Here is a 55991-nt window from a genome sequence, read left to right on the forward strand (position 1 = left end):
GGGGATCATGTCATCCTGACCCGGGGCGACCACATGAACGCCCACGGCGGGACCAACACGATGAAGATTCTCGAGGTGTGACGGCCAGACGGCCAATGTGCCAATCCGGCTGCCGGTGCCCGGCAGCCGGGTTTCGTCGTGTCGCCGGCTGGTGCCGTCAGTCGGTGTCGTCCCGCTCCCAGTCCATGGTACGCCGGACGGCCTTCTTCCAACCCTTGTAGTTGCGCTCGCGCCGCTCGACGTCCATCTGGGGTTCGAAGGTGCGCTCCAGCTTGGCCTTGTCGGCCACCTCCTGCTGGGTCCACATGCCCACGGCGATACCGGCCAGGTACGCTGCACCCAGCGCGGTCGATTCGGTAATCGTGGGGCGCTCCACGTTGACACCCAGCATGTCGGCCTGGAACTGCATCATGACGTTGTTGACCACGGCACCGCCGTCCACCCGCAGGGCCTTGAGGGTAATGCCGGAGTCGGCCTGCATGGCTTCTATGACGTCGCGAGTCTGGTAGGCCAGTGACTCCAGGGTGGCCCGAGTGATGTGCTCCTTGCGCGTGCCCCGGGTGATGCCGAAGATCCCCCCGCGTGCATACATGTCCCAGTACGGCGCGCCGAGTCCGGCAAAGGCCGGCACCACGTAGACCCCACCGGCATCCTCCACCTTGCCGGCGTAGTACTCAGAATCCTCGGCCGAATCGATGAGCTTGAGCTCATCGCGCAGCCACTGCACGGCCGCTCCGGCAATGAAGATGGCGCCCTCCAGGGCGTACTCCACCTTGCCGTCGAGCCCCCAGGCGATGGTGGTGAGCAGGCCGGATCTGGAAGGCACAGGTGTCTCGCCGGTATTCATGAGCAGAAAGCAGCCGGTGCCGTAGGTGTTCTTGACCATGCCTTTCTCGAAGCAAGCCTGGCCGAACAGGGCGGCCTGCTGGTCGCCGGCTATACCGGCGATGGGAATCCGAGCGCCGCCGAATGTCTTGGCATCGGTAGTGCCGTAGACTTCACTGGAGGGGCGCACCTCCGGCAGCATGGCAGCCGGAACCCCGAGCTCATCAAGCAGGCGGCGGTCCCACTCGAGGGAGCGGATATTGTACAGAAGGGTGCGTGAGGCGTTGCTGACATCGGTGATGTGGCGCTCGCCCCGGGTGAGATTCCATATCAGCCAGGTGTCCATGGTGCCGAACAGCAAGTCACCACGTTCTGCTCGCTCTCGCGCACCCTCGACGTTGTCCAGTATCCAGCGAATCTTGGTGCCGGAGAAATAGGCGTCTGCCACCAGGCCGGTCGCCTCGCGGATATAGGGTTCGAGCCCTCGCGCCTTGAGCTCGTCGCACAGTGGTGCGGTACGGCGGTCCTGCCAGACGATGGCGTGATGGACAGGCCTGCCTGTATGACGGTCCCAGACAACGGTGGTCTCGCGTTGATTGGTGATGCCGATGGCGGCCACCTCGGAGGGTTTGATCCCCTGGGTTTCCAGGACCTCCCGAGCCACACCCATCTGACTACCCCAGATCTCCATGGCGTCATGCTCCACCCAGCCGGGGGTGGGGTAGTACTGAGTAAACTCCTTCTGGGCCACGCCCACGATCCGGGCGTCCTGGTCGAAGAGAATGGCTCGGCAACTGGTGGTGCCCTGATCGAATGACAGGATGTATCGTTTTTCCATAGCGGGCTCCTTGCTTTATCGGATCATACTGCTTTGTTCTAGTACCGTACTGTAGCCTCGATCAGAGGATGTTATTTTTGTATACAATAATGGTTCGATCTGTGGTGATCTGATGGGAAACATGCGATGGTGTTTCGGTAAGAGATCGCAGTGAAGGGGACAGTATGAGTCATTCCTGGCAGGAAGACGTCCAGGCCGCCGTCAGGGCGGGGGGACGCATCAGCGATCGCTTTATCGTCGACAAGGTTCGAACCGCGGTATTGAACCAGCGCCTGCCGCCCGGCACACGTCTGCCCGAGGTGGCACTGGGTGAAATCTTCGGCGTCAGCCGCTCGGTGGTGCGCAAGGCCCTGACCCGGCTGGCTGCCGATCACGTCGTCAGCCAGCAGCCCAACCAGGTGGCCCGGGTGCGTGCTCCCAGCATCGAGGAAACCCGCGAAACCTTTGCCGCCCGCCGTCTGGTAGAAGGCGAGGTGGCGGCGCTATTGGCCGGGCGGCTCGATGCTGAGCTGCTGGCGACCATTGACATGCTGGTGGAGAAGGAGGCCGGTGCCCATGCCCGTGGCGACGAGGCGGCACGCATCGAGCATTCGCTGGCGATTCATCACCTGCTTGCCGAGCATTCCCCCAACCGGGTGCTCGGGGCCATGCTCACGGATCTTGTCCTGCGCACCTCCATCGTCATCGCACTCTACAAGCGTGCCGGGCTGGCGAGCTGTTACCTGGCAGAAGATCATCCGGCCTTGCTGAACCACCTGCGCGCCGGTGACGGTGAGGCGGCACGTCGCTGCATTCATGACCACTTGCAGGCGCTCGAAGGGCTGCTCGACCTCAGTACTCGTGAAACGCGCATCGATCTGATGGCGATCCTGGGGCAGCGTGAGAGTGCCACTCCGTGATCGCCGCCAGCGCTTGGCTGAGCCGCCGGGTGCAGGGTGTCGCCCTGGCTGGCCTGGCGGCGCTGCTGCTGGCCTGGCAGTGGCCAGCCGGTGCCGAGGGGCCGGCCAGGCTCGAAACTGCACCCCTGGAGATTCACGCAGATGGCGAGAGCCACCGGCTGGAGGTGGAAGTGGCGCGTACCTCGGCCGAGCGCATGAGAGGGCTGATGGAGCGCGACTACCTGGCCGACGATGCGGGGATGCTGTTTCTCTACCAGACCCCGCAGCCGCCGGATGGCGGTTTCTGGATGTATCGCACTCTGATTCCGTTGGACATTGCCTTCCTCGATGCCGATGGCCGTATCGCGGCCATCTACACCATGCTGCCCTGCCCGTCGCGCGACCCGCAAGAGTGTCCGGTGACCTTGGCTGGCGTGACCTATATCGCGGCCCTGGAGGTCAACGCGGGCTACTTCGCCGAACGCGGAATCGAGAAGGGCGCCTGCGTTTCCTGGCCCGGCCGGCAATCCGGCTGCGACTAGCGGCCGAACAAGGCGCGAAAGCGAATCACGATCAGTCCCACCCCGGCGATGACCATGACGCCGCCGAACAGCACATGGGTGTTGAGGTTTTCGCCGAGAAGCACGATACCCAGGATCACCGCCCCCATTGGCACCATCAGGCTCAGCGGGGCCAACCGGCTCACCGGGTGGCGCCGCAGCAGGCCGTACCACATGCCGTAAGCGACGATCGACGACATTACTGCCGTATAGAACACTGCCCCCCAGCCGAACCAGCCAGCGCTGGCCATGGCGCTCACCTGGCCGCTTTCGAACCACCAGGAACCGATGGCGACCTGGGGCACAGCGAGCAGGGCCGTCCAGCCGGCCAGTGCCAGCGGCGGGATATTGGGCCCCTTCTTGATCAGCAGCTGTGACACGGCCCAGCCGAAGGCGCTGAGCAGCAGCAGCGTCATGGGCAGCGCAGAGGGCAGGCTGGGGCCACCGGCCAGCACCACCACCCCGCCGAACGACAGCACGAGGCCGGCCATGCGCTTGAGGCTCAGACGCTCGCCCAGGAACAGCACCGCCAGCAGCGTGGCAAAGGGCGTTCCCATCTGTACCAGCAGGGCACCGGTGCCGGCTTCTGCCTGCCCCAGGCCGATGAACAGCAGGGCGAAGTGCAGGGTGCCGAAGGTTGCCGAGAGCAGCAGCAGGAACGGCAGATGATGACGCGCCACGGGATGGAAGGGGACCAGCAGCACCGCGACCAGCATGAAGCGCAGCGTGGTCAGCAGCAGGGGTGGCAGCTCCTCCACGCCCAGCTTGATGACGATGATGTTAAAGGCCCAGATCGCTACGATCGAAAGGCCCAGCAACAGGTCGCGCAGCGGCACGGCAGACTCCTCGGCATGGATAGCCCGGCGAGGGTAGCAGCCTCATGCCGCTGCGTCGCCGATGCCGTCGACAGACTACCATTCAACGCACGACATCGTAGAATGTCGATGCGTGGCGACACTCGTCGATGCCAACCAGAACGATAATCATGGCCGGTCCCATGCAGCCGGCCCAGTAGCAAGGACACGTCATGACCTCAAAATGCCGTATCACCCGTATTGCCGCGGCACTGGCCGGTGCCGCCGTACTCACCGCTTCGCTCTCGGCGCAGGCGCGGGAGCTGTCCGTTTCCACCGTGCTGTCCGATGCCTTCCCCTGGGGACAGGCTGCCGAGAAGTGGGCCGAACTGGTGGAGGAACGCACCGGGGGCGAGCTGACCCTGCGTGTCTATCCCAACTCCCAGCTGGTGGCCGGCGACCAGACCCGTGAATTTTCCGCCATGCGTTCCGGCCTGATCGACATGGCCGTGGGCTCGACCATCAACTGGTCGCCACAGGTCCCCGAGTTGAACCTGTTTTCCCTGCCCTTCTTCATGCCCGACGAGGCGGCGGTCGATGCCGTTACCGGCGGCGAAGCCGGCGAAATGGTCTTCGAGGCCATCGAGTCCCGCGGCGTGATTCCGCTGGCCTGGGGCGAGAATGGTTTCCGCCAGCTGTCGAATTCTCGAGGGGCCATCAGCGAGCCAGGAGATCTCAATGGTTTGAAGATCCGCGTGGTGGGCTCGCCGCTGTTCCAGGACACCTTCACTGCGCTCGGGGCCGATCCCACCCAGATGAGCTGGACCGATGCCCAGCCGGCACTGACCACCGGTGCGGTGGATGGCCAGGAAAATCCGCTCTCGGTCTTCGACGTGGCGCGTATCGACCAGGTGGGGCAGGAGTACCTGACCCTGTGGAACTACATGAACGACCCGCTGATCTTTGCCGTCAACCAGCGCATCTGGGACTCGCTCTCCGAAGAGCATCGCGAGATCCTGCGGGAAACGGCAGTCGAAGCCGGCGAGTGGGAGATCGCCATGACCCGCGAGCAGGAGAGCGAGCGTCTGGCCGACATCCAGGAGCGCGGCGTGCAGGTCACCGAGCTGAGCGAAGAGCAGCATGCCGCCTTCGTCAATGCCACGCGCAGCGTGCACGACAAGTGGATTCCGCGCATCGGGCCGGAGTTGGTCGAGGCCGCACGCCAGGCCATCGAGGCTCGCTGAGTCGTCTTCCCGCCTAACCCCGGCTCCTCTCTTGGGGCCGGGTCTTTTCAATGCGAGGCTTCCATGAAGTTCTCTCCCGATGCCAGGCCCGAGCGCTGGCTGGGCTCATTGGCGCTGGCGATCATTTCGCTGATCAGTCTGGGTAACGTCATTACCCGCTACGTGACCGGCGGCTCCCTGGCCTTCACCGAGGAGTTCTCGGTATTCCTGCTGGTGGTGCTGACCTTCGCCGGTGCCTCGGTGGCGCTGCGGCGCAACGGTCACATTCGTATCGGTCTGCTCGAGCGAGCCTTGCCGGCCGCACCACGGCGGGCGCTGATCGTCTTCCAGGGGCTCTGTGGTGCCATCGTGCTGGGGCTGATCACCTGGTTCGGTGCCAAGCTGACCTGGGAGGAGTACCAGTGGGAGTCGCTGTCGCCGGGCTTGGGCCTGCCGCAGTGGTGGTACCTGCTGTGGTTGCCGCTGCTGTCGGCGGCGATGCTGGTGCGTCTGCTGCAGCAGACCCTCGACCGTCTGCGCGGGAGGCTCGACGATGAGCCCTGACCTGTGGATGATCCTGGCCTTCGCCGGGCTGTTGATCGCCGGCGTGCCGGTGGCCTTCTCGCTGGCCCTGGCGGGGGCCGTGGGAATCGTGGCTGGGCTCTCGCCTGACATGCTGGCCACATTGGGCACCAACACCTACAACAGCATCGCCAAGTATCCTCTGATCGCCATTCCGCTGTTCATCATGACCGGACTGATCTTCGAGCGCGCCGGGGTCGCGCTGCGCCTGGTGCGCTTCGCCCAGGCGTTGATCGGGCCGCGGCATGGGGGCCTGGCCCTGGTGGCGGTGCTGGTGTGCATGATCATGGGCGGCATGAGCGGCTCCGGCCCGGCGGACGCCGCGGCGGTGGCCATGGTGATGCTGCCGAGCATGACCAAGGCCGGCTACCCCAAGCCCTTCTCGGCCACGCTGATCGCCGCGTCCGCTTCCACTGCGATTCTGATCCCACCCTCGGTGGCGCTGATCCTCTACTCCATCGTGGTGCCCGGGGTCGACCTGCGGGCGCTGTTCGCCGCCGGGCTCTTCCCCGGCATCCTCGCCGGCCTGGCGCTGCTGGTGCCGGCGCTGCTGGTCTCGAAGCGCTACGGCTGGGAGGGCGGCACGCCAGTGGAGGGTGCCGAACGGCTCAAGGTGGGTGAAACCTTCAAGCAGGCGCTGCCGGCACTGTTCGCGCCAGTGCTGATCCTGGGCGGTCTGCGTTCGGGGCTGTTCACGCCCACCGAGGCCGCCGTGGTGGCGGTGGCCTACGGTGCCCTGGTCGGGCTGTTCCTGACCCGCGAGATCGGCTGGCGCGACCTGTGGAGCCTGCTCGGCGAAGCGGCGGTGATTTCCGGCGTGGTCATGCTGATCATCGCCCTGGCCGGTATTTTCGCCTGGGCCGGTACCATGCTCGGCACCTTCCGCCACCTGGCGGAGTGGATCATCGGGCTCACCGACAACGGTGTGCTGCTGCTGATCCTGATCATGCTGGCGGTGCTCCTGGCCGGCATGCTGCTCGATGCCATCTCGATCTACCTGATCATGATGCCGATCCTGATCCCGGTAATGCAGCATTTCGGCTGGAACCCGGTGTGGTTCGGTATCCTGCTGGCGATGAACATTGCCATTGGCCAGTTCACTCCGCCGGTGGCGGTCAACCTGATGGTGACCACCAACATCGCCAGGATACGCCTGGAGCAGACCGTGGGCTGGGCGCTGCTGTTCGTGCTGGCCATGGCCAGCGCGCTGGCGCTGGTCGCTATCTTTCCCGAAATCGCCCTGTGGCTGCCAAGGGTGCTTGGTTACAACGTCTGATCGAGTGAATCCAGGGTGTCCTGGAAGAGCTTGGCGCTGCCGGCATCGAACAGCACGAAGCGCACCCGTTCGATGCCGGGGCAGCGAGGCAGCGTCTCCTGCACCGTGGTAAGGGCGACACGGGCGGCCTCCGCGAGGGGGTAGCCGAAGGCGCCGGCTGAGAGGGCGGGGAAGGCGATGCTGGCAAGGCCCTGCCGCTCGGCCAGCTCGAGCGCATTGCGATAGCAATCGGCGAGCAGCTTCGCTTCCGGCGTATCGCGGCCATGGACCGGCCCCAGGCAATGAATGACGTGACGGTTGGGCAGGTTGAAGGCCTCGGTGATCACCGCCTCACCGGGTTGAATCGGAGCCAGCGTGCGGCAGGCACGGTCGAGCTCGGGGCCTGCCGCACGGTGCAGGGCACCGGCCACCCCGCCGCCCGGGCGCAGCAGGGCATTGGCGGCATTGACCACGGCATCGATGTCGGGCTGATTGGCAATGTCGCCCTGAAGGCATTCGACCTTGGCTGTCATGATGGCGTCTCCCTGAGGTGTGGTTTCAGTCTGGCGGGTGAGGTCGAGCGACATCAAGCGGTTCACACCATTCAAAGCGGGCGTCGCGGCACGCATGTTGGTATGATTCGAGTTATAAGGTTATTTCTTTTTTCGGAGTTTCCGCATGATCCCCTCACGCTTTGCGCCGCTGGTCTTTTCCGTGCTGATGTCCATTTACATGGTTACCTTGATGACCTTCGTCATCACCTGGGTCAATACCGGACTCGGCGATGGCTTCCTGCATCGCTGGTGGCGCGCCTTTTATATCGCCTGGCCGGTCGCTTTTGCCCTGATACTGCTTGGTGCACCGCGTCTTCAACGTCTCGTTGGGCGACTGGTGAAAAAGGCCTGAAACGCGGGGTCTGGTGGCGAACGAATCGTTGCATTTTTACCAAGATAGCGTGACATTCGTTGCAAATAGACGCAAAAACTTGCAACTTCTCCGTTCAGACGGTACCAATGTGCTCCCCCCGATAAGCCACGGCTCGCCGACTTCTGGTTGGTGATGGCGTTCTCACGCCACAGCGCAGGGTTTTGGCCTGGCCCATGACAACAGGAGGAGACAATGAACCAGCGTGTGAATATCGCTCTCGGCGACGCAGGGGCCGAGCTGATCGAGGCCCGCCAATTCAAGGTCTATACCCATCGTCAACTGGACAAGATCGAGGCGATTCAGGCGCTGCCTGAAGATCTGCGTTTCGATATGCGGGTGGTGAGCCAGGTACTGCCGTTCCGGGTCAACGAGTACGTGATCGATGAATTGATCGACTGGGACAATGTGCCAGCCGATCCTGTTTTCCAGCTCACCTTTCCCCAGCGGGGCATGCTGAGGCCTGAACATTTCGACGAGGTGGCAGAACTGGTGCGCCGTGGCGCCGATGCTGCCGAGATGAAGCCGGTGATCGAGCGCGTTCGCGCTGAGCTCAATCCTCACCCGGCAGGGCAGATGGATCTCAACCTTCCGCTGCTCGACGGCGAGCCGCTGCCCGGCATGCAGCACAAGTACCGCGAGACGGTACTCTTCTTCCCCAGCCAGGGGCAGGTATGCCACAGCTACTGCACCTTCTGCTTCCGCTGGGCGCAGTTCGTGGGCGACAAGGAACTCAAGTTCGCCTCCAGCGAAGCCGACTCGCTACATCGCTACCTGGCCGAGCACACCGAAGTCACCGACCTGCTGCTGACCGGCGGCGACCCCATGGTGATGAAGGCCAAGCACCTGCGCATGTACCTGGAGGGGCTGATGGCTCCCGAGCTGGACCATGTGCAGGACATTCGCATCGGCTCCAAGAGCCTCACTTTCTGGCCCTATCGCTTCGTCACTGACCCCGACGCCGAGGACCTGCTGGCGCTGTTCCGCGAGCTCACCGCTGCCGGCAAGCATGTGGCCTTCATGGCGCACTTCAACCACTGGAAGGAGATGGATACCCCAATCTGCCGCGAGGCGATCCGCCGCATTCGTGCCACCGGCGCCGAGATCCGTACCCAGGCGCCGCTCCTGAAGCACATCAACGACGACGCCGACCAGTGGGCGCGCATGTGGACCACTCAGGTGCGCCTGGGCATGATTCCGTATTACATGTTCGTCGAGCGCGATACCGGTGCTCGTCACTACTTCGAGGTGCCGCTGGTCAAAGCCTGGGAGATCTACCGCGAGGCCATGAAACAGGTACCGGGCCTTGCGCGGACCGCCCGCGGGCCCTCCATGTCTGCCGACCCGGGCAAGGTGGAGATCCAGGGCGTCACCGAGATCCACGGCGAGAAGGTCTTCGTGCTGCGTTTCATCCAGGGCCGCGACAGCGACTGGGTGCAACGGCCGTTCTTCGCCAAGTACGATGAAAACGCCACCTGGCTCAACCATCTCGAGCCGGCCCTGGGCGAAAGCGAGTTTTTCTACGAGGCCGATTTTGCCGCCATGAAGGACGAGAAGCAGGCGCTGATACTGAAGGCCGGCTGAAGCATGGAGGCAGCCGCGAGGCTGCCCGCTCTCGGTCCGGAGCATAAGCTATGGCCGTACTCTTGCAGCATATGCCCCTTGGGAATTAACGCTCCCTAAACGAAAAGGCCGGCTATTATTAATTTCAGTGGAAAAAGACCCTCCATGCTGTCGTTTTTTTCGCTAAAGTAGATTAGAGCGGTAGCATCCGTCAGCCAGCGCTTTTCGCCTGGCGACCCAGGGATCTTGCTTTCAAAAATCAAGCTAGCCAATAATGTCAAGAGGTGTGTTAATGAAACGCCATGCTTTTTCCGCAGCCGCCTTCTCGGGAGCTCTGCTGGGCGCTGCCATGTTCTCCGCGCCTGCCGTGGCCCAGGATCGATTCATTACCATCGGTACCGGCGGCCAGACCGGCGTCTACTATGTGGTGGGTCAGTCCGTCTGCCGCATGGTGAACCGCGGCAGCGACGAGCACAACGTACGCTGTAACGCTCCCTCCACCGGCGGCTCCGTGGCCAACGTCAATGGCATGAAGTCCGGCGAGCTCGACATGGGCGTGGTGCAATCCGACGTTCAGTTCCGTGCCTATCACGGCGAAGCCAACTTCGAGTCCGATGGCCCTTGGGAGGAGATGCGCGCGGTCTTCACCATGCACGGTGAGCCGCTGACCGTTGTTGCACGTGCCGACTCCGGCATCGAGCACTTCTCCGACTTCCCCGACAAGCGCGTCAACATCGGCAACCCGGGCTCGGGCCAGCGCAACACCATGAACGTGGTGATGGAGGCCATGGGTTGGGATACAGACACCTTCTCGCTGGCTTCCCAGCTGGATGCCGCCGAGCAGGCTGCAGCCCTGTCCGATAACAACATCGATGCCATGGTCTACGTGGTGGGGCACCCCAACGGCTCCATCCAGGAAGCCACTACCACGATCGACGCTCGCATCATTCCGGTGACCGGTGACGAGATCGACGCTCTGGTCGAGGAGTATCCCTACTACACTCACGCAGTCATTCCCGGTGGCCTGTATCGCGGTAATGACGAGGATGTCGAGACCTTCGGCGTTGCAGCGACCTTTGTGACCCATGCCGACCTCGACGAGGAGATCGTCTACGAAACCGTCAAGGCGGTCTTCGAGAACTTCGATCGCTTCAAGCGCCTGCACCCGGCGTTCGAGAACCTCAATGAAGAGGACATGATCTCCGACGGCCTGACCGCACCGCTGCATGACGGTGCTGCACGCTACTATCGCGAGCGCGGCTGGATCGAGTGAATTCGTGAAGGAGGGCTGAAAACCCCTTCAGGTGAGATGCGCGGACCCGGGAGGGTCCGCGCATCTGTTTGCACCAGGCCGCCGTCAGGGTGACCCTGGCTCTTTTCACGCACCGGCGACACCAGCACAAGTCATGGTGGGGCAAATCGGCAATGACTGACGAAAAAACCAAGCCAAGTAAGAATGAGGTCGATCTGGAGGATATGGTCGCCTCCAGCGATACCGGAGCACGCAAGCCGCTGGGTGCCCCCGGAAAGCTGCTGGTCGGCACCGCTGCCGCCTGGTCACTGTTCCAGCTCTGGATCGCCTCGCCACTGCCATATATCTTTCGCTTCGGGGTCTTCAACGCCGTCGAGGCGCGTTCGATCCACCTGGCCTTCGCCACCTTCCTGGCGTTCATGGCCTATCCGGCGCTGAAGCGCTCGCCGCGCGATCGTATCCCGCTGCAGGACTGGGTGCTGGCGCTGGTGGGGGCCTTCTGTGCCGCCTATATCTTTCTTTTTTACGCTGAGCTTGCCGAGCGGCCGGGCTCGCCCATCCTGCGCGATGTGATCGTGGGCGTGGTCGGCATCCTGGTACTGCTCGAGGCGACCCGGCGGGCCCTTGGGCCGCCACTGATGATCGTGGCTTCGGTCTTCATCCTTTACTCACTGCTCGGCCCCTACATGCCGGGTATCCTGGCCCATCGCGGGGTCAGCCTGTACGGCCTGGTCAACCACCAGTGGCTGACGGCACAGGGCGTGTTCGGTATTGCCCTGGGCGTCTCCACCAGCTTCGTGTTCCTGTTTGTGCTGTTCGGCGCCCTGCTCGACAAGGCCGGCGCCGGCAACTATTTCATCAAGGTCGCCTTTTCGCTGCTCGGTCACTACAAGGGAGGGCCGGCCAAGGCCGCCGTGGTAGCCTCCGGGATGACCGGCCTGATCTCCGGCTCTTCCATTGCCAACACCGTCACTACCGGTACCTTCACCATTCCGATGATGAAGCGGGTAGGCTTCCCGGCCGAGAAGGCCGGTGCGGTCGAGGTCTCCTCGTCGGTGAACGGGCAAATCATGCCGCCGGTTATGGGTGCGGCGGCCTTCCTGATGGTGGAGTATGTCGGCATTCCCTACGTGGAGGTCATCCGGCATGCCTTCCTGCCGGCAGTGATCTCCTACATTGCCCTGATCTACATTGTCCACCTGGAGGCCTTGAAGGCGGACATGCAGGGCTTGCCCTCGAGCAACCCGGTACGGCCTCTGCTCAACAAGGTGCTCGGCTTCCTGACCGGCTTGATCCTGCTGATGGCGCTGTCGTTTGCCGTCTACTATGGCCTGGGCTGGCTCAAGCCGGTGCTGGGCGATGCCACGCCCTGGGTCGTTGGCGTTGGCCTGGCCGTCATCTATGTCGGCCTGCTCAAGCTTGGCTCGAACTACCCGGAACTCGAGCTCGACGACCCGGCCTCAAAGGTAGTCAAGCTGCCACGGACCAAGCCCACGGTGTTGGTGGGGCTGCACTATATCCTGCCGGTGATCGTGCTGGTTTGGTGCCTGATGGTGGAGCGTCTCTCGCCTGGGCTGTCGGCCTTTTGGGCCACGGTGTTCATGATCTTCATCATGATCACCCAGCGTCCCATCACCGCCTTCTTCCGCGGTCGTAGCCGTATCGCTGCCGATATCAAGGAGGGTTTTCTCGATCTGTGGGACGGCCTGGTCGCCGGTGCCCGTAACATGATCGGCATCGGTATCGCCACGGCTACCGCAGGGATCGTGGTGGGCGCGGTCTCGCAGACCGGTGTCGGGCTGGTACTGGCCGACGTGGTCGAGATCCTGGCCATGGGCAACCTGATGCTGATCCTGCTGCTCACGGCGGTACTCAGCCTGATCCTGGGCATGGGGCTGCCCACCACTGCCAACTACATCGTGGTGTCGGCGCTGATGGCCCCAGTGATCGTGATGCTGGGCCAGCAGAGCGGCCTGATCGTGCCGTTGATCGCGGTTCATCTCTTCGTCTTCTACTTCGGCATCATGGCCGACGTGACGCCACCTGTGGGGCTGGCGTCGTTCGCGGCGGCGGCGGTCTCGGGCGGTGATCCGCTGCGTACCGGCTTCCAGGCGTTCTATTACAGCCTGCGCACCGCGGCGCTGCCGTTCCTGTTCATCTTCAATACCGACCTGCTGCTGATAGACGTCGGCTGGCTGCAGGGCATAGTGATATTCATCATTGCGACCATCGCCATGTTGATCTTCGCCGCTGGCACCCAGGGCTATCTGCTGGTGCGCAGCCGCTGGTACGAGTCCGTGCTGCTGTTGCTCGTCGCCTTCACCCTGTTCCGCCCCGGCTACTGGATGGATCGCATCCACGACCCTTACCAGTCGATTCCGCCAGCGGAATTCGCCCAGGCGCTGGGCCAGGTCGAGGATGGCAGTAACCTGCGTGTGCAGATAGCCGGGGAAGATGCCTTCGGTGATCCCATGACCACCTACTTCCTGGTACCGGTACCGCGGGGCGATACCGCCGAGCAACGCATGGAAAGGCTGGGCATGGAACTGTGGATCGATGGGGACGAGGCCATCGTCGACTTCGTCGAGTTTGGCAGCCTGGCGGCGGACATCGGCTTCGACTTCGATCAGGAGATCATCGAAGTCCTGGCCCCGGTGGATCGCTGGGCCAAGGAGTGGATGTGGATCCCGGGCTTCCTGGTATTCGGCCTGGTGGTGCTGTTGCAGCGTCAGCGTAAGCAACGGCAGACGTCAACCGCCCATGCCGCTTGAGGAGGGGTGAGATGTACAACAAGATTCTGCTGTCGGTCGATCTCAATGAGGAGTCCTCCTGGGCCAAGGCGCTGCCCACAGCATTGACGCTGTGCCATACCTTCGGGGCTTCGCTGCATGTGGTGACGGTGCTGCCGGACTACCACATGCCGCTGGTGGGATCCTACTTCCCGCGCGACTTCTCGAAGAAGGCTCATGAGGCGGTATCCGAGGCCCAGCACAAGTTCATCAAGGAGCATGTGCCCGATGACATCAAGGTGCAGTCGGTGATCGTCGATGGCTCGCCCTGGGAGGCGATCGTCAAGACTGCCAAGAAGCTCGAAGTGGACCTTATCGTGATGGCCTCGCACAACAAGCGGAAGTTCGCCGACTACGTGTTGGGGCCCAATGCCGAGCACGTGGTTCATCATTCGAAGGTGTCGGTGATGATCGTGCGCTGAGCGTGGTGAGGTTCACGTGCAGACGCCCCGGTCAGTGACCGGGGCGTCTGCGTTCTTGCGAGTCGCTGTGCGACGTCAGGAAAGGTCGATCTCGGCCACGTGTCGTGCCGTCTCTCCACTGTCGTCCTGCCAGATGAACTCTGCCTCCCCGCTCTGCTCGGGAGTGAGGAAGAAGCGCAGGTAGGGGTTGGCAGAGATCGACTGGTGCAGCTCTGCCTCGAATACCGTATCGCCCTCGATCGACACGCTGAAGCGCTCGATGATGTGGCGGGGCAGGGTGTCACCGTCGTCGTCCTCGCGTAGGCCGGTTTCCATGGGGTGATTGATCAGCGTGCGCACTTCGGCCGGCTCTCCAGCGGCAAGGCCGGACGCAATGCTCACCCGTGGATTTGAGAGCGCGTCGGGTGCTTCGCCGCCGGCACGTACCAGGCAGCCGCTCACGGTGATGCGTACCTCGCGGGCAGTGGCGAAGCGTTCGCCCTGGTGGCTGGTGGCGATGGCAATCACTTCCTGGGTCTCGTTGAGGCGGACCCGGGTGGAGATCTCCGGTTTGGCGCTTAGCGGTGACAGGTGAAAGGTGGCGATCTCGGGAGAGGGGTTGGCGTTGGCAAACAGGTCGACTCGCTCGATGTAGTCCCCCTCGTCGAGCTCGCCATCGAAACTGACGGTGAGCGCAACGGCCGAGCCATCCTCCGAGACATGCGGCAGGTCGAGTGTCAGCCCCTGGGTATGCGGTTCGCTATCGCCCAGCAGGCTCTGGGCGGCCTCCAGGCGCTGCCAGGGCTCGCTTGCCAGGCCTGGTAGCGCCAACGTAGCCAGGCCGAGCCCGGTGATGGCAACCCCCAGTCCGCGCAGCAGCCGACGGCCCAGGAGGATGAAACGTGAGGAAGAGGACGAATGCATTGGCTTCTCCGGTTGAGTCAAGGCTTGGACAACGCCAGGGGGCCGTGGATTCCCAGCCGGGCGCCCAGCATGATGCTTGCCACGGCGATGAGGGAGGCAAGGGATAGCGTCGAGAAGCCCGAGAGGCCCTGGCCGATGGAGCAGCCCAGAGACATGACCCCGCCTATCCCCATGAGTGTTCCGCCCACCATGCTGCGCAGCATATGCGTCGGCGAGTCGAAGGAGCGCAGGTTGAAGTCACGGCGCAGCAGTGCCATCAGTACAGCGCCCAGCAGCACGCCCCCTACTACGCTGACGGCAAAGCCCAGGCGGGTTCCGGTGGAGAGCATCAGATACTGCAGGGACTCACCGATAGGGGCGACGAAGGTAAGGCTAGCCAGGCGCACCGGCTCGAAGTCGTCGAAGCCGAGCACGCCGGTGGTATACCAGCTGGCGGGAACCAGGGCGCCGATGACTAGGCCGGCGATCCAGTCACGTGGCGACGCGCGGAACTCCCGGCCGGAAAAAGCCCAGGCTGCAAGGCAGCCCCCGATGATCAGCGCCGGAAGCCACCCCGGCAACCCGAGCAGCTGTGGCAGCGTGGCTGCGGGCAGGGTGAGGGAAAAGCTCTCCAGCCACAGGCGAAGAGGAGCGAGAACACCCGAGAGCACCATGTAGGCAGCAAGGCCCAGGCAGACCAGCACCACGAAGCTGCGCAGGTTTCCGCTGCCGAGAAGCACCAGGGCACGGGCACCGCAGCCGTTTGCCAGCGCCATGCCATAGCCGAAGAGCAGTCCACCCAGCGGCAGGGCCAGCCATGCCAGGCTGGGCACGGTGTAGATCGAGGCTTCGAGCGATACCATGCCGCTCGCCCCCAGGGCTTGGCTGCCCAGCAAGGCCACCCCCATGGCCAGGGCAAAGGCGCGCAGTTTGCGCGTATCACCCGAATGCTGCGTATGGTGGAGACTCCTGAGCAGGCAGAAGCCGGATAGCTGAGCCGTGGCGCCAAAGACCAGGCCAATCGTCAGCCCTGCCCACACGACCAGCTCGGTATGACTCATGGTGGAAATGCCTCATGACATGGATTACATGGGAACGGGCCACCCTGAGGTGGCCCGTGTGTGCGACGCCCCTGGCCTGCGAAAGCCCCGGGGATTATAACGCCTTGAAGCTGGCCGGTGTCAGGTCTGGGTACCCCAGGTATCCTGGCAGATGGCGTTGTACCAGCCGACGGCGTATTCAGCTTCCAGCGCACGGGTGGTGTCCGGCGCATCCATCGGACTGACTCCTCCTGAGCCCTCCACCTCGGCGATCACCCCGTCCTTGACGCGATACACGCCGGCGACCGAGATACCGTATTCGGGCCCGACCAGGCTATAGCAGGTATTGGTCCAGTGCGCCGCAGGTGCGGGGCGCGACTCCAATGAAGCGGCGATGGCCACTGCCACGACCTTGGCCTGGGCATTGGCACAGAAACCGGACTTGGGCATCGGTGCGGCAACGGTGGCATCACCGATGACGTAGATGTCCTCGGCCTGCTGGGACTCGAAGGTCTCCGGCTTGACCGGTACCCAGCCGGAGTCGTCGGTAACGCCGGCCCGCTCGGCGATCCAGCCTGCCTTCTGCGGTGGTATCACATTGAGCACGTCGGCCTGATGCACGGTACCGAACTCGGTCTCGACCTCCAGGCGGTCCGCATCCACTCGGGTCACGCGACCGTCGTCGGAGAGTCCCACCCACTCGATGCGGTCGCCATAAAGCCGTTCCCAGCCCTCCATGAACAAGCCCTGCTTGGAGAAGTTGTCCTTGGCATCGAGAATCAGCACCTTGGACTTGGGCTTGTACTGTGCCAAGTAGTTGGCCACCAGGCTGGCTCGCTCGTAGGGACCGGGCGGGCAGCGGAAGGGGTTGTCCGGCGCCACCATCACGAAAGTGCCGCCATCCTCCATGGCTTCCAACTGGGCACGAAGCTTTTCGGTCTGGCTTCCGGCCTTCCATGCATGCGGTGCCTTCTCGGCAGCGTCTTCGTCGTAGCCTTCCAGGACATTCCAGCGTATGTCGATCCCGGGTGAGAGCACCAGGCGGTCATACTCCAGTTCACTGCCGGTTGAGAGCTTGACCGTATGCGCCGCGGCATCGATGTCCTCTGCCGTGGCGTGGATTACCCGCACGCCATAGCGATCCTGCAGCTCGTCGTAGCCGTGAGCGATGGAATCCATGCTGCGCAGACCGCCCAAGTGCAGGTTGCTGAAGGGACAGGTATAGAAGGTTTCGGCGGGCTCGACCAGTACGACCTCGATGGCGGGGTTGGCGCGCTTGAGGTACTTGGCTGCCGTGGCGCCACCGAAGCCGCCGCCGACGACGACGACCTTGCCGGCGTGCTGGCCACCGATGGCAAAGGGGGAAATACCGCCAACCAGGGGGAGGAGGGTGGCGGCGCCCAGCCCCTTGACCATCTGCCGGCGACTGATGCCGGTACCTTTGAAATGCTGTGTCATGGCGAGCCTCTCACTCCTGCGGTTCTTGGTCTGCTGGCGAATCGCCTTCGGCCTCGGGGTCGATGGCGGCGAAGTGCCCGGCCAGGGCGACCAGCTCCTCATCGGTAAAGCCCTTGGCGATACGATCCATGATGGTGGTATCGCTTGTCTCTTCGTGCTTGAACGCGAGCAGTCGCGACTCGAGCACGGCGGCGGGTCTTCCGGCGATGGTCGGCACGCTACCTGACCGGCGGCCATCGGTGCCGTGGCAGTTGGCGCAGGCGCTAGCCAGTAGGCCTACCTGCTCGGAGGAAAGGTTGGTTTCGGCGACAGCCGTGGTGGCGGCTCCCAAGGACAGTAGAGTGCCCATGATCGGTGTTACTGCCCTGCGAATCGACCGATTCATCGTCAGGCTCCTGATTGCGTTATCTTTTATTACTACCCTAATTCAGCATGTTAAAGCCAAATGCAGGGCGCAAGAAGGAATACTTCGGCATTCTCTTATGACAGAACGAGAGAAATATCACTCGCGTTATTTCTTGTGACATGGCTTCAGCTGATTGCCGAGCCTTGCTGGCTGGCCTGCTGCAATAGTGTGTTGAGAGTTCTTTCTGCTGCGTTGACAACTTTGCTCGGCATGCTTGTGCGCGGTCAACTACAGTACGAATACAACAAGACGTCATCCGGGCCTCCTGGCTGGCAAGACGCTGACTTTGTCTTCCCAAGGCGATAAAACGGGGTACAAAAATGAACGCAGCAACAAGAAGCGCCGGAAAAGCCTCAATTCCCAACGTCAAGATAACCATCAACCCGGTGGGCATGGACAGGCCGCGTGCCTGGCTGGCGGCCGGCTTCGAGGACTTTCGTCAGGCGACTGCCGTGAGTCTCGCCTACGGGATGTTCTGGGTCGGGCTGAGCATTGCCGTCACCGCTGGCGCCATTGTCCTCGACCTGTGGCACTGGCTGTTGCCGATGGTGGCGGGCTTCATGTTCATCGGACCGCTGGTCGCTGTCGGCTCCTATGGCATCAGTCGTGCCCTGGAAGCCGGTCGAGCCCCGCACCTGGGAGATGCCTTCGGTGCCTGGCGCCCGCATGCCGGCCAACTGGCCATGATGGGCGTGATGATGATGATCTTCTTCCTGGCCTGGATCCGCCTGGCCACGCTGCTGTTTGCCCTGTTCTTCGGCTATGAGGCGCCGGGAGCGGCAGAGATCTACGCTTCTCTGCTGACGACACCGCAAGGTCTCGGCATGATTGCCGTGGGGACAGCGGTGGGCGCCGTGCTGGCCTTTGGTGCGTTTTCCATCAGCGCGGTTGCCATTCCGACGCTAATGGACCAGGACCTCACCTTCATGGAGGGAATCGAAGCCAGCGTGCGTGCCGTGGCACGCAACTTCCGCCCGATGCTGCTGTGGGCCGCCATCCTGACGGGCTGCGTGCTGGTGGGGGTGCTCACCTTCTATATTGGCCTGGCACTGATCCTGCCCGTGCTCGGCCACGCCAGCTGGCACGCCTACGAGGACCTGGTTCGCTGCGAGCCGGTCGATAAGCTCGAATCGTGACCAAGACAGCCGACAGGGGGCCGGCGCCCCCTGTCGTATCACATCCTGGCACTTCCAACTGAACTTTCCTTCAGTTTCGCGTACGCTTGGCCACATCCCCTTTGTCCCGGATAGTATCAATGCATCGATCATGGCCAAGTCGTGCAATCTCTACTGCCGCTATTCTGCTTGCGACCAGCTTGATCCCGGCGCTGGCTGCTCCCTTGCCGCCGCCGGAGGGCGAGGTGTTGCTCAGGGTGACGGGAAATGTCGATAACCCCAACGTCGCCGACGAACTGCACCTCGACCGTGACCAGCTGATGGCTCTATCGCCGCGGGTCGTCGAGACGCAAACGCCATGGACCGAGGGCGTGGGGCGCTTCGAGGGTCCCCTGTTTCGTGCCGTACTCGAGGCGGCCGGTGCCGAGAGCGAGTATGTACGGGTCCTGGCACTGAACGAGTACGAAATCGAGATACCCGTCAGCGACCTCCAGGAGTATGACGTCATCCTGGCAATCAAGCGTGATGGCGAGGCAATTGCCGTCCGCGACCTGGGGCCTGTTATTGTGCTCTATCCCTTTGATGAACATCCGGAACTTCTCAACGAGACGATCCGTCATCGCTCCGTGTGGCATGTGGAAGCCGTCGATGTGCCGTAACGACTCCTTGTGCCGACGCCGGTTTTCGAGGCGCTGAAGCATGCTGCGCTACCCGCTGCGACTGAAGCTGGGGGCGGCCGCGGCGCTGCTGTTCTTTGCCTCTGCCCTGGTGGTGGTGGGGCTTGCTGCCTGGCGCCAGGACGCCCTCCACCAGAGCGTCGTCGGTGACCTCGCCTGGCATGCCCACAAGCTCGATCGCGATATCGTCCAGCTGCGCAGTGACCTGGCATTGCAGGTCGGTAGCGCTCGGACGCTCGATGCCCTGAGGCTGCGCTTCGAGCTGATCTACAGCCGAGTCAACCTGCTGCAGCGCGGCGACGTCAACCCACTGCTGCAGCAGATTTCCCAAGCCGACCGGCTCCTGCCCAACCTGGTCTTGCTCATGGAGGACATCGATGCCCTGCTCGACGAGATCGACCAGCTCGAGCAGGGGGAGCGCTGGGTCATTTCCGACCGCCTGGAGCGCGTGGGAGGGCTCTCCGAGCAGCTGATCATTGCCGTCAATGGACACTTGGCCGAATCGGCCATACGAGACCGGGAAGTGCTGCAGACGCTGTATGCCGTCTTGCTGGCCCTGATCCTGGCCATGAGTCTCGCCGCGCTGCTGGTGGTGATATTCCTGGTGCGAGAAGCGCGTGACAATGCCGAGGCGCGGCGCTCGCTGGAATCGCTGAGCCGTGAGCTGCAGGCCACGGCACATCGGGCGGAGGCGGCCAGCCAGGCGAAGTCGGAGTTCCTGGCCACGGTCAGCCATGAAATCCGCACGCCGCTCAACGGTGTCATCGGTATGAGCGACCTGCTCGCAGACCAGCCGATCGACTCCCGGTCGCGTGAATATGCCCGGACCCTCAACGTCAGTGCAGCGCGACTGCTGGAACTGATAAACGACATTCTCGATTTCTCCAAGATCGAGTCGGGCAAGCTGGAGCTCGAACGCCGTCCGATCCGACTGGTATCGCTCATCGGCGATGCAAGCCGCCTGTTTGCGCTGCGCGCAGAAACAAAGGGGCTCAAACTCGACACCCATGTCTCGCCGGACCTTCCGGAGCGGATGATGGGCGACCCGGCCCGCCTGCGCCAGGTGCTGCTCAACCTGCTTTCCAATGCCATCAAGTTCACGGAGCAGGGAAAGGTGGCCGTCGAGGCCAGCCGGAGCCCGCAGGGCCGGCTCAGGCTGGAGGTCCGCGATACCGGCCCAGGTATCGACGAGGACAAGCATGATTGGCTCTTCGAGCCCTTCCGCCAGGCGGATGCCTCCACGGCGAGACGCTATGGCGGCACCGGCCTGGGGCTTGCCATCAGCCAGCGCCTGACCGAGGCCATGGGAGGTACGATCGGGCTCGACAGCCGGCCCGGCGAGGGCAGCTGTTTCTGGATCGAGTTGCCGCTGGAGGCGGCTTCGGACGAGGAGGCTGAACCGCTCGAGCCACAGCCGGCACTGGAGTACAGCGCGGGGGGGAGGGTGCTGCTGGTCGAGGATAATCCGATCAATCAGCAGGTCGCAGAAGCGATGCTGGAGCGCTTTGGCTGTCAGGTGAGCGTTGCGGAAAGTGGCCCCAAGGCCTTGGAAATGGCGGTAAACGAGGCGTTCGACATCATCTTCATGGACGTGCAGATGCCCGGCATGGACGGCCTGGAAACCACCCGCCGTATGCGGGAGGCGGGCGGCTGGTGCGCGCAGGTACCGATCGTTGCAATGACGGCGGGGGGGCCGGGGGCAGAGCGGGAGATCTGTCTGGCAGCGGGCATGAGTGACTACCTGGTCAAGCCGCTGCGGCGTCACGAGTTGGCGCTCGCGCTGAGGCGCGGATTGACCGGGGTGAGCGAGACGGCTGTCAGCAAGGCAAGGGAAACGCCCTCGGACATGATCGATGTCGGTGTCCTCGAGGAGCTGCAGGAGTCGCTGGGAACGGCCGCTCTTGCCACCTTGGTTCAGGTGCATGACGAGCAGTTGCACAGCCATGTCGCCGATCTCGAGTCGGCGCTGAACCAGGGCGATCTGGCGACTCTGGGCAGGATCGCCCACCGTATCAAGGGTGAGTCGGGCAGCCTCGGCAGCTGTGGGCTTTCTGCCATCGCTCAAGAACTGGAGCGACTGGCCAGCGAGGAAGATTTCCCCGGGGCGGAGGCCAAGCTGAAAGCACTTCAGGCAGCTATCCCGCTCACGCTAGACTCGCTGCAGGGCTGGCTGGCCGACCAGTCCCAGGCGTGTTGATGCAATGTTCTGGTAGCTGCAAGTATTATCTGATTCTGTGTCGGCTGCCGGTGATCCCGAATTCTTCCAGCTCCGCTGGATTGGCCTAAGCCGGGTCTGGCGCGAGGGGCTCGATTTTCTGCTCAAGCCCCTGCACCAGTGCTTGCTGTTGGTGGAGCGGCTGCTCACGCTCACGGCCAAGCTTTGAAACGTTGTTACGGCTAAGCGTCAGGCCTCGGGTTCGATGCGATAGAGCCCGCCGTCGCTCTCGTCGGTCAGCACGTAGAGCAGGCCGTCGGGGCCCTGGCGCACGTCGCGGATGCGGCCCAGCTCGTTCTCCAGCAGGATCTCTTCATGAGCGATGGATTCTCCATCCAGCACCACGCGATGGAGACGCTCGGCATAGAGGGCGCCAATGAAGAGGTTGTTCTCCCACTCGGTGAACTCTTCGCCGGTGTAGAAGGCCAGCCCCGAGGGCGCCAGGGTGTCTTCCCAGACGTGAACCGGCGGCTTGACGCCGGGGGCCACCTCACCGATGCCGATGAACTCGCCGGTATCGTACTCCGTGCCGAAGGAGACTTGCGGCCAGCCGTGGTTGCTGCCGGGTTCGGCGATGTAGAGCTGCTCGCCGCCGCCAGAGGGGCCGTGGTCGACGGCCCACAGCTCGCCGGTTTCCGGGTGCAGTGCCAGGCCCTGGTTGTTGCGATGGCCGTAGGAGAAGATCTCCGGGCGCAGGTTGCCCGGCTCCGCACCGATGAAGGGATTGCCCTCGAAGGCACCCCCGTCCTCGTGAAGGCGAATGATCGAGCCACCCGGATCGGTGAGATCCTGGGAGGGGTAGCGGATGCCGCGATCACCGATGGAGAACATCACGCTGCCATCGTCGGGCAGCACGATGCGCGAGCCGTAGTGGCGGCCGGGCGCGGTACGCGGCACCTGGGCATAGATCGTCTCGAGGTCGGTCAGTTCGCTGCCGTCCTCGCTCAGGCGTGCACGGGCTAGCGCCGTGCCGGTGCCGTACTCGTCGTCGCCCATTACCGAGTCGTCGTCGCCGGGGCTGGAGTAGGTGAAGTAGATCCAGCCGTTACTGTCGTAATCGGGATGCACGGCGACATCCAGCAGGCCGCCCTGGTTGCCGCCCTCGGGAGCGGTTCGCTGATCCTCTTCGGCATCGATCTTGGGCAGGTTGCCGACTTCGGTCACCTCGTCGCCGTCGACGAGATACAGGTTGCCTGGACGCGCGGTGATCAGCATGCGCTCGTCAGGCAGCCAGGCCACAGCCCAGGGGTGCTCGAGTCCGCCCACCACCTGAGTCACGGTCAGGGTGGCCTCTTCGCTCTCCACACCGGAGGCCACCTCTTCGTTGGTGACCTGGACCTCGGCGTGGGCGAGTCCGGCGAATGCCATGCCGCTGGCAATGGCGATGGCGAGAGGGGGGCGCGTAAAGCGCGGATGGGGAAGGGGTCCGTATAGCTGCATATCGCTTTGCTCCTTGCAGGCGAGCCAGGGGAAGCGGCGCCGTCAAGCGCCGGTCCCTAGCCAGCGTAGGAAAGCCCGTGCCGCGGCTCAAGGCGATTACCGCGTCAGCAGGCTCGCTCGGCGGCGGTGGATGGCGTGGAGAGTGACCGATAACACTCGCCGAGCGACGGATCGGCAGGGAGGCCGGGTGCCCCCTGTGCATAGAGTTCGGCAAGCCGGAGGGCCGCGCGACGACTGCCGCCGTCACTGGCCTGGTGATAGTAGTGAAGGGCTCGCTCCAGGTCAGACGGAGTCCCGCGGCCATCCTCGTAGATCACGCCGAGCTGAAAGGCGGCATCGGCATCGCCCTGTGCCGCCAACTGCTGCCAGATAGCCATGGCCTGCTCGTGGCGTCCCATCTTGAACTGACCATAGGCCAGGTAGGCATCGATCATGCGCGACCGGGTGGGTGAGTCCATTGCCCCATCGGACCAGGCCGGAGGTGCGGCAAGCAGGGTGGCGAGAAGCGGCACCAGCAGTCGTTTCATGGGTAGTCCTACCCGGCAGGAGACATCACGAGGCTAGCCGGACGCTGGGAGCAACGCCAGGCCACGGGATAGATTTGGTTCCAATGGAGGGCGGTGCCTCCCTCTAAAGTACCGCTCTGGCAGGTCGTCCCCAGTGCTTTACTGGGATAGCCGCGCCCATCGGCACGGTAGCCACTCCCAACGACAATATCTGGAGGAATCGACATGTGGACCAAGCCCAGCTTCCATGACCTGCGCCTCGGCTTCGAGGTCACTCTGTACATTGCCAATCGCTGATCGGTGGATGCCACGGGGCCGAGAGGCCCCGTTTGCCAGGAGAGTGCCATGCAGGTGCTGATACTCGGTTCGGCGGCGGGAGGGGGATTCCCGCAGTGGAACTGCCACTGTCCAAACTGCCGTGACGTTCGCCTGGGGCGGGCCGGCCTGAGCCCGAGAACCCAGTCGTCCATCGCGGTGAGCATGGACGGCGAGCGCTGGCTGCTGTGCAACGCCTCGCCCGACATCCGCGCCCAGCTCGGCGCCTCGCCGGCGCTCTTTCCCAGGCGCGGCCTGCGCGACACCGGCATTGCCGAGGTGCTGCTGGTGGATGCGCAGATCGATCACGTGAGCGGGCTGCTGTCGCTGCGCGAGGGGTGCCCGCTCGACGTCTGGTGCACGCCCAGCGTGCATGACGATCTCTCCAGCGGCTTTCCGCTGTTCCCCATGCTGCGCCACTGGAACGGTGGGCTCACCTGGCGCGAAATCCCGCTGGCAGGAGAGCGTGAGCGCTGCACCTTCCAGGTGCCGAGCTGCCCCGGGCTCGAGATCACCGCGCTCTCGTTGAGTTCCAATGCGCCGCCTTATTCTCCGCGCCGCGGCGCGCCGGTCACCGGCGACAACCTGGGGCTTCTGCTGCGCGACACCCTGACCGGCGGCACGCTGTTCTACGGGCCCGGCCTGGGCGAGCCAAGCGAGGCGGCACGGGAGCTGATGCAGCAGGCCGACTGCGTGCTGGTGGACGGCACCCTGTGGCACGACGACGAGATGATACGCCTCGGTATCGGCCATGCCACCGGGCGCGACATGGGGCATCTGGCGCTGGCCGGCGAAGCGGGCATGATCGCCGAGCTCGATGCGCTGCCGGAGACGACGCGGCGCATTCTGATTCACATCAACAACACCAATCCCGTGCTGGACGAAGCCTCCCCGGAACGCGCTGTGCTGGAGCGACACGGCATCGAGGTGGCCCACGACGGCATGCAGCTGATCCTGTAGCCGCTGGAAGGATCGTCGTCGCGTCACAGACGACGACAACAAGATAAAACAACAAAGAGGCTCGCCATGAACGCCGTGCAAACACACTCAACGTTGGCCGCCGCACTCTCGCCCGAAGCCTTTCGTGAGGCCCTGATGGCCAAGGGTGCCTATTACCATATTCACCATCCTTATCAGATCGACATGACCGAAGGACGCGCCACGCCGGAGCAGATCCGCGGCTGGGTGGCCAACCGCTTCTATTACCAGGTGATGATCCCGCAGAAGGACGCAGCACTGCTGGCCAACTGCCCGGACGCCGATACCCGGCGGCGCTGGATCCAGCGCCTGCTCGACCACGACGGGCGCGATGCCGACGCCGGCGGCATCGAGGCCTGGCTGACCCTGGGCGAAGCGGTGGGACTGACCCGCGACGAGCTGTGGTCGCAGCAGCACGTCTTGCCCGGGGTGCGCTTCGCAGTGGATGCCTACGTCAATTTCGTGCGCCGGGCGAGCTGGCAGGAGGGGGCGATCTCCTCGCTCACCGAGCTGTTCGCCCCCCTGGCGCACCAGAGTCGCCTCGATACCTGGCCGGGCCACTATCCCTGGATCGACGAGGCCGGCTACGGCTACTTCCGCAAGCGCCTGAAGGAGGCGCGCCGTGACGTCGAGCATGGCCTGGAGGTGGCGCTGACGGTGTGCACCAGCGTGGAAACCCAGCAGCGTGCCCTCGATATCCTGCAGTTCAAGCTCGACGTGCTGTGGAGCATGCTCGACGCCATGACCCTGGCCTATCAGCTCGGCCGTCCGCCCTACCATAGCGTGACCGAACGGGCCGTATTCCATCGGGGGCTGGCATGAGCCCGCATGTGGCTCCGGCGCTGCGCCGCGGCTGGCGGCTGCAGTGGGAGCCCGCCCAGCAGCGCCACGTGCTGCTCTATCCCGAGGGCATGGTGCAGCTCAACGAGAGTGCCGGCGCCATCTTGACGTTGGTAGATGGCCGGCGCCATGAGGAGGACATCGTGGCCGAGCTGGAGGCGCAGTTTCCCGGTGCCGCAGAGATCGCCGACGACGTGGCGGCGTTTCTCGCCGAGGCCGGGCGCCAGGGCTGGCTGGTGGCGGGCTCATGAGCCTCGCCACGTCCCCGCAAGCGATCGACCCGCCGCTGTGGCTGCTGGCCGAGCTGACCTATCGCTGCCCGTTGCAGTGTCCCTACTGCTCCAACCCGCTCGATTTCGCCCGCTACCGTGAAGAACTCGACACCGACGCCTGGATCGATGTGCTGCGCCAGGCGCGGGCCATGGGCGCCGTGCAACTGGGCTTCTCCGGGGGCGAGCCGTTGGTGCGGCGCGACCTGGAGGTGCTGGTCGCCGAGGCGCGGCGACTCGGCTTCTACACCAACCTGATCACTTCCGGGGTGGGGCTGAACGGTGCTCGAATCGAGGCGCTGCGCGAGGCGGGGCTGGATCACATCCAGATCAGCCTGCAGGCCGCGGATGACGAGCTGGCCGCCGCCGTGGCGGGCTCGGCCAAGGCCCACGCCGCCAAGCTGGCCATGGCGCGGGCGGTCAAGGCGGCCGGCTATCCCATGGTGCTCAACGTGGTCCTGCACCGTCACAACATCGACGACACCGACCGGCTGATCGCCCTGTGCGACGAGCTAGGGGCCGATGCCGTGGAGCTGGCCAGCTGCCAGTACTACGGCTGGGCCAAGCTCAACCGCGCCGGCTTGCTGCCGAGTCGTGCTCAGGTCGAGCGTGCCGAGGCGGTGACGCAGCGCTGGCGCGAGCGCCTCGCCGAGCGCGGGCGGGAGATGCGCCTGCTGTTCGTGGTGCCCGACTACTTTGCCCAGCGCCCCAAGGCGTGCATGGGCGGCTGGGGGGCGATCTTCATGACCGTAGCGCCGGACGGCAGCGTGCTGCCGTGTCATAGTGCACGTGAGCTGCCCATGGCCTTTCCTCACGTGCGCGACGGCTCGCTCGAGGAGATCTGGTACGCCAGCGAAGCGTTCAACCGCTTTCGCGGCGATGCCTGGATGCCCGAGCCCTGCGGCAGCTGCAGCGAGCGCCATCAGGATCACGGCGGCTGTCGCTGCCAGGCCATGATGCTCACCGGTGACCCGGCGGCCACCGACCCGGTATGCAGCAAGTCGCCCCGGCGCGAGCTGATCGACCGGGCCCTGGCCGAAGCCGTCGAGACGGCTAACGGCAGCGCTGCGCTGGTGCCGAGGCAGGCGAAGCATTCACGCACCTTCTGGCGCGGCTGAGGGGATACCCGACCAAGGGCGAAGGGCGCGAGGACAGGCCGGCTCTTACCATGACGATAAATGCGCCCGCGCGAGGCGACGACATAACAAGAAGCCGCTGATCTCGGCCGTGCCTCTTTGCCGGTCAGCGTCAAGCGGGAGATTCGTATGACGTCCAGCATCAACGAGCTGCGCAAGTTCGTGGCTCCGGAGATCATCTTCGGCGACGGTGCCCGGCGCGCCGTGGCCAATTTCGTGGGCACCTTCGGCGCCGAGCGGGTGCTGCTGGTGTCGGACCCCGGCGTGGTGCTGGCCGGCTGGGTCACGGAGGTGGAGGAGGACCTGGCGGGGCAAGGCATCCTCTGCCAGCGCTTCACCACGGTTTCGCCCAACCCGCGGGCCGAGGAGGTCATGGCGGGGGCCATGGCCTACCGCGAGATGGGTGCCCAGGCCATCGTCGCCATCGGCGGCGGCAGCCCCATGGACTGCGCCAAGGGTATCGGCATCGTCGTCGCCCATGACGGCCACATCATCGACTTCGAGGGCGTCGACACCCTGCGAGTGCCCATCCCGCCGCTGATCTTCGTGCCCACCACGGCGGGCACTTCGGCGGACATCTCCCAGTTCGCGATCATTTCCGACCAGCAGCGGCGCATGAAATTCTCCATCGTCAGCAAGTCGGTGGTGCCGGACGTCTCGCTGATCGACCCTCAGGTCACCATGACCATGAGCCCCTTCCTCACGGCGTGCACCGGCGTCGATGCTCTGGTGCATGCCATCGAGGCCTTCGTTTCCACCGGTAGCGGGCCGCTGACCGATGCCCATGCCCTGGAGGCCATGCGCCTGATCAACGGGCATCTGGTGGCGCTGGTGCAGGCCCCTCACGATCTGGCGCTGCGATCCCAGGTCATGCTCGGCAGCATGCAGGCAGGGCTGGCGTTCTCCAACGCCATCCTCGGTGCAGTGCACGCCATGTCGCACAGTCTCGGCGGTTTTCTCGACCTGCCCCATGGACTGTGCAATTCGCTGCTGCTCGAACACGTGGTGGCCTACAACTTCGAGGCCTCGCCGGAGCGCTTCACGCGGATCGCCGAGACGCTGGGCATCGACTGTCGCGGGTTGAGCAGCACACAGATCAAGGCGCGGTTGATCGATCACCTGATCGAGCTGAAGCGTGCGGTGGGCCTGACGGGTAGCCTGGGCAGGCTCGGGGTCAATGCCAGCGATGTGCCGTTCCTGGCCCGCCACGCGCTGGAGGACCCCTGCATCCTGACCAATCCGCGCCGCTCCAGCCCCCGCGACGTTCAAGTGGTGTACGAGGAGGCGATGTGACGCGCCAAGCGACAGGTAGCCCATGAAGAAGGCCGGCGACCCCGAGGGCTATTCGGTCAACCAACTGCTGGGCTTGGGTCAGCAGTCGGCGCGCAAGAGCTACTACCCCGAGCTGACGGCGCGCATGGCCGAGCTCGAAGCGGAGCGCAACCGCTACAAGTGGCTGTTCGAGAACGCCCTGCATGGCATTTTTCAGGCCTCGCTGGGCGGACGCCTGCTGTCCGCCAACCCGGCGCTGGCGGCCATGCTCGGCGATGCCGACGTGGCCGCCACGCTGGCACGCTGCACGTCGCTGGAAGCGCTGTTCGCCGATGCCGAGGGGCTCGAAGACGTCTCCCGTCTGCTGCACAGGCAGGGCCACCTGCAAGGGCATACCACCTGGCTGGCCGGCTGCGACGGCAAGCGGGTGCCGGTCGCCCTGACCCTGCTGCGCAAGCCGGACCGGGGCGGCGAGATCCTGGTCGAGGGCTTCGTGGCCGACATCACCGAGCGCGAGCGCGCCCGCCAGGAGCTGCTGGCGCTCAACGCCCGGCTCGAGGCTCGCGTGCGCGAGCGCACCCAGCGGCTCGAGCAGCTCAACGCCGACCTGGCCGCCGAGGTGGCCGAGCGCCGCCAGGTTGAGGAGCAGCTGCGCGCCGCCCGCGACCTGGCCCAGGAGGCCAATCGCAGCAAGGACCGCTACCTGGCGGCAGCCAGCCACGACCTGCTGCAGCCGCTCAATGCGGCCCGGCTGCTGGTCTCCACCCTGCGTGAACGTGCGCTCGACGATGACGCGAGCCGCCTCGTCAGCAGCATTCACCTCTCCCTGGAGGGGGCGGAGGAGCTGCTTACCGACCTGCTCGACATCGCCCGGCTCGACCAGGAGCGCATCCAGCCCCAACGCGAGTGTTTTTCTCTCACGCCCATGCTGCGTGGCCTGGTGGCAGAATATGCCCCGCGTGCCCAGCGCAAGGCGCTGCAGTTTCGCTGCGTGGAGAGCCAGCTGTGCATCGACAGCGACCACCGGCTGCTGGGACGCGTATTGCGCAACCTGCTCTCCAACGCTTGCCGCTACACCGAGTCGGGCAGTGTGCTGCTCGGGGTGCGCCGCCGCGGCGACACGATCTCCATTGAGGTGCACGACAGCGGGCCGGGCATTCCGCCGGATCAGCTGCGAGCGATCTTCGAGGAGTACCACCAGCTCAACGCCGAGCGGGCGCGCAACCGTCAGGGAGTGGGGCTTGGGCTGGCCATCGTCGAGCGCATCTGCCAGCGGCTGGGGCTTGCGGTATCGGTGTCCTCGACGCTGGGGCGGGGCTCGAGCTTTGCCGTCGAGGTGCCGATCTGTCGGCCGGCGCCTGCCCTGGCTGCCTCGCCGGCCACCGCGCAGCCGGACAGCCCGCTGACGGGGCGGCGCATGCTGGTGGTGGACAATGACAGCCGGATCCTGATGGGCATGCAGGCCCTGCTTGAGCAGTGGGGCATGCGGTGCGATACGGCCCACGATTTCGACGAGGTGCTGGAGCAGCGGCTCGAGGCGACCGACGTACTGCTGGTGGACCTGCATCTCGATGCCGGTGAAACCGGCGACCTGCTGGTGGAGAAGCTGCGCCGGCACTGGCAGCGGCCGCACCTGCCGGCGGTGGTGATTACCGCCGACCGCTCCGAAGCCTGGCGCCGCACCCTGTCGGAGTGCGGCATCCCGCTGCTGCACAAGCCGCTGCGCCCCGGCAAGCTGCGAGCCGCACTCAGTCAACTGCTCGCCCGCCGATATGAATGAGGAGGCGTGCGACCTTGGTCGTAGCCGTTACAAGCTGTCTAGGCACTCAAGTCTTATGTTGCTGCTTTGCACCAAGCCATAGACTGGAAACAGGATCTCTCACCCGCGCGAGGAAAGCCATGTTGCCATTAGCAGAGTCGCATTATCGTGACCTGGCTGCACCGGATGCCCCCCTGCGCGTGGCGCACTCCTTCGCCAGGGAGCCCGAGCAGGCGGCCCAGCACCTGGCCAGCCAACTGCTGCATCCCGACCTCGAGGGCGTGCTGTTCTTCTGCTCCGCAGAGCACGACCTGCCGGCCCTGGCCGCGGCGCTGGAGGCGCACCTGGGGGGCGTCAAGCTATGCGGCTGCACCACCGCAGGCGAGCTTGGCAGCGATGGCTATTCGCGGGGCTCCATCGTGGCGCTGGGCTTCGACCGCCGGGCCTTTGCCCTCGACTATCGACTGATCCGCGACCTCGATCGCTTCACCCTGCTCGACGCCCAGCGCATCACCGATCAGCTCATGGAGCACTGCACCCGCTCGGGACTGGCGCCGCTCAAGGGCCACACCTTCGCCATGACCCTGCTCGACGGGCTCTCGGCCTGCGAGGAGCAGGTACTGCTGACGCTCACTTCGGTACTGGCCGGGATTCCCCATTTCGGCGGCAGCGCCGGCGACGACAACCGCCTCACCGGCACCCATGTCTACGGCGAGGGCGCCTTCCATGACCGCGCCGCCGTGGTACTGATGGTCAACACCGCGCTGGATTTCGAGGTGTTCTCCACCCACCACCTGCGTCCCAGCGGCGAAAAGCTGGTGGTCACGGCGGCCGACCAGGAGCAGCGTCGGGTGCTGGAGCTCAACGCCGAACCGGCGGCGATGGAATATGCGCGGCTGGTGGGCTGTACCCTCGAAGAGCTGAGCCCCGAGGTGTTCGCGCGGCATCCACTGGCCGTGAGGCTTCACGACAAGACCTATGTACGCGCCATTCAGGGCGTCAACCCCGACCTCAGCCTGAGCTTCTATTGTGCCGTGGAGACCGGCATCGTGCTGACGGCCATGCAGGCGAGCGATCTGCTGACGGATCTCGACCGTGAAATCGCCGCCATCGAGGAGCGCCTGGGGCCGGCGGAGTGCATTCTCGGCTGCGACTGTTTCCTGCGCCGCCTGGAACTCGAGCAGGAGGGACGGCAGCAGGCGGCGGGAGAGCTCTACCGCCAGCGCCGCATCCTCGGCTTCAACACCTACGGCGAGCACTGCAGCGGCCTGCACCTCAACCAGACCTTCAGCGGGGTCTACATAGGACGCTCCCGTGGCGACCACTGAGCGCGAGCGCGAGCTAGAGCGCCAGGTGGCCAAGCTCCAGCGCATCAACGCGGCGCTGATCGAGCGGGTCGAATCGAGCAACCTGCCGCGCACCGCGCCCTATGCCGCCTTCGAGCATGCCGCCCTGCTGGCCGAGCAGGTGCGCGAGCGAACCCGTGCGCTCAACCAGACCCTGCACGAGCTGCGTTCCAGCAACCGCCTCCTGGGCGAGGCACGGGAGCGGGCCGAGCAGGCCAACCAGTACCTGGTCGATGCCATCGAGAGCATTACCGACGCCTTCGTGCTGTTCGGTGCCGATCAGCGTATTCGTCACTACAACAGCCGCTTCGCCGAGTTCTGGCGGCCGGCCGGCATCGAGGTGCACGCCGGCATGACCCTGGAGGAGCTGCGCCGACTGGCCCTGAGCTCGGGGCTGGTGGTCAGCGAGCAGCTCAAGCAGCGCCAGGGGCGTACCGTCTATCAGCTCCACGACGGGCGCTGGGTGCAGGTCAACCAGCGGCCGATTCGCGGCGGCGGCAGGGTCATCCTCTATGTCGATATCACCGAGCTGAAGCGCCATGAGCACGCCGAGCGCGAGCATGCCCTGGCGCAGAAGTCGCGCCTGCTGCAGGCCACCCTGGACAGTCTCTCCCAGGGCGTTGCCGTGGTCACCCCACAGGGCCAGCTGGAGATGCATAACCAGCGCTTCTCGCAGCTCACCGGCCTCGAGGGGCTGGCGCTGCCGCTGGCGTTGGCCGAATTGGCTAGCGCCAGCGAGCTCCTCGACCCCACCGATGGGCAGACCGTGCTGGCCGCCTGCGAGCGCCGGCTCAGCGACGGTCGCGTGGTGGAGGTGCGCGGCCACCCCATGCCGGGCGGCGGCCAAGTGCTGACCTATACCGACATCACCGAGCGCATTCGGCAGGCCGAGGCGCTGGCCGAGCGGGAGCGCTGGATTCGTACCATCACCGACCACGTACCGGCGATGATCGCCTACCTCGATCGCGAGCTGCGCTATGTGTTTACCAACCGGGTCTACGAAGCGTGGTACGGCTGGCCTCATGACCTGCTGCTGGGCTCGACGCTGAGCGATCTCCACTCGGCGGAGCACTGCGCGCGTCTGATGCCCTACCTGCAGCGGGTGCTGGCGGGGGAGCGCATCAGCTTCGAACTGCCCGAGCAGAACGCCGACGGTGAGCACCGGGTCCTGCTGCGGGCCTACGTGCCGCATCGGGACAGCGACGGCAGCGTGATTGGCTTCTTCGTGTTGATCCGCGACATTACCGAGCAGCGGCGCACCTCCGAAGCGCTGCATCATGCCTATCAGAACCTCGAGCAGCGGGTGCGTGAGCGCACCGCGGAGCTGACCCGGGTCAACGCTCAGCTGCGCGAGGAGATCGAGGAGCGGCTGGCCGCCGAGGGGCAACTGCGCGAGGCCAAGACCGAGGCCGAGGCGGCCAACCTGTCCAAGACCAAGTTCCTTGCAGCAGTGAGCCACGATCTGCTGCAGCCGCTGAATGCGGCCCGGCTCTTCGTCGGCGCCCTGGTGGAGCAGGAGATGTCGCCGGCCAACCAGGAGCTGATCCAGCAGGTGGGCCATTCGCTCAAGGACGTGGAGGCACTGCTCGGTACCCTGGTCGACATCTCCAAGCTGGATGCCGGTGTGATCACCCCCGAGATCGTACCCTTCGCCATCCGCGACCTGCTCGACGGACTGGCGCGGGAGTATCGCCAGGTGGCTGCCAGCGAGGGCCTGGAGTTCCACTACGTGCCGTCGTCGGCGCTGGTCCGCAGCGATATTTCGCTGCTGGTCCGGGTGATCCGCAACCTGCTCAGTAACGCCGTGCGTTATACCCCTCGCGGCCGCCTGCTGCTGGGCTGCCGACGGCGCCGGGAGGGGCTCGAGATCCAGGTGCTCGATACCGGCTGCGGTATTGCCGAAGAGGAGCGTGAGCTGATCTTCCAGGAGTTCCGGCGCCTGCCCACGGCGGCCAACGCGCGGGATCGCGGCCTGGGACTTGGCCTCTCCATCGTCGACAAGATCTCGCGCATGCTGCAACAGCCGGTGCGGGTGGCGTCTCGGGTCGGGCACGGCACCCTGTTCGGCGTGACGCTGCCTTACGCCCAGCGTATCGAGGCCGGCGAGCGGCGCCAGGCCGTGGGCTGCGCGGCCGGTCGCGAACTCGCCGGAAGGAGACTGTGGGTGGTGGATAACGATCCTTCCATCTGCCTGGCCATGCGCCATCTGCTGGAACGCTGGGGTTGCCAGGTGGTGGTCGCCGAGAGCGAGGAGCGTCTCGCCGCGCGGGTGAGTCTAGCCGACGGCGAGGCCGACGCCCTGGTGGTCGACTACCATCTCGATCATGAGCGCAGTGGGGTGGCGTTGGCGGAGCGCATCAACGGGCTACGTAATGAGCCATTACCAGTGCTGGTGATCACTGCCGATCATAGCCGCGAGCTGCGCCAGCGGGTGCGCGAGCTGGGCTTCCAGTTGCTCAACAAGCCGGTCAAGCCGCTGCGGCTGAGAACCACGCTGCAGCAGCTGCTGGCCGAGACATCGCTGGAATTCGTCGAGGGGCCGGATCAGGGCTTGCGCAGGTAGCGGCTGAAGTCGATGTCGCTGGCCGAGAGAATCGCCTGTACCCGGTTGCTGACGCCAAGCTTGCGCAGGATCGCCGAGACGTGGGCCTTGACCGTGGTCTCGGCGATGTTGAGGTTGTAGGCGATCATCTTGTTGGACTCGCCGCGGGTCATGCGCTCGAGCACCTGGATCTGCTTGCGGGTCAGGGTTTCGAGCTGTTCGGCGCTGATGCTTCGCTCGTTGGGCTCCTGGGGGCGGCCGGCACTGGCGCGCATGATCTCCGAAGGCAGGTAGATGTTGCCCTCCAGTATCTGGGCAATGGCCTTGATCAGCTGCTCCTTGGGCGAGGACTTGGTCAGAAAGCCCACCGCCCCGCAGGAGACCGCCTGCAGCATGACGTTCTTGTCCTCCTCTGCGGAGATGATCGCCACCGGAATGGTGGGCGCCTCGTTGCGCAGCTGTAGCAGGCCGGTGAGGCCGCTCATGCCGGGCATGTTGAGGTCCAGCAGGATCAGGTCCAGGTCCTCCTCGTCGGCGGTCATGGCGAGGGTGGCGTCGAGGTCCGCCGTTTCCAGCAGCTCGCTGCCGGGAAAGCCGTCGCCGACCACCCGGGCGATGGCCTCGCGGAACAGCGGATGATCGTCGGCAATCAGGATACGGTAGCTGGGGGCGTGGTCGTGCATCTTGTCATTATCCTTGTAGTCGTACGTCGTGGAGCGGTGGCAAAGGGCGGCGGGCGCGGGGCGGTACTCTCCAGCGGCTGACCGTCCGCCTCCCAGCTGTCGATACCGTCACGATACCAGTAAAGACGCTGGTAACCCGCCTCGGCGAGGCGCTTCACCGCATTCCAGGAGAGCCAGCAGTCCGAGCGGCACAGCACCACGATGGGGTGGTGCGGGTTGCCGCCGCTGGCTGCGCCGACCTCGTCGAGCAGGTAGCCCACCCAGTCGTGGCGGCTGTAGTACCAGTCGTCGTCGAGATGACCGAGCCCGGTGTTGGGCAGCCACAGTGCCTCCGGCACGGAGCGGTGCGGCTCGGTCTGCAGGAAGCGGCCATGGCGAAAGGTGAGGTTGATCACATCGATGGCCACTGCGGCCGGTTCGGATTCCAGCAGCTTGGCCACCGCTGCGGTGTCCACCGTCTCCGCGCCGGGCGCGGTGGCAGGGGTGGGGCTGCGGTAGCGGTCGATGCGATAGCCCCGCTCCGAGAACAGCAGCGGGTCCTCGCCCGGGGCTGCGGTACCGGAAGTGGTCGGACAAAGTGCCGCCAGCAGCAGGGCGGCCAGACTCCGCGTCGCTATCCTCATGGCGTGCTTCCCGTGGCCTCATATCGCTATGGGACTCTCTTTTGTCGTAAGCCGGAATTGCACCTTTGTCGCGAAGCGTAAAGCACGAAAGTACTATTCTGCCGCGATAGGCGTGCCCCTAGCCTGAAGGCATGAAGACATCGAGCCTTGAGACACTGAGCCTTGCCAAGTTCCTGCCGCTGGCCCGCGCTGCGCTGTTGCTCGCGCTGCTGGTCGCCGCCGACAGCCTGCGCGCCGAGCCGCCGGTGCTGCGCCTCAGCGTGCTGCAGTTCGGCACCGCCCACTGGGAGCTGGACCATCTGCAGCGCCATGGCCTCGACCGGGACGAGGGCTTCGTGCTCGACGTGCGCCTGGTGGCCAACCTGCCGGCCTCGCGCATTGCCGTCTCCAGCGGCGACGTGGATGGCGCCGTGGTCGACCTGACCTGGGCTCAGGCGCGGCACGCGGCGGGGCAGCCTTACCGATACCTGCCCTATTCCTCGCAGATGGGCGACGTGCTGGCAGCGCCCGGCTCGTCCATCCGCGACCTGGAGGACCTGCGTGGCAAGCGCATCGGCGTGGCCGGTGCCCCCGACAGCAAGGCCTGGGTGCTGCTGACCCGGGCGGCCCAGGGCCGTGGCATGGCGCTCGAGCGCGAGGCGCAGGTGCAGTTCGGCGCGCCGCCGCTGCTCAGCCAGGCCTTCCGTCGCGGGCAGTTCGACGTGCTGGTGACCTTCTGGCACTTCGCCGCCGAGCTGACCGCTGCCGGCGAGGCCGAAGTGGCGCTGCCCATGGATTCGCTGTTGGCCAGCCTGGACATTCCCACCGGGCTGCCCATTCTGGGCTATGTCTTCCATGACGCCTGGGCCGACGACCATCATGCATTGGTGGCTGGCTTCGCCCGTGCCGTGACGCGCACCAAGCACCAACTGCGCGACGAGCCCGGCCACTGGGAGGCGCTGCGTCCGCTGATGCGCGTAAGCGACGATGCCCACTTCGCCGCGCTGCGCCAAGGCTATGTACAGGGTATTCCCGAACCGCTGGACGAAGCGCGGGTGGCGGCGCTGCAGCGGCTGCTGGTGATGGCCGGCAGCGCTGCGGAGGAGGTGATGCCTGTCTGGCTCTTCGTGCTCGACCCGAGCGACGCACCATGAACCGCTCGGCGCTCGCCTGCTGGGTGGTGCTGCCGCTGCTGGTGGGAGTCTGGGGGCTGCTGGCCTGGCAGCTCGATACCTCCCTGTTGCCCTCGCCGACGGCGGTGCTGCATACCTTGCAGCGGGAGGCGGCCAGCGGCGAGCTGCAGCGCCACCTGGCCGTGACCCTGCAGCGGGTCGCGCTCAGCTTCTTCCTGGCCATGGCCTTCGGCACCCTGATCGGCGTGGCCATGGGGCGCCTGGCCTGGCTCGATGCCCTGCTGGACCCGCTGCTGGTACTGCTGCTCAACCTGCCGGCGCTGGTGCTGATCATCCTGCTGTATGTCTGGTTCGGCCTGGTGGAGGCCGCAGCTATCCTGGCGGTGGTCATCAACAAGGTGCCCAACGTCGCCGTCACCCTGCGCGAAGGGGCGCGCAGCCTCGACCCGCGGCTGGAGCAGATGGCGCGAGTCTACGGTTTCTCCTTCGTCATGCGCTTGAAGCACGTGTGGCTGCCGCAGCTGTTCCCCTACCTGATGGCGGCGACTCGCGGCGGGCTGGCGCTGATCTGGAAGATCGTACTGGTAGTCGAACTGCTGGGGCGCTCCGACGGGGTCGGCTTCCAGCTGCATCTGGCGTTCCAGGTCTTCGACGTGGCCGGGCTGCTGGCCTACAGCCTGGCGTTCATTGCCATCGTGCAGCTGATCGAGCTTGGCCTGCTGCAGCCGCTGGAGCGCCGCGCCACGCGCTGGCGCCATGTCGGAGTCGAACATGCCTGAATGCGTCCTGCCTGAGTTCACCGTGCCGACCGGCCATGCCATCCTGGCACCCATGCGCCTCGAGGTGGCGCCGGGCGACCATATCTGCCTGCTCGGCCCCTCCGGCACCGGCAAGACCACCCTGCTCAACCGCTTGGCCGGGCTGGAGCGGGGCCAGCCGCGCCCGACGCTGCGCATCGGCTATCTGTTTCAGGAGCACCGCCTGCTGCCCTGGCGTACGCTGCGCGACAACCTGCGTCTGGTCGGGGTCGGCCGCGACCAGGTGGAGCCGCTGCTGGCTCGGGTCGGGCTGGAGCAGGTCGCCGACCGCTATCCCGATCAGCTGTCGCTGGGTATGGCCCGGCGCGCCGCCCTGGCCCGCTGCCTGGCCATGCGCCCCGACCTGCTGCTGCTGGACGAACCCTTCGCCTCCCTGGACCCTCACCGCGCCGAAGAGCTGAAAGGCTTGATCCGCACGCTGCTGAAGCAGTTTCCCACCATGGCCATGATCTGTGTGACCCACGAGGCGCGCGACGCCGAGGCGCTGGCCAATCGCATCTGGTACCTGGCGGGGCGCCCCGCCCGCCTGCGCTGCGATGCCCGGCTCGATGCCGAGGCCCACGCCGGGCTGGCCGGTCGCTTGGAAGCGCTGGGGCGCCAGGCGACCCAGGAATCCCTCTCAATCGAAAATTAGTTGATGGGCATGCCCAGCAGCCTGGTCCGCTGGGGCCGAAAGCCGCCGATCGCCAGCGCGGCCAGTACCAGGGTGGTGGCCAGCGTGATGGTGGCCGCCTCGCCGTTCCACTGCAGATAAAGCGCGAAGCGCAGCGTCTCGACGGCATGGGTGAAGGGGTTGAGCAGGCACAGCTGGTAGATCCAGGGGCTGGCTTCCTGCATGCGCCACAGCGGGTAGAGCGCCGAGGAGAGAAAGAACATCGGGAAGATGACGAAGTTCATGACCCCGGCGAAGTTCTCCAGCTGCTTGATCCAGGTGGCGATCAGCAGCCCCAGCGCACCCAGCATCAGCGACGCCAGCAGCAGCGCCGGCAATACCGCCAGGTAGCCCTCGAGCGGCGGACGAACGCCGACGCCCCAGCGGGCGATGAGCAAGAAGACGTATACCTGGGCGACCGAGACGCTGCCCATGGCCAGCAGCTTGGTCAGCAGCAGGAAGGGGCGCGGCAGCGGGCTGGTGAGCAGCACCCGCATGGAGCCCAGCTCACGGTCGTAGACCATGGAGAGCGCGCCCTGCATGGAGTTGAACAGGATGATCATGCCGCACAGCCCGGGCACGATGTAGGTTTCGTAGGTGATGTAGGTCACGTAGGGCGGGATGATCGACACCCCCAGCACCATGCGAAAGCCGGCGGCGAACACCACCAGCCACAGCAGCGGCCGGACCAGGGCGCTGGCGAAGCGCGTACGCTGCTGCCAGAAGCGCAGCCATTCGCGCTTCTGCACGCCCACAAAGCAGTACCAGTAGTCGCGCGGAGTCATGCCACGGCCTCCCGGGTCAGGCTGTGAAAGGTCTCGGTCAGGCTGGTACCGCCATGGCGGCGACATAGTGCCTCGCCGGTCTCGTCGGCCAGCAGCCGGCCGCGGTGCAGTACCAGTACCCGATCGCCGTCGCCGACCTCCTCGATGAGGTGGGTGGCCCAGAGCACGGTGAGGCCCCGCTCCCGACACAGCTCGCGCACATGGGCGTTGAGCGCTGCCCGGCTGTCGAGGTCGAGGCCGGCGGTAGCCTCGTCGAGCAACAGCAGGGCGGGGCGGTGCAGCAGGGCGCGGGCGATCTCCACGCGGCGGCGGTGGCCGCCATTGAGCCGGCGCACCGGCGTGCGGGCATGGGCGTCCAGCCGTTGGCGCTCGAGCTCCTCGGCGCAGCGCCGGCGGGCCTCGCGTGGCGACATGCCGTGCAGGGCGGCGTGATAGAGCAGGTTCTGCATCACGTTGAGATCCAGATCCAGGGCGTTCTGCTGAAACACCACGCCCATGTGGCGCATCACCGCGGCGGGCTGGTGTCGGAGCGAGCGGTCCCCCAGCAGCAGATCGCCCTGCTGCAGGGCGAGCAGGCGCGTGAGCAGGCCGAACAGGGTCGACTTGCCGGCGCCGTTGGGGCCGAGCAGGGCGTGGAAACGGCCGGAGGCCAGCGTGAAGCTGACCTCCTGCAGGACGGGATCGCGGCGGTAGCGATAGCCGATACCGAGGGCTTGCACGTTCACGACTGGGTTCCCGAGGTGATCCTGACTCCCCAGGGGAAGCGGCCCACGTCGATGGTCTTGATCACTTCCAGCTTGTCCACGTCGATCACCGAGACATCGCCGCTGACCCCGTTGGTGGTGAGCAGCATCTTCTCGTCGGGGCTGAGTGCCACCTGCCACACCCGGGCTCCCACCAGCAGGTAGTCGAGCACCTCGAAGGTCTGGGCATCCACCACGGCGATGTGGTTGGCCGGGCCCAGGGCGACGAAGGCGTAGCGGCCATCGGAGGTGAGCTGCATGCCCACCGGCTGGACGCGATCCTGGTTCACACCGGGAATGCGGAAATCGATGGTATGGATCTCCTCGAGACTCTCGACGTCGATGATGTGCACGGTGCCGCCGATCTCCGCCGAGGCCCACAGCAGGGTGTCGTCGCGGGTGAACTCCACGTGGCGCGGGCGAGAGCCGATCACGATGTTCTTCTCGATCTCGAAGGTCTCGGTATTGATCCAGTGCAGCATGTTGGAGGTTTCGCTGGTGTTCACCGCCCAGCGGCCGTCGTAGCTGACGCCCATGCCTTCCGGTTCTATGCCCACCTCGATCTGGGCCAGCACGCGCTTGGTTTCCACGTCGAGCACGGTGACCAGGGCGTCATCCTCGTTGGCGATGTAGAGATGCCGCCCGTTGGGATGCAGGGCGAATTGCTCGGGATCTTCGCCGGAGGGCAGGGTGTCGATGATCTGGCGGGTCGCCAGGTCGAGAATCTGCACGGTGTCGTCGTCGCTGGCGCAGATGTAGAGCAGATCCTCATCGGGCGACAGCAGGATACCCCGTGGCCGCTGGCCCACGGCGACCGTGTCGATCACCTCCAGCGAGTCCATGTCGATGATCGAGATGGAGTTGTCACGTTCGTTGGAGACATAGGCCAGGCTTTGCGCCCACAGCGGTGTGGCGAGGCCCAGGGTGAGGCAGAGGGTGGCCAGGCGAGCGGCGATTTTCATAGGTCGTTTCCTCGGTGCGGTCAGGGGACTCAGTCGCTCAGGCGACAGCGGCTTTCGGGGCGGTCGTAGCCCAGGGTGTCGAGTTCGGTGCGCTGGTGCAGAAAGCCCTCGAACGGGGCCATGGCTACCAGGCTGTTGGGGTGGGCCAGCGGCAATGGCTGGCGCAGCTGGCCGTTCCAGTCGCGAAAGCTCAGCGGGCGTCCCTTGAAGGCGGCCAGCTCGAAGTCGTCACCGAGCAGGTAGCTGCGCAGGGTCTCCATCTCGTCGCTTTCGGTACGGGTCACTGCCTCGCCCACGGCACGCACCGCCGCCCAGGCGGCGTAGTCGGTGCCGGTCATGGGGCGCTCGGCCTGCTTGTGGAAGCGGTTCTGCAGCTGGGCCGCGCCCCAGGCCTCCACGGCGGGATGCCAGGCGTCCGGGGCCATGCCCTGGGTGCCCACCACCGGCCTGGGCAGCCAGGTGTTGAAGGGCACGAAGTCACCGAAGTCGTTGCGTTCGTCGGCTACCACCACCACGTCGTAGTCGGGCCCCTGGGTAAACAGCGGCAGCTCGGCGGAGGCGTTGCGGCGCATGTCGGCCTCGAAGGTCCACTCCTTGTCGGTGACCACGTTCAGGGCGAACTTCTGCGCCGAGCGGCGGAAGGCCTCGGCCCAGGCCCGGTCGTCATCGGTCGCGCCGCTGATCAGGAACACCGAGCGCCAGCGGCGCAGGTTCAGCCACTGGGCCAGGGCGTCGGTGAGCATGGCGTGGCTGGGGGCCGTGTGCAGCAGGTAGGGAGAGCACTCGTCGAGGCGCAGCGAGTCGTCACGCGCGCCGGCATTGAACAGCAGGGCACGCTCGCCACCGACCTCACTCGCCTTGCGCAAGGTTTCCGCCGGGGTATTCAGCACGATCAGGTCGATGTCGTTGTCGAGCATGGCAGCCAGCGCTTCCAGCAGCGCCTCTTCGCTCTCCAGGATGGCGCTCTCGAGCTGGAAGTTCTGGCCCATGAAGCGGCCGGTGCTCTGGTTGTCGCTGATGGCCAATTGGGCGCCCTGCAGGCCGGCATCTTCGGGCTCGGGTGTCAGGCGGGCCAGCGCCGGCCCGCGGTCGGGCTGCCACTGCAGGTAGCCGAAGCGTACCTCCAGTGCATCGGCCTGGACCTGGGCGGCGAGCAGACCGCTGGCGAGGGCCGCGCCAGCGGCCAGGCGGCGGAAAGGAAAATCTCTCATGGTCGGCTCCTGTAAGCGGGCAGGGGATGGGGCGGGTCAGCGCACGACGAAGGTGCCGGTCACGCCGCGCTCTTCCAGGCCGGCACAGGCCCATTCGTAGCTGCCGGGGCGGATGGGCACGAAGAACAGCTCCGCCTCGCCCTCGCGCTCGAACTCCAGCTCGGTCAGGGTGGGGGCCTTGATCTCCACGTGGCCCACCTCGATCTTGCGCAGCCAGGCGTTCTTGAAGAAGGCGGGAGCTACCCAGGCGCACTCCTGCATGCCGGTGGCCTCGATCACCAGGCGGTAGGATTGTCCGGTCTCCAGCTGATGTTCGCGCACCGATACGCCAAGCATGCTCTCGCCGGTGCCGATCACCAGGCGCTCCAGTCGCTCGGGGCGGTTGGCCAGATCGCCTGCTGCCACGGCCAGGGTCGAGGAGAGACCCAGGGCCGATGCCAGCAGGAACAGGATGAGATGACAGCGGCGGGGGCGTGCGACGGGTGCGGCAGTAGGGACGTTGGTCATGTCGTTATCCTTGTTGTCGTGCTGAACGTCGATCTGGGGGTGTATGCAGTTCAGCACTTCGCCCGGTTTGGCCCCATCCCACCATGGGGCTCTTGTTCTCCTCCCAAGGGCGTAAGACGTGAGCAGGTGGGTAAGGGCGAAGTACGACCAAGGAAGGAAGTTGAAGGGGCAGAAAGTGGCGATGCGGCGCCGGGGTGAAGTGGCCAGACTCGATCCAGCGAGCCGTGACGAGGCTGTCCACGGCAACTCCGGATTCCATTGCCATTGGCTACAACAACAGGTGTCCCATGAACCGCATATTCTTCCCCGTCAGCCCGCTTGCCGCCCCCACTTCCCGACGTCTTTTCGGTATTGCCTTCCTGGCCCTGTCGCTGGGCGCTGCCGGTGCGGCCCTTGGCCATGGCGACGTAACGCCCCAGGAGGTCGACACCAAGGGACTGCCTGACCTTGGCGAGGCCCCCCTGATGGAGAATCCCTTCCGCCCCGGCAATGAGCACGCCGAGTATCACGACCTGGCGGTCGAGGTTGGCGAGCGTGGCTATGGCGGCAACTGCGCCGTCTGTCACGGCATCCAGGCCATGTCGGGTGGCCTGACGCCCGACCTGCGCCAGTTGGAAGAGTGGGACGACGAGTTCTACCTCGAACGTGTGGTCAAAGGCACCGAGCGTGGCATGCCCTCCTTCCGGGAGAACCTGGACCAGACCGCCATCTGGGCGATCAAGAGCTATATCGAGTCGGTGACGCCATGAGCCGCGGGCATTGACGGCAACCAATTGCCGGGAGGAAGTACCATGTGGAAACGAACTCTGATCGTGTTGCTGTTACTCATCCTTCAGGCGCCGGCCTGGGCCGAGACGCTGGCCACACGGGCGGTGAGCGCTGCGGTGAGCGAAGTGGCGGGTGGGAAAGCCAGCGCCGAGCTGTTCAGGCGTCCGGCATTGCGTAACCTGGATGAGGTGATGGAGTCGGGGCATATCAACATCGGCCTGTACGAGAACTTCCCTCCTTACTCCTATCGGGACGAGAGTGGCGAGGCGCGAGGCATCGATGCCGAGATCGGTCGCGCCATTGCCGCGGGGCTTGGACTCGAGTTCCGGCCCTTCTGGATCAAGCCCGGCAGCAGCCTGGGGCGCGATCTGGGCAATAACGTCTCTCGCGGTCACTACCTCAGACCCACCGAGGTGGCCGACGTGATGATGCGGGTGCCCTACGACCGCGCCTTCTCCTACATGCGCGACTCTACCGGCGAATACATCAACAAGAGTGTGGTGATGTTCGGGCCCTATCAGCGCGAGGAGTGGGGGCTGGTGTTCGACGCCGGGCGATTCGACGACGAGGCCACGCTGGGAAGCTTCCTTCATCAGCGCATCGGCGCCGAGCACAACACCATGCCGGCCACCTACCTGACTGCCGTACTGGGGGGGCAACTGCGCGACAACGTTCGCCACTATCGGGATGTGGGCGATGCCTTTGCGGCCATGGCCAGCGGTGAGGTGGCCGGCATCATGGCCATGCGCGGCGAGCTCGAGCACTACGTGGCGCAGCACCCGGAGCATGATTTCCGCCTCGCCGAGGCGAGGTTTCCGGGCATCTCCCGCCAGCAGTGGGATATCGGCATGGCGGTGCGTCACACTCACCGCCAGCTGGGCTACGCCGTCGAGGCGGTGGTCGATCGTGCGGTACGAGAGGGCGACCTGGGCGATATCTTCCAGGCCCATGCGCTGGTCTACCGCATGCCCGACTTCTACGCCGAAATCCTCGGGCAGGCGGAGTGACGACGATGGCTATCCGGATGCATGCCGCGCTGCGACGCTGCACCTGGCTGCTTGCCCTGGGCTGGCTCACCAGCCTGCCGGCGACGGCAGCTCTGCCGGAGGATCCCTTCCGCTCACCGATGTGGGAGTACAACCTGGCCCGCTATCTGGGGGCGGACGCCGCTGTGCGGCACAGCGACACGGTGGTGATCAAGACGCCGCCCTTTGCCGAGGACGCTACCCAGGTGCCTCTCACCGTCGACCTTTCGGCGTTTCCCCATGAGATAAAGGAGGTGATCACCTGGGTGGACCTCAACCCGGTACCGCACCTCTTCACCCTGCGCCCAGAAGCGGCCGAGATACGCACCGTGGCACTCAACTTCCGCATCCAGCAGGCTTCTACCGTGCGCGCCGCGGTGCGCGACGAGCAGGGGGGCTGGCATGTGGGCAGCGTTCACGTCGAGGCCGCTGGCGGGGGCTGCACCGCGCCCAGCGCTACGGCCAGCAATCCCGACTGGGCGGACAGCTTCGGCCAGGTGCGTGGAGCGCTTTTCTCGCCGGTCGGGGGCGTGACGGGCACCCGCCTCAAGGTCCAGGTCATGCACCCCATGGACTCGGGGATGGTGGGCAACATCCCCCGCTTCAACATCGAGACCCTGGAGCTCAGGCAGACGGCGAACCAGCAGCGTCTCGCCAGCATGGCGCTGTCGGAATCGGCCTCCGAAAACCCGCTGTTCGTCTTCGACCTGGAGCATGACGCCCAGCAATCGGGGATCCTGCTGCTGTTGCGCGACAATGGCGGCAATCTCATCGAAAGCCGGATGGGGATATGAACATGCGCCACCTGTTACTGCTGCTGGGTTCGCTTCTGCTGGGCAGTGGCCCCGGCATGGCCGATGCCTATCGCTACCACCTCGAGCCGCTGGAGATCGCCGAAGGAGTCTGGGTCTTCGAAGGCGTTACCGAGGATTTTTCCCGCGCCAACGGCGGCAATATCGTCAATACCGCCTTCCTCATCACCGAGGAAGGGGTGATCGTGTTCGACACTGGACCTTCACGGCGCTATGGCGAGCAGATGCGCGAGGCAATCGAGACGGTGACTGCCCTGCCCATTACCCATGTCTTTCTCTCTCATCACCATCCCGACCATGTGTTCGGCAACCAGGCCTTCGATGCCGAGATCCTGCATGCACTGGAGGGAACGATTCGGCTTCTTGCCGAGCAGGGCGACGATTTCGCGGACAACCTCTATCGCACACTGGGTGACTGGATGCGCGGCACCGAGGTCGTGTTACCCACGCAAGTCGTGACCCCGGGGAGAGTGACGATCGGCGGCAGGGCGATCGAACTGCTCGCCATGAGCGGTCACTCGGGGGCCGACCTGGTGCTGTTCGACCACTCCTCCGGTGTGCTGCTGGCGGCCGACATGGTGTTCTACCAACGCGCGCCGACTACCCCGCACTCCCCGGGAATCGACGTCTGGCGCGAGGAGCTGCGAGAGCTCGAGGCCCTCGATTTTCGCTACCTGGTGCCCGGTCACGGTCCGGTGGTCAGCGATCGCGCTCCATTTGCGCAAATGCAGGATTACCTTGCCTGGCTGGATGACACTCTGCGCAGTTCCGCCGCCGCCGGCATGACCGCAAGCGAGGTCATGGTGCTGCCGATTCCCCCGCGCTTCGACGAGATTGCCGTGGCGCGCCACGAGCTGATGAGAAGCGTCGTGCACCTCTACGGCGCCTATGAGCTGGAGGCCATGGCCCTGATTTCCGAGGGAGGATGACCTCGCTGAGCATCCTCTTTTCCTCTTGATGAATGTCGCGTATGGCTGTTGCCACTCCCCTGAATGGAACCATTTAAGGGAGTGGCTTTTTTCATTATCAGGCTATCGGCAAGTGCGGGTAGTACGACCAAGTGAGGAGTTCATGTCGTCCCTGTTGGCCATGGTTGGCCAGAGGGTAATGGCACACATTGAGTCGTGAAGCGCCTGGCATGATTGGCGCTGGAGTCGAATAACAATCCTGTTGACACACTGCCCCTCCGGAGAGCGTCATGACCCAGTCACTTCCCATCGGCAAGCTGTCCCGTCCGTTAGCATTGACGGCCCTAGCTCTGGCCATTTCCGTCCATGCTCACGCCGTCACCTTCGATGACATGCTCAATGACCACCTTACCACCGACCAGGTGGTCACCAACGGCATGGGCCTGCACGGCCAGCGCTACAGCCCGCTGACGACACTCAATACCGACAACGTCCATCAGCTCAGGCCGGTATGGGCCTTCTCCTTCGGCGGCGAAAAACAGCGCGGCCAGGAGTCCCAGCCGTTGGTCAAGGATGGCGTGATGTACGTCACGGGCTCCTACTCGCGCATGTGGGCAGTGGATGCCTATACCGGCGAACAGATCTGGCAGTACGAGGCGCGGCTGCCGGATGGGATCATGCCCTGCTGCGACGTGATCAATCGCGGCGCCGCTATCTATGGCGACAAGGTCTACTTCGGCACTCTGGATGCGCGCCTGGTGGCGCTGGACCGCGAAACCGGTCGGGTCCAGTGGATCAAGCGGGTGGCCGACTACCAGGAGGGGCATGCCATCACCTCGGCGCCGATCATCATCGATGGCAAGCTGATCACCGGGGTGGCCGGCGGTGAGTTCGGGGTGGTGGGCACGGTTTTTGCCTTCGATGCCGAAACCGGCGACGAGCTCTGGACCCGGCCAGTGATCGAGGGCCACATGGGCTACGTCTACGAGAACGGTGAGGCGGTCGAGCACGGCATCACCGGCGGCGAGGCTGGCCTGACCTGGCCCGGCGACATGTGGCAGCAGGGCGGCGGGGCACCCTGGTTGGGCGGCTTCTACGACGTGGATACCCACAGCCTGCTGATCGGTACCGGCAACCCGGCGCCCTGGAACTCCCACCTGCGCCCCGGTGACAACCTCTACAGCTCATCGCGGTTGGCCATCGATCCCGACGACGGCAGCATCAAGTGGCACTTCCAGGCCACCCCCAACGACGGCTGGGATTACGACGGCGTAAACGAGGTGATCTCCTTCGACTATGAGGAAAACGGCAGCGTGATCAAGGCTGCTGCCACGGCGGATCGCAACGGTTTCTTCTATGTGTTGAATCGCGAGAACGGCGAGTTCATCCGCGGCTTCCCCTTCGCCGACAAGATCACCTGGGCCGATGGCCTGGACGAGAACGGCCGGCCTCTCTTCAATCCCGAGGGGCGCCCGGGCAATCCGGCCGACACCGAAGGCGAGCGCGGTGAGGCAGTGGCGGCCTATCCCGCCTTCCTGGGCGCCAAGAACTGGAACCCTATGGCCTACAGCCAGGACACCGGGCTTTTCTACATCCCTTCCAACGAGTGGATGATGGATATCTGGAACGAGCCGGTTTCCTATCGCAAGGGCGCGGCCTACCTGGGCGCGGGCTTCACCATCCGGCCTGCCAACGACGACTACATCGGCGTGCTGCGGGCGGTCGACCCGCTGACAGGTGAGGAAGTGTGGCGTCACGAGAACCGCGCACCGCTGTGGGGTGGTGTGATGTCCACTGCCGGCAACCTGATCTTCACCGGTACGCCGGAGGGCTACCTCAAGGCGTTCGATGCCACCACCGGCGAGGAGCTGTGGGGCTTCAATACCGGCTCCGGCGTGGTGGCCACGCCGATCACCTGGGAGATGGATGGCGAGCAGTACGTCTCCGTGGTATCCGGTTGGGGCGGCGCGGTCCCGCTGTGGGGTGGCGAAGTCGCCGAAGTGATCAAGGACTTCAACCAGGGTGGCATGCTGTGGACCTTCAAGCTGCCGCGTGAGTATGCGCAATAAACCTGACGTCGTGAGCCTGCCGGGCCCAAAGCGGGCTCGGCAGGCAACTACTACCAAAGGCCCTGTTCTCTCTCCTCCAAGGAAGGATGGGGCGTTCGCTCAAAGGGTATCTACACTGGCTTCAAGACTGACAGCTTCGCAGGGCGGTCGAGATACCTCGAGTTGTATGCAGTTTCATTCCACGATGCTTGGTAACAACAACATCATCAGGAGCTAACACCATGATCTACGCCAATCCCGGTCAGTCCGGTTCCGTCATTACCTTCGAACAGCGCTACGGCAACTACATCGGCGGCGAGTTCGTCCCGCCGGTCAAGGGTCAGTACTTCGACAACGTCAGCCCGGTCAACGGCGAGGTGTTCTGCCAGATCCCGCGCTCCACCGCCGAGGACATCGACAAGGCGCTGGACGCCGCCCATGCCGCCGCTCCCGCCTGGGGCAAGACCTCCGCCGCCGAGCGCAGCAACATCCTGCTCAAGATGGCCGACCGTATCGAGCAGAACCTGGAGAAGCTCGCCGTCGCCGAAACCTGGGACAACGGCAAGGCGGTGCGCGAGACGCTGAACGCCGACCTGCCACTTGCCGTGGACCACTTCCGCTACTTCGCCGGCTGCATCCGTGCCCAGGAGGGCACCGCCGCCGACATCGACGCCAACACCGTCTCCTATCACTTCCACGAGCCGCTGGGCGTGGTGGGGCAGATCATTCCGTGGAACTTCCCGCTGCTGATGGCGGTGTGGAAGCTGGCCCCGGCCCTGGCCGCCGGCAACTGCGTGGTGCTCAAGCCCGCTGAGCAGACCCCGGCCTCGGTGCTCGAGCTGATGAAGCTGGTCGGCGACCTGCTGCCGCCGGGCGTGGTCAACGTGGTCAACGGCTATGGCGCCGAAGCGGGCCAGGCGCTGGCCACCAGCCAGCGCATCGCCAAGATCGCCTTCACCGGCTCCACCCCGGTGGGCGCGCACATCCTCAAGTGTGCCGCCGACAACATCATCCCCTCCACCGTGGAGCTGGGCGGCAAGTCGCCCAACATCTACTTCGCCGACATCCTGCAGGCCGAGCCGGAGTTCATCGAAAAGGCCGCCGAGGGCCTGGTGCTTGCGTTCTTCAACCAGGGCGAGGTGTGCACCTGCCCGTCGCGGGCGCTGATCCAGGAATCCATGTACGACGAGTTCATGGCCAAGGTCATGGAGCGGGTGCAGACGATCAAGCGCGGCAATCCTCTGGATACCGACGTCCAGGTCGGTGCCCAGGCCTCCCAGGAGCAGTTCGACAAGATTATGTCCTACATGGACATCGCCCGCGAGGAGGGCGCCGAGTTCCTCACCGGCGGCGACAAGGAGAGCTTCGATCCGGCCTACGAAAAGGGCTACTACATCCAGCCGACCCTGCTCAAGGGCAACAACAGCATGCGCGTGTTCCAGGAGGAGATCTTCGGCCCGGTGGTGGCGGTGACCACCTTCAAGGACGAGGCTGAGGCCCTGGCCATTGCCAACGACACCGAGTTCGGCCTCGGCGCCGGGGTGTGGAGCCGCGACATCAACGTCGCCTTCCGCATGGGCCGCGGTATCCAGGCCGGCCGTGTATGGACCAACTGCTACCACCAGTACCCGGCCCACGCCGCCTTCGGTGGCTACAAGAAGTCCGGCGTCGGCCGCGAGACACACAAGGTCGCGCTCGAGCACTACCAGCAGACCAAGAACCTGCTGGTGAGCTACGACATCAACCCGCTCGGCTTCTTCTGAGCCTCCAGGCTGTGAACCACGCCGCCCGGCCCTGCCGGGCGGCGTCCTTCCTCTTTCGAGAGTGGCCCACCACTCCAGGCCCTGGCGATTTCGTTGGTTCCGTCGCTCGGCAGCTGCCGTTCGACACGACAGGAGAGATAAGGAGAGCAAGGCTATGGATAACACGATGAGAGCCGCCGTGGTGCGCAAGTTCGGCGAACCGCTGGCGATCGAGGAGGTAGAGGTGCCGCGCCCCGGCCCTGGCGAGGTGCTGGTCAAGATCGCTGCCTCCGGCGTATGTCATACCGATCTGCACGCCGCCCACGGCGACTGGCCGGTCAAGCCCAACCCCCCTTTCATCCCCGGCCACGAAGGCGTGGGCCACGTGGCCGCCATCGGTGCCGGGGTCAAGCACCTCAAGGAGGGGGACCGCATCGGTGTGCCCTGGCTGCACTCCGCCTGCGGCCACTGCGAGCACTGCCTGGGGGGGTGGGAAACTCTGTGCGAGTCTCAGCAGAACACCGGCTACTCGGTCAATGGCGGCTTCGCCGACTACACCCTGGCGGTGGCGGACTACGCCGGCCACCTGCCGGACAACGTCGGCTTCGTCGAAATCGCCCCGGTGCTGTGTGCCGGCGTCACCGTCTACAAGGGGCTAAAGGTCACTGACACCCGACCCGGGCAGTGGGTAGTGATCTCGGGAGTCGGCGGTCTGGGCCACATGGCGGTGCAGTATGCCAAGGCCATGGGGTTGAACGTGGCTGCCGTCGATATCGACGACGCCAAGCTGGCCCTGGCCGAGCGCCTGGGGGCCAGCGTCACGGTCAATGCGGCCAAGACCGACCCGGTGGCCTATCTCAAGAAGGCCATCGGCGGCGCACACGGTGTGCTGGTCACGGCGGTGTCGCCCAAGGCCTTCGAACAGGCCCAGGGCATGGTACGCCGCGGCGGCACCATCTCGCTCAACGGCTTGCCGCCCGGCGACTTCCCGCTGCCGATCTTCGAGACCGTGCTCAATGGCATCACCGTGCGTGGCTCCATCGTCGGCACTCGTCAGGACCTGCAGGAGTCGCTCGACTTCGCCGGCGAGGGCAAGGTCAAGGCCACGGTGAGCACCGACCACTTGGAGAACATCAACGACGTCTTCCAGCGACTTCACGAAGGCAAGATCGAAGGCCGGGTGGTGCTCGATCTGGCCAGCTGAACAGGAGGCTCTCTCGTCGCCTTGACGGCGACTTTCAGGCGCGACCCCGGTCGCGCCATTTTTTTCTGCGCAATCGGCGCTATTCCTGATAGCGGCGCAGGCGGGTGTACAGATTCTGGCGTGCCAGGCCGCTCATGCGTGCTGCCGCGGACACGTTGCCATCCGCAGCCTCCATGAGCTGCTTGAGCCAACGTGCCTCGAACTGCTGACGTGCTGCTGCATAGTCGAGAGGCATTTCCTGCGGCTTGGCACTGCTTAAGGCAGATACATGGGGCTGCTCGAAAAGGTCCCGCTCCGTGATAGAGCCCAGCGGCTGCAGGGCCACGACCCGCTCGATGACATGGCGCAGCTCGCGCACATTGCCCCGCCAGGGAGCGCGCTCCAGTGCTTCCAGCGCTTCGGGCGTCAGGGGGCCAGTCTGGCGTCCATAGCGCTGATTGAGCTGGTCGAGAAAATAGCTGGCCAGCAGTGGAATATCCGAACGCCTGTCGCGTAGCGGCGGCGTCTCCAGCGTTACCACACTCAGGCGCCACATCAGGTCTTCCCGGAACTGGCCTGCTGCGACGAGCTCCGACAAGGGGCGATTGGTGGCACAGATCAGGCGGAAGTCACCCCGTTGAAGCGCCTGGCTGCCCAGTCGTTTGAAGCTGCGTTCTTCCACGACGCGCAGCAGAGCAGCCTGAAGGCGCGGGCTCATGTCCGCGATTTCGTCCAGGAAAAGCGTGCCCCCGCCCGCAGCCTCGAAGAACCCCGGCGTGGTTCGCTCGGCGCCGGTAAAGGCACCGCGCTCATAGCCGAATAGCGAGCTTTCCAACAGCTCTTCGGTCAGGGCGCCACAGTTGACGGCAACGAACGGCTGCTCGTTGCGCTCGCTTTGGCGATGTAGCTGGCGCGCCACCAGTTCCTTTCCCGTGCCGCTTTCGCCTTCGATCAGCACGGTGGTGTCCAGCGGGGCGACCTGGGCTACCTTCGCCAGCAGGCGCTGGATCGCCGGCGACTGCCCCACCAGCGCCTCGGCGTGGCCTCCCTGGCTGAGCATCTGTCGAAAGGCATCGGCTTCTCTCAGGGCAGCATCATAGGCCAGCGCCCGTCGCAGCGTGGCTTCCAGAGCATCCAGGCTCTCGAAAGGTTTGGCCAGATAGTCGAACAGGCCTTCGCGGATCGTTGACACCGCATCGCGCACATCCACGAAGCCCGTCATCAATACCGCCACCTGACGCGTGCGGCTGACGTCCAGTTCCTTGACGAAGTCCAGTCCATTGCCGTCGGGCAGGCGCTGGTCCACCATCAGCAGGTGATAGCGATGAGCGGCACAGTGTTGCCTTGCCTCGGCGACGCTGGATGCCACGTCGGCCACCAGCCCCTGGCCGGTCACCATCGCTTCGATAAGCTCACAGGTATGTTTGTCGTCATCGACGATCAGTACCCGGCCGGGCATGCCCTACCTCCTTCTGCTCAGAATCGCTTGCGGGTAAGACGAGGCGAAATAGTGCCCCGCCAGCGGTCCCCTGGCCTACCTCCACGACACCGCCGTGCAGGGTGGCGACCGTATGAACGACAGCCAGGCCAAGACCGCTCCCTTCTGCCAGCGTGGTGACAAAAGGCTGGAAGATACGTTCACGGTCTTCAGGGGCAACCCCAGGGCCTTGGTCTTCAACTTCGAGAGTCAGCTTGCCAGGCTGGCCCTCCAGTCTTACATCCACGTGGCCTTCGGGTGGCGAGAATACCTGAGCATTTCGTAGCAGGTTGAATATCGCATGGCGCAATAGAATGGGATCCCCCGCCAGCATCACGGCATCCAGGTCAGGCGTGGCGTGCAGATTGACCGGTGTCCTGTGGCTCTGGCGAACCAGTTGCACCGCCTCCTGGACGATCTGCTCCAGGACCACTGGCTCCACTTCGAAGCGGGAGACGCGACTGAGCTCCAGCAGACGCCGCACGAAGTCTGCACAGTGGCGCCCTGCGCTCTCGATGTCGCGCAGGTAACATGCGACTCGCTCCGGGTCGTCCGCGTACCGCTGCGCTAGCTGTGCCTTGTTGACGACACCGACCAGGGGGCTATTCACCTGATGAGCGATATCCGCCACCATCTTGCCCAGCGCAGACATCTTCTCCAATTGCACCAACCTGCGATGCTCCTCATCCAGGGCGCTCAGCGACGCCAGGGCAGCGCGGTGTCGGCGCAGCAACAGGCCGTGCAGGCCCGTTACCGTGAGGATAAGCAGGAGTCCCACCGTTCCCGCTGTCAACCAGACCAGGCGCTGCCCCCTCGCCAGCATTGCCTTGACGTGGGTCGCGTCCCGATACACCCCCATGGCGGCGACAGGGTCTCCGTTCTCCCCCCAAATGGGGACGTAGAACTCCATGACCAGATCGGTCGCACTCCAGTCGGGTGCCGGTGCACCGGCGAAAGGCCTCAGCACCGGGGCCAGTTCACCACCAAGCGCGGTGCGCAGCGGTGCTTCGCGCCGGGCCTTTCGCCCGATACGGTCAGGTTCACTCGACCATATCAGGCGCAGGTCGTGGCCGAATACGTTGATGCGCAAGATATCTTCAAGTGCCAGCAGGTGCTGTAGCTGACGATCCAGCATCTCCGGTGCCAGCCGGGGGGCGAGGTCGTCAGCGTCTCCCAGCAGCGAGCCCACCAGGTCATGTACCTGCTGGCTTTCTCGTTCGAGGATCGCCGTCTGAAAGAAGCGGCTGGCGACGGTGGCCGAAACGCCAATCAGTGAGCCCACCAGCAGCAGCGTTGCCACCAGGAAGACCACCATTGGCGAACGTCTTGTCATGTCGGGTTCCAGAAAGGGGAGGGACGACAGGGTGCTGACAGCACCCTGTCAGATAGCCTCATCAGTGAGACGTTGCGCGCTCTTGTTCCAACTCTACGGCAAAGTCGGCAATCTCTTCCAATGAGAGGTGAATATCGCGGATGCCGATGGTGCGGCTCTCCACGGCTTCCTTGCCAGGGTGCTCTTCACGGTGGAGCCACTGCCAGGTGGTCTGGCCGGGGTAGTAGACCTGCAGCTCGGTCCAGGCCACCTCCGCCTCGCTGAGGTCGCCATCGACCCGCTGCGCCACGATATCGGCATCCTCGATCCCAAGCCCCAGAGTCTGGGGGTGTGACACCAGGTGCCAGCGAGCGCCAGAGGCATTGGTATGCACGGCAAATGCTGCCTGGTAGACCTCGCCGTCGCTGAGTGTCTTGCTGTCCAGCGGGTTGGGCGCCTCCAGTGAGCGCGTCAGCTGAATGCGCCAGGCTCCCTCCTCGTATTCGCCCGCCGCGCGAATTGCGCCCCGGCTCCCGGAGGGCTCGCGCAGGAAGCGCTGGGGTAGCACATCCCCCTCCTGCCAGTCATGCTCGGGGTCGAAGGGTTGGGCGATCTCTTAGGACAGGTAATACCAGTCATCCTGGCCGTACTCGCGTGCCATCAGGCGGTCGCGCTCCAGGTGGGTGATACCGGTGATCTCCGGATCATACATCCAGGCAGGCTGGCCGGCATCGCTGTCCCAGTTGTCGGTGAAGGGGCCCGTGCCTTCGCTGTTGAGGCGATACTGCAGCACATAATTGTTGTCGGAGTAACCCAGCGGATGGCTGCGATGGGCTCGCCATTGCCAGAGGTCCAGAAACTCGCCTTGCTCGCGCATGGCCTGGATGTCTGCGTCGTCCTTGAGGCGATCCCAGGAGACTTCGTCATCGTCGGCGTCGCGGGTCGTCGGCAGATACTTGCGAATGTCGGAGCGTCCCATCTCTTCGCCAAGGACCGGGTGCGCCTCCACCTCGTCCGAACTGGCGGCATCGCTCAGGGTTCGCATGCCGTCGTGAACCGTCATGTAACCACCGTAGCGACCAAACCCTGCCACCGAGCCGTCATCCAGCAGCATGGAGATGCGGTCCTCGTATAGCCCATGGGGATCCTGACCGAGCGCCCCGCTGCCGTACCTGACCCACTCACCGTCTTCGTAGATCCAGTACTGGTGATACCAGCTGGGGTTGTCCGTGGGAAACTCGTAGCGAATCTGAATCTCCTCATCGTTGTAGACCGCACCGACGCGCAGGGTGGCCAGGCGGTCCTCCGCGTGTGGAATGAAGATATTTTTTTCCTCATCAACCCGTTCCGGTTCGTTGGCATGAAGATGTGCAGCTGCCAGCAGGCCGCTCCCGGCCATGACGGCTATGCTCAGGCGGTGCATCAGGGGAAATATTGTCATTAGTGTGCTCCTTGGTTATCCGTGACGAATGGTCACGCCAAAGGCTTCAGCAACTTCCATGCCATGAGGTTAAAGCTGTATTTTCATAAGCTTGATCAGAATCAAGCGGAGATGAGGTGTCTAGAAGTCGTGACAACTGTCTTTATTTCATTACAGCTATCCGTTAACGTTATTGAGGCGTGCAAAGTTGGTTCTGGTTACTTGGGGTGTCTGCTGTAAACAAGATAATAACTCTTCTGGGAAGTAACTTGTTTCTCATTTCTATATGGTGGTGAATCGGGTGGTAAGTGCACTGGGCGTGTCGCTTTTCTTATTTTATTAAATATGACCTGGGTCATCATTTTTTTGATGATCCAATACCACAATGAAGAGTGCGGGGATTTGCCGTATAACTATCTCAGGAATACGCCATGAACAAATATAAGGGCGCATACCCTTGGGTGGTCATCGCCTTGCCAGCCACGCTGGCATTGACGTGGGCAACTCAGGGCATTGGGGTCATAGAAAATGACCACAGCCGCAATATAGACATTCCAGAAGAATTGACCATGCCGCTTCAGGTCAAGGCGGCCTATGACGGAGAGAATGTATTCTTCCGCTATCGCTGGTCTGCTGAAAATGCCTTCGTTTACCACGATATGCTGCGTTATCAGGACGGCGAGTGGGTTCGCCATGGTGCTTCACCGGTGGGGTCGGATCCTGACAACGCTTATGAGGATCGCGTCTCCATGCTGGTTGATGATGGGAGCGTACCCGAGTTCGGCCGCTACGGTGGCTATATCACCGTGGGCAGCGGCATGCGTTACTTCCCCGATGTGGACGGTGCTGATGAGGTGCGCGAGCACCCCCATCTGGGCGGGGGGCTTGGTAGAAGCGACATCCGCAAGTATCTGCCGGCCACCCGGCACAACGCCGATTGGCGTAGCGTGGTCGATGCGGAGACTCTGGAGGCGCAGCGTGACGCTGGCTATTTTCTCGATCTCTGGCACTGGCGGGCAGGGCGTTCCAATCCACTTGGCGTTGCCGATGACAACTGGGTCGGCGAATACCGCCACAGCGATTCAGGCAGGGGGGCCTT

The 55991-nt window shown here is 64.7% G+C and carries 51 protein-coding genes and 1 pseudogene (1 of these 52 running past the window's edge); 33 read left to right on the top strand and 19 right to left on the bottom strand.

Going from position 1 to position 55991, the window contains the following annotated elements; all coding sequences use genetic code 11:
* Positions 1-157: 157 nt before the first annotated feature.
* Complete coding sequence (glpK, locus tag H1D44_RS05130; RefSeq protein ID WP_181513767.1) at positions 158-1663, bottom strand: glycerol kinase GlpK; 1506 nt, start codon at positions 1661-1663, stop codon at positions 158-160.
* Between the two features lie 164 nt (positions 1664-1827).
* On the opposite strand from glpK, the gene H1D44_RS05135 reads away from it, so the two are divergent.
* Positions 1828-2562, top strand: a complete 735-nt coding sequence (locus tag H1D44_RS05135; protein ID WP_181513768.1) for a GntR family transcriptional regulator — start codon at positions 1828-1830, stop codon at positions 2560-2562.
* The gene (locus tag H1D44_RS05140) at positions 2559-3083 is read left to right on the top strand and encodes a DUF192 domain-containing protein (RefSeq protein WP_181513769.1); all 525 of its coding nucleotides are present in this window, start codon (positions 2559-2561) and stop codon (positions 3081-3083) included. The genes H1D44_RS05135 and H1D44_RS05140 overlap by 4 nt, the downstream gene beginning before the upstream one ends.
* Here H1D44_RS05140 and H1D44_RS05145 read toward each other — a convergent pair.
* Positions 3080-3937: an EamA family transporter gene (locus tag H1D44_RS05145; protein WP_181513770.1), complete on the bottom strand. Its 858-nt coding sequence runs from the start codon at positions 3935-3937 to the stop codon at positions 3080-3082. The genes H1D44_RS05140 and H1D44_RS05145 overlap by 4 nt on opposite strands.
* Positions 3938-4128: 191 nt before the next feature.
* Here H1D44_RS05145 and H1D44_RS05150 point away from each other — a divergent pair, with 191 nt between their 5' ends.
* The 3 genes from H1D44_RS05150 to H1D44_RS05160 all read left to right on the top strand — a co-directional run bounded on the left by H1D44_RS05150 (position 4129) and on the right by H1D44_RS05160 (position 6976).
* Positions 4129-5139 carry a DctP family TRAP transporter solute-binding subunit gene (locus H1D44_RS05150; RefSeq protein ID WP_181513771.1) on the top strand — a complete coding sequence of 337 codons (1011 nt, stop codon included), beginning with the start codon at positions 4129-4131 and terminating at the stop codon, positions 5137-5139.
* A gap of 63 nt (positions 5140-5202) precedes the next feature.
* Positions 5203-5682 (top strand): TRAP transporter small permease, encoded by a 480-nt coding sequence (locus H1D44_RS05155; RefSeq protein WP_181513772.1) that lies wholly within the window; start codon positions 5203-5205, stop codon positions 5680-5682.
* Positions 5672-6976 (top strand): TRAP transporter large permease, encoded by a 1305-nt coding sequence (locus tag H1D44_RS05160; protein WP_181513773.1) that lies wholly within the window; start codon positions 5672-5674, stop codon positions 6974-6976. Before H1D44_RS05155 ends, H1D44_RS05160 begins: the two co-directional genes overlap by 11 nt.
* Here H1D44_RS05160 and H1D44_RS05165 read toward each other — a convergent pair.
* Positions 6964-7488 (bottom strand): macro domain-containing protein, encoded by a 525-nt coding sequence (locus tag H1D44_RS05165; RefSeq protein WP_181513774.1) that lies wholly within the window; start codon positions 7486-7488, stop codon positions 6964-6966. The two genes, H1D44_RS05160 and H1D44_RS05165, sit on opposite strands and share 13 nt — an antisense overlap.
* 145 nt (positions 7489-7633) lie before the next feature.
* Between H1D44_RS05165 and H1D44_RS05170 the strand changes: the two genes are divergently transcribed.
* The 5 genes from H1D44_RS05170 to H1D44_RS05190 all read left to right on the top strand — a co-directional run bounded on the left by H1D44_RS05170 (position 7634) and on the right by H1D44_RS05190 (position 13905).
* Entirely contained in the window at positions 7634-7861 is a 228-nt protein-coding gene (locus H1D44_RS05170; RefSeq protein WP_181513775.1) for a DUF2798 domain-containing protein, read from the top strand.
* 213 nt (positions 7862-8074) lie between these two features.
* Positions 8075-9463, top strand: a complete 1389-nt coding sequence (locus tag H1D44_RS05175; protein ID WP_181513776.1) for a KamA family radical SAM protein — start codon at positions 8075-8077, stop codon at positions 9461-9463.
* A gap of 271 nt (positions 9464-9734) precedes the next feature.
* Complete coding sequence (locus H1D44_RS05180) at positions 9735-10715, top strand: TAXI family TRAP transporter solute-binding subunit (RefSeq protein ID WP_181513777.1); 981 nt, start codon at positions 9735-9737, stop codon at positions 10713-10715.
* 152 nt (positions 10716-10867) lie between these two features.
* On the top strand, positions 10868-13465 hold the full coding sequence (locus tag H1D44_RS05185) for a TRAP transporter permease (protein WP_181513778.1): 2598 nt from the start codon (positions 10868-10870) through the stop codon (positions 13463-13465).
* An 11-nt stretch (positions 13466-13476) separates the two neighbouring features.
* Positions 13477-13905, top strand: a complete 429-nt coding sequence (locus tag H1D44_RS05190) for a universal stress protein (RefSeq protein WP_181513779.1) — start codon at positions 13477-13479, stop codon at positions 13903-13905.
* A 75-nt stretch (positions 13906-13980) separates the two neighbouring features.
* Here the strand turns inward: H1D44_RS05190 and soxZ are convergent, their stop codons facing one another.
* The 4 genes from soxZ to H1D44_RS05210 form a co-directional block, all read right to left on the bottom strand.
* Positions 13981-14808: a thiosulfate oxidation carrier complex protein SoxZ gene (gene soxZ, locus H1D44_RS05195; RefSeq protein ID WP_181513780.1), complete on the bottom strand. Its 828-nt coding sequence runs from the start codon at positions 14806-14808 to the stop codon at positions 13981-13983.
* A gap of 17 nt (positions 14809-14825) precedes the next feature.
* Positions 14826-15848 carry a YeeE/YedE family protein gene (locus H1D44_RS05200; RefSeq protein WP_181513781.1) on the bottom strand — a complete coding sequence of 341 codons (1023 nt, stop codon included), beginning with the start codon at positions 15846-15848 and terminating at the stop codon, positions 14826-14828.
* Between the two features lie 120 nt (positions 15849-15968).
* The gene (locus tag H1D44_RS05205; protein WP_181513782.1) at positions 15969-17285 is read right to left on the bottom strand and encodes an NAD(P)/FAD-dependent oxidoreductase; all 1317 of its coding nucleotides are present in this window, start codon (positions 17283-17285) and stop codon (positions 15969-15971) included.
* Between the two features lie 10 nt (positions 17286-17295).
* The gene (locus tag H1D44_RS05210; protein ID WP_181513783.1) at positions 17296-17670 is read right to left on the bottom strand and encodes a c-type cytochrome; all 375 of its coding nucleotides are present in this window, start codon (positions 17668-17670) and stop codon (positions 17296-17298) included.
* A gap of 341 nt (positions 17671-18011) precedes the next feature.
* Between H1D44_RS05210 and H1D44_RS05215 the strand changes: the two genes are divergently transcribed.
* The 3 genes from H1D44_RS05215 (at position 18012) to H1D44_RS05225 (ending at position 21680) form a co-directional block, all read left to right on the top strand.
* A complete protein-coding gene (locus H1D44_RS05215) occupies positions 18012-18827 on the top strand; it encodes a DUF2189 domain-containing protein (RefSeq protein WP_181513784.1) in 816 nt (271 codons plus the stop codon).
* Positions 18828-18946: 119 nt separating this feature from the next.
* A complete protein-coding gene (locus H1D44_RS05220; RefSeq protein WP_220127988.1) occupies positions 18947-19465 on the top strand; it encodes a putative pterin-binding protein in 519 nt (172 codons plus the stop codon).
* 40 nt (positions 19466-19505) lie between these two features.
* Positions 19506-21680: an ATP-binding protein gene (locus H1D44_RS05225; protein ID WP_181513785.1), complete on the top strand. Its 2175-nt coding sequence runs from the start codon at positions 19506-19508 to the stop codon at positions 21678-21680.
* A gap of 207 nt (positions 21681-21887) precedes the next feature.
* On the opposite strand, the gene H1D44_RS05230 is transcribed toward H1D44_RS05225, so the two are convergent.
* Positions 21888-23138 (bottom strand): PQQ-dependent sugar dehydrogenase, encoded by a 1251-nt coding sequence (locus tag H1D44_RS05230; protein ID WP_181513786.1) that lies wholly within the window; start codon positions 23136-23138, stop codon positions 21888-21890.
* Positions 23139-23242: 104 nt separating this feature from the next.
* The gene (locus tag H1D44_RS05235; RefSeq protein ID WP_181513787.1) at positions 23243-23665 is read right to left on the bottom strand and encodes a tetratricopeptide repeat protein; all 423 of its coding nucleotides are present in this window, start codon (positions 23663-23665) and stop codon (positions 23243-23245) included.
* A 204-nt stretch (positions 23666-23869) separates the two neighbouring features.
* Here H1D44_RS05235 and pqqA point away from each other — a divergent pair, with 204 nt between their 5' ends.
* The 9 genes from pqqA (at position 23870) to H1D44_RS05280 (ending at position 34122) form a co-directional block, all read left to right on the top strand.
* A complete protein-coding gene (gene pqqA, locus H1D44_RS05240) occupies positions 23870-23941 on the top strand; it encodes a pyrroloquinoline quinone precursor peptide PqqA (protein ID WP_181513967.1) in 72 nt (23 codons plus the stop codon).
* Positions 23942-23989: 48 nt separating this feature from the next.
* Complete coding sequence (pqqB, locus tag H1D44_RS05245; protein WP_181513788.1) at positions 23990-24919, top strand: pyrroloquinoline quinone biosynthesis protein PqqB; 930 nt, start codon at positions 23990-23992, stop codon at positions 24917-24919.
* Between the two features lie 66 nt (positions 24920-24985).
* Entirely contained in the window at positions 24986-25759 is a 774-nt protein-coding gene (gene pqqC / locus H1D44_RS05250) for a pyrroloquinoline-quinone synthase PqqC (RefSeq protein WP_181513789.1), read from the top strand.
* The gene (gene pqqD, locus H1D44_RS05255; protein WP_181513790.1) at positions 25756-26028 is read left to right on the top strand and encodes a pyrroloquinoline quinone biosynthesis peptide chaperone PqqD; all 273 of its coding nucleotides are present in this window, start codon (positions 25756-25758) and stop codon (positions 26026-26028) included. The genes pqqC and pqqD overlap by 4 nt, the downstream gene beginning before the upstream one ends.
* A complete protein-coding gene (gene pqqE / locus H1D44_RS05260; protein ID WP_181513791.1) occupies positions 26025-27164 on the top strand; it encodes a pyrroloquinoline quinone biosynthesis protein PqqE in 1140 nt (379 codons plus the stop codon). The genes pqqD and pqqE overlap by 4 nt, the downstream gene beginning before the upstream one ends.
* A gap of 147 nt (positions 27165-27311) precedes the next feature.
* Complete coding sequence (gene ercA / locus H1D44_RS05265; RefSeq protein ID WP_181513792.1) at positions 27312-28475, top strand: alcohol dehydrogenase-like regulatory protein ErcA; 1164 nt, start codon at positions 27312-27314, stop codon at positions 28473-28475.
* 22 nt (positions 28476-28497) lie between these two features.
* Positions 28498-30234, top strand: coding sequence for a PAS domain-containing hybrid sensor histidine kinase/response regulator (locus H1D44_RS05270; RefSeq protein ID WP_181513793.1), 1737 nt, complete (start codon positions 28498-28500; stop codon positions 30232-30234).
* Positions 30235-30353: 119 nt separating this feature from the next.
* Positions 30354-31541, top strand: coding sequence for a nitric oxide-sensing protein NosP (gene nosP, locus H1D44_RS05275; protein ID WP_220127989.1), 1188 nt, complete (start codon positions 30354-30356; stop codon positions 31539-31541).
* Positions 31528-34122: a NahK/ErcS family hybrid sensor histidine kinase/response regulator gene (locus H1D44_RS05280; protein ID WP_181513794.1), complete on the top strand. Its 2595-nt coding sequence runs from the start codon at positions 31528-31530 to the stop codon at positions 34120-34122. Before nosP ends, H1D44_RS05280 begins: the two co-directional genes overlap by 14 nt.
* On the opposite strand, the gene H1D44_RS05285 is transcribed toward H1D44_RS05280, so the two are convergent.
* Positions 34104-34784: a response regulator gene (locus H1D44_RS05285; RefSeq protein ID WP_181513795.1), complete on the bottom strand. Its 681-nt coding sequence runs from the start codon at positions 34782-34784 to the stop codon at positions 34104-34106. The genes H1D44_RS05280 and H1D44_RS05285 overlap by 19 nt on opposite strands.
* Positions 34751-35407, bottom strand: coding sequence for a rhodanese-like domain-containing protein (locus tag H1D44_RS05290; protein ID WP_181513796.1), 657 nt, complete (start codon positions 35405-35407; stop codon positions 34751-34753). The genes H1D44_RS05285 and H1D44_RS05290 overlap by 34 nt, the downstream gene beginning before the upstream one ends.
* 131 nt (positions 35408-35538) lie before the next feature.
* Here H1D44_RS05290 and H1D44_RS05295 point away from each other — a divergent pair, with 131 nt between their 5' ends.
* The 3 genes from H1D44_RS05295 to H1D44_RS05305 are packed head-to-tail and all read left to right on the top strand — an operon-like array spanning position 35539 to position 37971.
* On the top strand, positions 35539-36540 hold the full coding sequence (locus tag H1D44_RS05295; protein ID WP_220127990.1) for an ABC transporter substrate-binding protein: 1002 nt from the start codon (positions 35539-35541) through the stop codon (positions 36538-36540).
* Positions 36537-37298 (top strand): ABC transporter permease, encoded by a 762-nt coding sequence (locus H1D44_RS05300; RefSeq protein WP_181513797.1) that lies wholly within the window; start codon positions 36537-36539, stop codon positions 37296-37298. The genes H1D44_RS05295 and H1D44_RS05300 overlap by 4 nt, the downstream gene beginning before the upstream one ends.
* Positions 37291-37971 carry an ABC transporter ATP-binding protein gene (locus H1D44_RS05305; protein ID WP_220127991.1) on the top strand — a complete coding sequence of 227 codons (681 nt, stop codon included), beginning with the start codon at positions 37291-37293 and terminating at the stop codon, positions 37969-37971. Before H1D44_RS05300 ends, H1D44_RS05305 begins: the two co-directional genes overlap by 8 nt.
* Here the strand turns inward: H1D44_RS05305 and H1D44_RS05310 are convergent.
* Genes H1D44_RS05310 through H1D44_RS05330 form a run of 5 tightly spaced genes read right to left on the bottom strand, consistent with a single transcriptional unit; the run spans position 37968 to position 42197 of the window.
* Entirely contained in the window at positions 37968-38774 is an 807-nt protein-coding gene (locus H1D44_RS05310; RefSeq protein ID WP_181513798.1) for an ABC transporter permease, read from the bottom strand. The two genes, H1D44_RS05305 and H1D44_RS05310, sit on opposite strands and share 4 nt — an antisense overlap.
* Positions 38771-39499 carry an ATP-binding cassette domain-containing protein gene (locus H1D44_RS05315; RefSeq protein ID WP_181513799.1) on the bottom strand — a complete coding sequence of 243 codons (729 nt, stop codon included), beginning with the start codon at positions 39497-39499 and terminating at the stop codon, positions 38771-38773. Before H1D44_RS05315 ends, H1D44_RS05310 begins: the two co-directional genes overlap by 4 nt.
* The gene (locus H1D44_RS05320) at positions 39496-40479 is read right to left on the bottom strand and encodes a YVTN family beta-propeller repeat protein (protein WP_181513800.1); all 984 of its coding nucleotides are present in this window, start codon (positions 40477-40479) and stop codon (positions 39496-39498) included. The genes H1D44_RS05315 and H1D44_RS05320 overlap by 4 nt, the downstream gene beginning before the upstream one ends.
* A 29-nt stretch (positions 40480-40508) precedes the next feature.
* Positions 40509-41690, bottom strand: coding sequence for an ABC transporter substrate-binding protein (locus H1D44_RS05325; protein WP_181513802.1), 1182 nt, complete (start codon positions 41688-41690; stop codon positions 40509-40511).
* A 36-nt stretch (positions 41691-41726) separates the two neighbouring features.
* Entirely contained in the window at positions 41727-42197 is a 471-nt protein-coding gene (locus H1D44_RS05330) for a cupredoxin domain-containing protein (protein ID WP_181513803.1), read from the bottom strand.
* A 287-nt stretch (positions 42198-42484) separates the two neighbouring features.
* Between H1D44_RS05330 and pedF the strand changes: the two genes are divergently transcribed.
* The 7 genes from pedF to adhP all read left to right on the top strand — a co-directional run bounded on the left by pedF (position 42485) and on the right by adhP (position 50704).
* Positions 42485-42946 carry a cytochrome c-550 PedF gene (gene pedF / locus H1D44_RS05335; RefSeq protein WP_181513804.1) on the top strand — a complete coding sequence of 154 codons (462 nt, stop codon included), beginning with the start codon at positions 42485-42487 and terminating at the stop codon, positions 42944-42946.
* Between the two features lie 42 nt (positions 42947-42988).
* Positions 42989-43972, top strand: coding sequence for a substrate-binding periplasmic protein (locus H1D44_RS05340; RefSeq protein ID WP_181513805.1), 984 nt, complete (start codon positions 42989-42991; stop codon positions 43970-43972).
* Between the two features lie 5 nt (positions 43973-43977).
* Positions 43978-44784: a quinoprotein dehydrogenase-associated SoxYZ-like carrier gene (locus tag H1D44_RS05345; protein WP_181513806.1), complete on the top strand. Its 807-nt coding sequence runs from the start codon at positions 43978-43980 to the stop codon at positions 44782-44784.
* 2 nt (positions 44785-44786) lie between these two features.
* Positions 44787-45731, top strand: a complete 945-nt coding sequence (locus tag H1D44_RS05350; protein ID WP_181513807.1) for a quinoprotein relay system zinc metallohydrolase 1 — start codon at positions 44787-44789, stop codon at positions 45729-45731.
* Positions 45732-46000: 269 nt separating this feature from the next.
* Entirely contained in the window at positions 46001-47779 is a 1779-nt protein-coding gene (locus H1D44_RS05355; RefSeq protein ID WP_181513808.1) for a PQQ-dependent methanol/ethanol family dehydrogenase, read from the top strand.
* A gap of 221 nt (positions 47780-48000) precedes the next feature.
* The gene (gene exaC, locus H1D44_RS05360) at positions 48001-49521 is read left to right on the top strand and encodes an acetaldehyde dehydrogenase ExaC (RefSeq protein ID WP_181513809.1); all 1521 of its coding nucleotides are present in this window, start codon (positions 48001-48003) and stop codon (positions 49519-49521) included.
* Positions 49522-49675: 154 nt separating this feature from the next.
* On the top strand, positions 49676-50704 hold the full coding sequence (gene adhP, locus H1D44_RS05365) for an alcohol dehydrogenase AdhP (RefSeq protein ID WP_181513810.1): 1029 nt from the start codon (positions 49676-49678) through the stop codon (positions 50702-50704).
* Positions 50705-50783: 79 nt separating this feature from the next.
* On the opposite strand, the gene H1D44_RS05370 is transcribed toward adhP, so the two are convergent.
* The 3 genes and pseudogenes from H1D44_RS05370 to H1D44_RS20955 all read right to left on the bottom strand — a co-directional run bounded on the left by H1D44_RS05370 (position 50784) and on the right by H1D44_RS20955 (position 54913).
* Positions 50784-52142 (bottom strand): sigma-54-dependent transcriptional regulator, encoded by a 1359-nt coding sequence (locus tag H1D44_RS05370; RefSeq protein WP_181513811.1) that lies wholly within the window; start codon positions 52140-52142, stop codon positions 50784-50786.
* Positions 52114-53493, bottom strand: coding sequence for a sensor histidine kinase (locus H1D44_RS05375; protein WP_181513812.1), 1380 nt, complete (start codon positions 53491-53493; stop codon positions 52114-52116). Before H1D44_RS05375 ends, H1D44_RS05370 begins: the two co-directional genes overlap by 29 nt.
* Positions 53494-53554: 61 nt before the next feature.
* Positions 53555-54913 (bottom strand): annotated as a pseudogene (locus tag H1D44_RS20955) (ethylbenzene dehydrogenase-related protein).
* A 410-nt stretch (positions 54914-55323) separates the two neighbouring features.
* Here H1D44_RS20955 and H1D44_RS05385 point away from each other — a divergent pair.
* Positions 55324-55991, top strand: partial view of an ethylbenzene dehydrogenase-related protein gene (locus tag H1D44_RS05385; protein ID WP_181513813.1) — the start only. It continues 763 nt past the right edge of the window; 668 of the gene's 1431 nt are visible here — the first part of the coding sequence; its start codon is at positions 55324-55326; its stop codon lies off the right edge, out of view.

This window comes from Billgrantia kenyensis (genome assembly GCF_013697085.1).
Taxonomy (GTDB): Bacteria; Pseudomonadota; Gammaproteobacteria; order Pseudomonadales; family Halomonadaceae; genus Halomonas; species Halomonas kenyensis.

Bases quoted from the DNA above. Each gene is read 5' to 3' on its own strand.
- H1D44_RS05270 (WP_181513793.1), top strand. From the start codon at position 28,498: ATGAAGAAGGCCGGCGACCCCGAGGGCTATTCGGTCAACCAACTGCTG.
- pqqE (WP_181513791.1), top strand. From the start codon at position 26,025: ATGAGCCTCGCCACGTCCCCGCAAGCGATCGACCCGCCGCTGTGGCTG.
- H1D44_RS05170 (WP_181513775.1), top strand. From the start codon at position 7,634: ATGATCCCCTCACGCTTTGCGCCGCTGGTCTTTTCCGTGCTGATGTCC.
- H1D44_RS05330 (WP_181513803.1), bottom strand. From the start codon at position 42,197: ATGACCAACGTCCCTACTGCCGCACCCGTCGCACGCCCCCGCCGCTGT.
- H1D44_RS05355 (WP_181513808.1), top strand. From the start codon at position 46,001: ATGACCCAGTCACTTCCCATCGGCAAGCTGTCCCGTCCGTTAGCATTG.
- H1D44_RS05370 (WP_181513811.1), bottom strand. From the start codon at position 52,142: ATGCCCGGCCGGGTACTGATCGTCGATGACGACAAACATACCTGTGAG.
- H1D44_RS05235 (WP_181513787.1), bottom strand. From the start codon at position 23,665: ATGAAACGACTGCTGGTGCCGCTTCTCGCCACCCTGCTTGCCGCACCT.
- H1D44_RS05150 (WP_181513771.1), top strand. From the start codon at position 4,129: ATGACCTCAAAATGCCGTATCACCCGTATTGCCGCGGCACTGGCCGGT.
- H1D44_RS05320 (WP_181513800.1), bottom strand. From the start codon at position 40,479: ATGAAAATCGCCGCTCGCCTGGCCACCCTCTGCCTCACCCTGGGCCTC.
- H1D44_RS05190 (WP_181513779.1), top strand. From the start codon at position 13,477: ATGTACAACAAGATTCTGCTGTCGGTCGATCTCAATGAGGAGTCCTCC.
- H1D44_RS05375 (WP_181513812.1), bottom strand. From the start codon at position 53,493: ATGACAAGACGTTCGCCAATGGTGGTCTTCCTGGTGGCAACGCTGCTG.
- glpK (WP_181513767.1), bottom strand. From the start codon at position 1,663: ATGGAAAAACGATACATCCTGTCATTCGATCAGGGCACCACCAGTTGC.
- pedF (WP_181513804.1), top strand. From the start codon at position 42,485: ATGAACCGCATATTCTTCCCCGTCAGCCCGCTTGCCGCCCCCACTTCC.
- H1D44_RS05185 (WP_181513778.1), top strand. From the start codon at position 10,868: ATGACTGACGAAAAAACCAAGCCAAGTAAGAATGAGGTCGATCTGGAG.
- H1D44_RS05220 (WP_220127988.1), top strand. From the start codon at position 18,947: ATGCATCGATCATGGCCAAGTCGTGCAATCTCTACTGCCGCTATTCTG.
- H1D44_RS05310 (WP_181513798.1), bottom strand. From the start codon at position 38,774: ATGACTCCGCGCGACTACTGGTACTGCTTTGTGGGCGTGCAGAAGCGC.
- H1D44_RS05200 (WP_181513781.1), bottom strand. From the start codon at position 15,848: ATGAGTCATACCGAGCTGGTCGTGTGGGCAGGGCTGACGATTGGCCTG.
- H1D44_RS05295 (WP_220127990.1), top strand. From the start codon at position 35,539: ATGAAGACATCGAGCCTTGAGACACTGAGCCTTGCCAAGTTCCTGCCG.
- H1D44_RS05225 (WP_181513785.1), top strand. From the start codon at position 19,506: ATGCTGCGCTACCCGCTGCGACTGAAGCTGGGGGCGGCCGCGGCGCTG.
- pqqC (WP_181513789.1), top strand. From the start codon at position 24,986: ATGAACGCCGTGCAAACACACTCAACGTTGGCCGCCGCACTCTCGCCC.
- exaC (WP_181513809.1), top strand. From the start codon at position 48,001: ATGATCTACGCCAATCCCGGTCAGTCCGGTTCCGTCATTACCTTCGAA.
- H1D44_RS05135 (WP_181513768.1), top strand. From the start codon at position 1,828: ATGAGTCATTCCTGGCAGGAAGACGTCCAGGCCGCCGTCAGGGCGGGG.
- H1D44_RS05180 (WP_181513777.1), top strand. From the start codon at position 9,735: ATGAAACGCCATGCTTTTTCCGCAGCCGCCTTCTCGGGAGCTCTGCTG.
- H1D44_RS05205 (WP_181513782.1), bottom strand. From the start codon at position 17,285: ATGACACAGCATTTCAAAGGTACCGGCATCAGTCGCCGGCAGATGGTC.
- ercA (WP_181513792.1), top strand. From the start codon at position 27,312: ATGACGTCCAGCATCAACGAGCTGCGCAAGTTCGTGGCTCCGGAGATC.
- H1D44_RS05325 (WP_181513802.1), bottom strand. From the start codon at position 41,690: ATGAGAGATTTTCCTTTCCGCCGCCTGGCCGCTGGCGCGGCCCTCGCC.
- H1D44_RS05300 (WP_181513797.1), top strand. From the start codon at position 36,537: ATGAACCGCTCGGCGCTCGCCTGCTGGGTGGTGCTGCCGCTGCTGGTG.
- H1D44_RS05305 (WP_220127991.1), top strand. From the start codon at position 37,291: ATGCCTGAATGCGTCCTGCCTGAGTTCACCGTGCCGACCGGCCATGCC.
- H1D44_RS05165 (WP_181513774.1), bottom strand. From the start codon at position 7,488: ATGACAGCCAAGGTCGAATGCCTTCAGGGCGACATTGCCAATCAGCCC.
- H1D44_RS05175 (WP_181513776.1), top strand. From the start codon at position 8,075: ATGAACCAGCGTGTGAATATCGCTCTCGGCGACGCAGGGGCCGAGCTG.
- H1D44_RS05230 (WP_181513786.1), bottom strand. From the start codon at position 23,138: ATGCAGCTATACGGACCCCTTCCCCATCCGCGCTTTACGCGCCCCCCT.
- H1D44_RS05210 (WP_181513783.1), bottom strand. From the start codon at position 17,670: ATGAATCGGTCGATTCGCAGGGCAGTAACACCGATCATGGGCACTCTA.
- H1D44_RS05345 (WP_181513806.1), top strand. From the start codon at position 43,978: ATGGCTATCCGGATGCATGCCGCGCTGCGACGCTGCACCTGGCTGCTT.
- H1D44_RS05290 (WP_181513796.1), bottom strand. From the start codon at position 35,407: ATGAGGATAGCGACGCGGAGTCTGGCCGCCCTGCTGCTGGCGGCACTT.
- pqqD (WP_181513790.1), top strand. From the start codon at position 25,756: ATGAGCCCGCATGTGGCTCCGGCGCTGCGCCGCGGCTGGCGGCTGCAG.
- pqqB (WP_181513788.1), top strand. From the start codon at position 23,990: ATGCAGGTGCTGATACTCGGTTCGGCGGCGGGAGGGGGATTCCCGCAG.
- H1D44_RS05160 (WP_181513773.1), top strand. From the start codon at position 5,672: ATGAGCCCTGACCTGTGGATGATCCTGGCCTTCGCCGGGCTGTTGATC.
- H1D44_RS05155 (WP_181513772.1), top strand. From the start codon at position 5,203: ATGAAGTTCTCTCCCGATGCCAGGCCCGAGCGCTGGCTGGGCTCATTG.
- H1D44_RS05285 (WP_181513795.1), bottom strand. From the start codon at position 34,784: ATGCACGACCACGCCCCCAGCTACCGTATCCTGATTGCCGACGATCAT.
- H1D44_RS05350 (WP_181513807.1), top strand. From the start codon at position 44,787: ATGCGCCACCTGTTACTGCTGCTGGGTTCGCTTCTGCTGGGCAGTGGC.
- H1D44_RS05340 (WP_181513805.1), top strand. From the start codon at position 42,989: ATGTGGAAACGAACTCTGATCGTGTTGCTGTTACTCATCCTTCAGGCG.
- nosP (WP_220127989.1), top strand. From the start codon at position 30,354: ATGTTGCCATTAGCAGAGTCGCATTATCGTGACCTGGCTGCACCGGAT.
- adhP (WP_181513810.1), top strand. From the start codon at position 49,676: ATGGATAACACGATGAGAGCCGCCGTGGTGCGCAAGTTCGGCGAACCG.
- H1D44_RS05215 (WP_181513784.1), top strand. From the start codon at position 18,012: ATGAACGCAGCAACAAGAAGCGCCGGAAAAGCCTCAATTCCCAACGTC.
- soxZ (WP_181513780.1), bottom strand. From the start codon at position 14,808: ATGCATTCGTCCTCTTCCTCACGTTTCATCCTCCTGGGCCGTCGGCTG.